Annotated in this window: 52 protein-coding genes and 1 pseudogene (2 of these 53 cut by a window edge); 26 read left to right on the top strand and 27 right to left on the bottom strand. The window is 64.4% G+C overall.

The window, feature by feature from the left end:
• Positions 1–1,450, bottom strand: the 5' portion of a protein-coding gene (locus NCT05_RS19100; RefSeq protein ID WP_250502949.1) for a DEAD/DEAH box helicase. Its footprint begins 2,918 nt before the window's first position; only the first 1,450 of its 4,368 coding nucleotides appear in the window; its start codon is at positions 1,448–1,450; its stop codon lies beyond the left edge, outside the window.
• Positions 1,451–1,584: 134 nt separating this feature from the next.
• Here NCT05_RS19100 and NCT05_RS19095 point away from each other — a divergent pair, with 134 nt between their 5' ends.
• Together NCT05_RS19095 and NCT05_RS19090 are read left to right on the top strand one after the other, a co-directional pair.
• Positions 1,585–2,883: a glycosyltransferase family protein gene (locus tag NCT05_RS19095; protein WP_250502948.1), complete on the top strand. Its 1,299-nt coding sequence runs from the start codon at positions 1,585–1,587 to the stop codon at positions 2,881–2,883.
• Between the two features lie 175 nt (positions 2,884–3,058).
• A complete protein-coding gene (locus NCT05_RS19090; protein WP_175979301.1) occupies positions 3,059–5,458 on the top strand; it encodes a phosphoketolase family protein in 2,400 nt (799 codons plus the stop codon).
• 129 nt (positions 5,459–5,587) lie between these two features.
• Here NCT05_RS19090 and NCT05_RS19085 read toward each other — a convergent pair whose 3' ends face one another.
• The 8 genes from NCT05_RS19085 to amaB form a co-directional block, all read right to left on the bottom strand.
• Complete coding sequence (locus NCT05_RS19085) at positions 5,588–6,925, bottom strand: MFS transporter (protein WP_250502947.1); 1,338 nt, start codon at positions 6,923–6,925, stop codon at positions 5,588–5,590.
• A gap of 33 nt (positions 6,926–6,958) precedes the next feature.
• The gene (locus NCT05_RS19080) at positions 6,959–7,897 is read right to left on the bottom strand and encodes a hydroxymethylglutaryl-CoA lyase (RefSeq protein WP_250502946.1); all 939 of its coding nucleotides are present in this window, start codon (positions 7,895–7,897) and stop codon (positions 6,959–6,961) included.
• Positions 7,894–9,087, bottom strand: coding sequence for a CaiB/BaiF CoA transferase family protein (locus NCT05_RS19075; protein ID WP_250502945.1), 1,194 nt, complete (start codon positions 9,085–9,087; stop codon positions 7,894–7,896). Before NCT05_RS19075 ends, NCT05_RS19080 begins: the two co-directional genes overlap by 4 nt.
• A 125-nt stretch (positions 9,088–9,212) precedes the next feature.
• Positions 9,213–10,130 (bottom strand): LysR family transcriptional regulator, encoded by a 918-nt coding sequence (locus NCT05_RS19070; protein WP_008353454.1) that lies wholly within the window; start codon positions 10,128–10,130, stop codon positions 9,213–9,215.
• The gene (locus tag NCT05_RS19065) at positions 10,130–10,516 is read right to left on the bottom strand and encodes a PaaI family thioesterase (protein ID WP_250502944.1); all 387 of its coding nucleotides are present in this window, start codon (positions 10,514–10,516) and stop codon (positions 10,130–10,132) included. The genes NCT05_RS19070 and NCT05_RS19065 overlap by 1 nt, the downstream gene beginning before the upstream one ends.
• 296 nt (positions 10,517–10,812) lie before the next feature.
• The gene (locus NCT05_RS19060; protein WP_175979298.1) at positions 10,813–11,004 is read right to left on the bottom strand and encodes a hypothetical protein; all 192 of its coding nucleotides are present in this window, start codon (positions 11,002–11,004) and stop codon (positions 10,813–10,815) included.
• Positions 11,005–11,267: 263 nt separating this feature from the next.
• Entirely contained in the window at positions 11,268–12,440 is a 1,173-nt protein-coding gene (locus tag NCT05_RS19055; protein WP_250502943.1) for an NAD(P)/FAD-dependent oxidoreductase, read from the bottom strand.
• A 7-nt stretch (positions 12,441–12,447) separates the two neighbouring features.
• Complete coding sequence (amaB, locus tag NCT05_RS19050) at positions 12,448–13,947, bottom strand: L-piperidine-6-carboxylate dehydrogenase (protein WP_033536131.1); 1,500 nt, start codon at positions 13,945–13,947, stop codon at positions 12,448–12,450.
• A gap of 198 nt (positions 13,948–14,145) precedes the next feature.
• Here amaB and NCT05_RS19045 point away from each other — a divergent pair, with 198 nt between their 5' ends.
• Entirely contained in the window at positions 14,146–14,781 is a 636-nt protein-coding gene (locus NCT05_RS19045) for a helix-turn-helix domain-containing protein (protein WP_008353462.1), read from the top strand.
• A 5-nt stretch (positions 14,782–14,786) separates the two neighbouring features.
• On the opposite strand, the gene NCT05_RS36805 is transcribed toward NCT05_RS19045, so the two are convergent.
• The 6 genes from NCT05_RS36805 to NCT05_RS19020 form a co-directional block, all read right to left on the bottom strand.
• On the bottom strand, positions 14,787–14,918 hold the full coding sequence (locus NCT05_RS36805; protein ID WP_284502551.1) for a hypothetical protein: 132 nt from the start codon (positions 14,916–14,918) through the stop codon (positions 14,787–14,789).
• A 142-nt stretch (positions 14,919–15,060) separates the two neighbouring features.
• Positions 15,061–15,882, bottom strand: coding sequence for an IclR family transcriptional regulator (locus tag NCT05_RS19040; RefSeq protein WP_175979296.1), 822 nt, complete (start codon positions 15,880–15,882; stop codon positions 15,061–15,063).
• 58 nt (positions 15,883–15,940) lie between these two features.
• The gene (locus tag NCT05_RS19035; RefSeq protein WP_250456726.1) at positions 15,941–16,762 is read right to left on the bottom strand and encodes a sugar phosphate isomerase/epimerase family protein; all 822 of its coding nucleotides are present in this window, start codon (positions 16,760–16,762) and stop codon (positions 15,941–15,943) included.
• 13 nt (positions 16,763–16,775) lie between these two features.
• Positions 16,776–17,387, bottom strand: coding sequence for an NIPSNAP family protein (locus NCT05_RS19030; protein ID WP_250502942.1), 612 nt, complete (start codon positions 17,385–17,387; stop codon positions 16,776–16,778).
• The gene (locus tag NCT05_RS19025; RefSeq protein ID WP_250502941.1) at positions 17,384–19,123 is read right to left on the bottom strand and encodes an FAD-dependent oxidoreductase; all 1,740 of its coding nucleotides are present in this window, start codon (positions 19,121–19,123) and stop codon (positions 17,384–17,386) included. The genes NCT05_RS19030 and NCT05_RS19025 overlap by 4 nt, the downstream gene beginning before the upstream one ends.
• Entirely contained in the window at positions 19,120–20,898 is a 1,779-nt protein-coding gene (locus tag NCT05_RS19020; protein WP_250502940.1) for an FAD-dependent oxidoreductase, read from the bottom strand. Before NCT05_RS19020 ends, NCT05_RS19025 begins: the two co-directional genes overlap by 4 nt.
• Positions 20,899–20,992: 94 nt before the next feature.
• On the opposite strand from NCT05_RS19020, the gene NCT05_RS19015 reads away from it, so the two are divergent.
• From NCT05_RS19015 to NCT05_RS19000, 4 genes are all read left to right on the top strand, one after another.
• Complete coding sequence (locus NCT05_RS19015) at positions 20,993–21,880, top strand: NAD-dependent epimerase/dehydratase family protein (protein WP_250502939.1); 888 nt, start codon at positions 20,993–20,995, stop codon at positions 21,878–21,880.
• 67 nt (positions 21,881–21,947) lie between these two features.
• Positions 21,948–23,642, top strand: a complete 1,695-nt coding sequence (locus tag NCT05_RS19010; protein ID WP_250502938.1) for a SulP family inorganic anion transporter — start codon at positions 21,948–21,950, stop codon at positions 23,640–23,642.
• Positions 23,643–23,816: 174 nt separating this feature from the next.
• Positions 23,817–24,644, top strand: a complete 828-nt coding sequence (locus NCT05_RS19005; RefSeq protein ID WP_250502937.1) for a shikimate dehydrogenase family protein — start codon at positions 23,817–23,819, stop codon at positions 24,642–24,644.
• A gap of 257 nt (positions 24,645–24,901) precedes the next feature.
• Positions 24,902–25,366 (top strand): hypothetical protein, encoded by a 465-nt coding sequence (locus NCT05_RS19000; RefSeq protein ID WP_250440563.1) that lies wholly within the window; start codon positions 24,902–24,904, stop codon positions 25,364–25,366.
• On the opposite strand, the gene NCT05_RS18995 is transcribed toward NCT05_RS19000, so the two are convergent.
• Positions 25,333–26,682 carry a hypothetical protein gene (locus NCT05_RS18995; RefSeq protein ID WP_250502936.1) on the bottom strand — a complete coding sequence of 450 codons (1,350 nt, stop codon included), beginning with the start codon at positions 26,680–26,682 and terminating at the stop codon, positions 25,333–25,335. The genes NCT05_RS19000 and NCT05_RS18995 overlap by 34 nt on opposite strands.
• Positions 26,683–27,064: 382 nt before the next feature.
• Between NCT05_RS18995 and NCT05_RS18990 the strand changes: the two genes are divergently transcribed.
• The gene (locus NCT05_RS18990; protein WP_250502935.1) at positions 27,065–27,910 is read left to right on the top strand and encodes an alpha/beta fold hydrolase; all 846 of its coding nucleotides are present in this window, start codon (positions 27,065–27,067) and stop codon (positions 27,908–27,910) included.
• Between the two features lie 200 nt (positions 27,911–28,110).
• Positions 28,111–28,587: a hypothetical protein gene (locus tag NCT05_RS18985; protein WP_175979286.1), complete on the top strand. Its 477-nt coding sequence runs from the start codon at positions 28,111–28,113 to the stop codon at positions 28,585–28,587.
• A gap of 3 nt (positions 28,588–28,590) precedes the next feature.
• On the opposite strand, the gene NCT05_RS18980 is transcribed toward NCT05_RS18985, so the two are convergent.
• Both NCT05_RS18980 and NCT05_RS18975 read right to left on the bottom strand, forming a co-directional pair.
• Positions 28,591–29,913, bottom strand: coding sequence for an MFS transporter (locus NCT05_RS18980; protein ID WP_250502934.1), 1,323 nt, complete (start codon positions 29,911–29,913; stop codon positions 28,591–28,593).
• A gap of 102 nt (positions 29,914–30,015) precedes the next feature.
• Entirely contained in the window at positions 30,016–30,975 is a 960-nt protein-coding gene (locus tag NCT05_RS18975) for an MBL fold metallo-hydrolase (protein ID WP_250440560.1), read from the bottom strand.
• 122 nt (positions 30,976–31,097) lie between these two features.
• On the opposite strand from NCT05_RS18975, the pseudogene NCT05_RS18970 reads away from it, so the two are divergent.
• A pseudogene (locus NCT05_RS18970) lies at positions 31,098–32,707 on the top strand (IclR family transcriptional regulator).
• Here NCT05_RS18970 and pdxY read toward each other — a convergent pair.
• A complete protein-coding gene (pdxY, locus tag NCT05_RS18965) occupies positions 32,704–33,585 on the bottom strand; it encodes a pyridoxal kinase PdxY (protein ID WP_033536161.1) in 882 nt (293 codons plus the stop codon). The pseudogene NCT05_RS18970 and the gene pdxY overlap by 4 nt on opposite strands.
• 469 nt (positions 33,586–34,054) lie before the next feature.
• Here pdxY and glgC point away from each other — a divergent pair, with 469 nt between their 5' ends.
• On the top strand, positions 34,055–35,329 hold the full coding sequence (gene glgC / locus NCT05_RS18960) for a glucose-1-phosphate adenylyltransferase (RefSeq protein WP_008353483.1): 1,275 nt from the start codon (positions 34,055–34,057) through the stop codon (positions 35,327–35,329).
• Between the two features lie 43 nt (positions 35,330–35,372).
• The gene (gene glgA / locus NCT05_RS18955; RefSeq protein WP_250502933.1) at positions 35,373–36,836 is read left to right on the top strand and encodes a glycogen synthase GlgA; all 1,464 of its coding nucleotides are present in this window, start codon (positions 35,373–35,375) and stop codon (positions 36,834–36,836) included.
• Here glgA and NCT05_RS18950 read toward each other — a convergent pair.
• Positions 36,812–38,197: a dienelactone hydrolase family protein gene (locus NCT05_RS18950; RefSeq protein WP_250502932.1), complete on the bottom strand. Its 1,386-nt coding sequence runs from the start codon at positions 38,195–38,197 to the stop codon at positions 36,812–36,814. The genes glgA and NCT05_RS18950 overlap by 25 nt on opposite strands.
• Positions 38,198–38,345: 148 nt before the next feature.
• Here NCT05_RS18950 and NCT05_RS18945 point away from each other — a divergent pair, with 148 nt between their 5' ends.
• Together NCT05_RS18945 and NCT05_RS18940 are read left to right on the top strand one after the other, a co-directional pair.
• On the top strand, positions 38,346–39,146 hold the full coding sequence (locus tag NCT05_RS18945) for an SDR family oxidoreductase (protein WP_175979254.1): 801 nt from the start codon (positions 38,346–38,348) through the stop codon (positions 39,144–39,146).
• Between the two features lie 14 nt (positions 39,147–39,160).
• On the top strand, positions 39,161–40,597 hold the full coding sequence (locus NCT05_RS18940; protein ID WP_175979253.1) for a dihydrolipoyl dehydrogenase: 1,437 nt from the start codon (positions 39,161–39,163) through the stop codon (positions 40,595–40,597).
• Between the two features lie 60 nt (positions 40,598–40,657).
• On the opposite strand, the gene NCT05_RS18935 is transcribed toward NCT05_RS18940, so the two are convergent.
• The 3 genes from NCT05_RS18935 to NCT05_RS18925 form a co-directional block, all read right to left on the bottom strand.
• Complete coding sequence (locus NCT05_RS18935) at positions 40,658–41,173, bottom strand: hypothetical protein (protein WP_250480814.1); 516 nt, start codon at positions 41,171–41,173, stop codon at positions 40,658–40,660.
• Positions 41,174–41,282: 109 nt separating this feature from the next.
• On the bottom strand, positions 41,283–42,176 hold the full coding sequence (gene mmsB, locus NCT05_RS18930; protein ID WP_250502931.1) for a 3-hydroxyisobutyrate dehydrogenase: 894 nt from the start codon (positions 42,174–42,176) through the stop codon (positions 41,283–41,285).
• A gap of 12 nt (positions 42,177–42,188) precedes the next feature.
• Positions 42,189–43,721 (bottom strand): CoA-acylating methylmalonate-semialdehyde dehydrogenase, encoded by a 1,533-nt coding sequence (locus tag NCT05_RS18925; RefSeq protein ID WP_250502930.1) that lies wholly within the window; start codon positions 43,719–43,721, stop codon positions 42,189–42,191.
• Positions 43,722–43,911: 190 nt separating this feature from the next.
• On the opposite strand from NCT05_RS18925, the gene NCT05_RS18920 reads away from it, so the two are divergent.
• The 6 genes from NCT05_RS18920 (at position 43,912) to infA (ending at position 48,872) form a co-directional block, all read left to right on the top strand.
• Positions 43,912–44,892: a LysR family transcriptional regulator gene (locus tag NCT05_RS18920; protein ID WP_502800883.1), complete on the top strand. Its 981-nt coding sequence runs from the start codon at positions 43,912–43,914 to the stop codon at positions 44,890–44,892.
• Between the two features lie 292 nt (positions 44,893–45,184).
• Positions 45,185–46,135 (top strand): M23 family metallopeptidase, encoded by a 951-nt coding sequence (locus NCT05_RS18915; RefSeq protein WP_008353496.1) that lies wholly within the window; start codon positions 45,185–45,187, stop codon positions 46,133–46,135.
• Positions 46,122–46,487: a hypothetical protein gene (locus NCT05_RS18910; protein WP_250456711.1), complete on the top strand. Its 366-nt coding sequence runs from the start codon at positions 46,122–46,124 to the stop codon at positions 46,485–46,487. Before NCT05_RS18915 ends, NCT05_RS18910 begins: the two co-directional genes overlap by 14 nt.
• 60 nt (positions 46,488–46,547) lie before the next feature.
• Positions 46,548–46,982, top strand: coding sequence for a bactofilin family protein (locus NCT05_RS18905; protein ID WP_175979247.1), 435 nt, complete (start codon positions 46,548–46,550; stop codon positions 46,980–46,982).
• 169 nt (positions 46,983–47,151) lie between these two features.
• Positions 47,152–48,129 carry a magnesium/cobalt transporter CorA gene (gene corA, locus NCT05_RS18900; protein WP_008353501.1) on the top strand — a complete coding sequence of 326 codons (978 nt, stop codon included), beginning with the start codon at positions 47,152–47,154 and terminating at the stop codon, positions 48,127–48,129.
• Positions 48,130–48,605: 476 nt separating this feature from the next.
• Positions 48,606–48,872: a translation initiation factor IF-1 gene (infA, locus tag NCT05_RS18895; RefSeq protein ID WP_250502928.1), complete on the top strand. Its 267-nt coding sequence runs from the start codon at positions 48,606–48,608 to the stop codon at positions 48,870–48,872.
• A 137-nt stretch (positions 48,873–49,009) separates the two neighbouring features.
• Here the strand turns inward: infA and NCT05_RS18890 are convergent, their stop codons facing one another.
• Genes NCT05_RS18890 through zwf form a run of 3 tightly spaced genes read right to left on the bottom strand, consistent with a single transcriptional unit; the run spans position 49,010 to position 52,306 of the window.
• The gene (locus NCT05_RS18890) at positions 49,010–49,888 is read right to left on the bottom strand and encodes an HAD family hydrolase (protein WP_250502927.1); all 879 of its coding nucleotides are present in this window, start codon (positions 49,886–49,888) and stop codon (positions 49,010–49,012) included.
• Positions 49,888–50,709, bottom strand: a complete 822-nt coding sequence (locus tag NCT05_RS18885; protein WP_372492552.1) for an ROK family protein — start codon at positions 50,707–50,709, stop codon at positions 49,888–49,890. Before NCT05_RS18885 ends, NCT05_RS18890 begins: the two co-directional genes overlap by 1 nt.
• 40 nt (positions 50,710–50,749) lie before the next feature.
• Positions 50,750–52,306, bottom strand: a complete 1,557-nt coding sequence (gene zwf / locus NCT05_RS18880; RefSeq protein ID WP_250502926.1) for a glucose-6-phosphate dehydrogenase — start codon at positions 52,304–52,306, stop codon at positions 50,750–50,752.
• A gap of 208 nt (positions 52,307–52,514) precedes the next feature.
• Between zwf and NCT05_RS18875 the strand changes: the two genes are divergently transcribed.
• From NCT05_RS18875 to NCT05_RS18850, 6 genes are all read left to right on the top strand, one after another.
• The gene (locus NCT05_RS18875) at positions 52,515–53,357 is read left to right on the top strand and encodes an arylamine N-acetyltransferase family protein (protein WP_250502925.1); all 843 of its coding nucleotides are present in this window, start codon (positions 52,515–52,517) and stop codon (positions 53,355–53,357) included.
• Positions 53,358–53,370: 13 nt separating this feature from the next.
• Positions 53,371–55,074, top strand: coding sequence for a peptidoglycan D,D-transpeptidase FtsI family protein (locus NCT05_RS18870; RefSeq protein ID WP_008353508.1), 1,704 nt, complete (start codon positions 53,371–53,373; stop codon positions 55,072–55,074).
• A gap of 104 nt (positions 55,075–55,178) precedes the next feature.
• Positions 55,179–55,544, top strand: a complete 366-nt coding sequence (locus NCT05_RS18865; RefSeq protein ID WP_008353509.1) for a hypothetical protein — start codon at positions 55,179–55,181, stop codon at positions 55,542–55,544.
• A gap of 12 nt (positions 55,545–55,556) precedes the next feature.
• Entirely contained in the window at positions 55,557–55,847 is a 291-nt protein-coding gene (locus tag NCT05_RS18860; protein ID WP_034471787.1) for a hypothetical protein, read from the top strand.
• Between the two features lie 273 nt (positions 55,848–56,120).
• Complete coding sequence (locus NCT05_RS18855) at positions 56,121–56,426, top strand: hypothetical protein (RefSeq protein ID WP_008353512.1); 306 nt, start codon at positions 56,121–56,123, stop codon at positions 56,424–56,426.
• 189 nt (positions 56,427–56,615) lie between these two features.
• A complete protein-coding gene (locus tag NCT05_RS18850) occupies positions 56,616–56,948 on the top strand; it encodes a beta-xylosidase (protein WP_250502924.1) in 333 nt (110 codons plus the stop codon).
• Positions 56,949–56,955: 7 nt separating this feature from the next.
• Here the strand turns inward: NCT05_RS18850 and NCT05_RS18845 are convergent, their stop codons facing one another.
• A protein-coding gene (locus tag NCT05_RS18845) for a formate/nitrite transporter family protein (RefSeq protein WP_008353518.1) crosses the window boundary here: on the bottom strand, positions 56,956–57,671 show its 3' portion. It continues 142 nt past the right edge of the window; only the last 716 of its 858 coding nucleotides appear in the window; its start codon lies beyond the right edge, outside the window — the gene reads right to left on this strand; it ends in the stop codon at positions 56,956–56,958.

Here is a 57,671-nt window from a genome sequence, read left to right as displayed (position 1 = left end):
CGCGATGCACGTACGCCGCGCGCACGCCCTGCCGTCCGGTATAGCCCTCCGCGAGCGTGCGCAGCACGGCCTCGTAATGCGCCCGATCGAGCGTCGCGTACGGATACGCGCGCGTGATGCGCTCGAACAGTGCGTCCTCGCCCCACTCGCGGCACGCGACTTCGGCGGTGATCTGCTGCGCGAGCACGTCGAGCGGCGCGTGCGGGATCGTCAGGGCATCGAGTTCGCCGCGCCGCACGCAATCGAGGAGCGCCGCGCATTCGATCAGATCGTCGCGCGAGGTCGGGAAAAGCCGTCCTTTCGGCACGCCGCCGACGTGATGCCCGGAGCGCCCGACACGCTGCAAGAATGCGCCGATCGAGCCGGGCGAGCCGATCTGGCAGACGAGATCGACATCGCCGATATCGATGCCCAGTTCCAACGACGCCGTCGCGATCAGCACGCGCAGTTCGCCGCGCTTCAGACGCTGCTCCGCGTCCAGCCGATGCTCGCGCGCAAGACTGCCGTGATGTGCGGCCACGGCTTCCTTGCCGAGGCGCTCGGTCAGATGCCGCGCCGCGCGCTCGGCCATGCGCCGCGTGTTGACGAAGACGAGCGTCGTCCGATGCAGCCCGGCAAGCTCCGCGAGACGGTCGTAGACGCGCTCCCACATGTCGTTGGACATGATCGCTTCGAGCGGCATCGGCGGGAGGTCGAGCGCGAGATCGCGCGCTCGAACATGTCCGACATCGACGATCTCGCAGGGCTGGTTATCACCGACGAGAAACTTCGCGACGAGTTCGATCGGCTTTTGCGTCGCCGACAAGCCGACGCGCACGGGCCGCTGCCCGCCCGCTTCCTCGCACAGCGCGTCGAGGCGCGCGAGCGACAGGCTCAGGTGCGAACCGCGCTTGCTGCCCGCGACCGCATGAATCTCATCGACGATCACCGTGCGCGTGGTCGAAAGCATCGCGCGGCCGGAATCGGACGACAGCAGCACGTAGAGCGATTCCGGCGTCGTAACGAGGATATGCGGCGGGCGCTTCCTGACGGCGTTGCGCTCTTGCTGCGTCGTGTCGCCGGTACGGACGGCCGCGCGAATCTCGGGCGCCGCCACGCCGGATTCGCGCAAGGTCTGCGCGATGCCCGCGAGCGGCTCCTCCAGATTGACGTGGATGTCGTTCGACAGCGCCTTCAGCGGCGACACGTATACGACGCGCGTCTCGTCCGGCAGCGTCCCGCCGCGCGCGACGCCGTCACGAACCAGTTCGTCGATGGCGGCGAGAAACGCGGTAAGCGTCTTGCCGGAGCCGGTCGGCGCGGCGACGAGCGCCGAGCGGCGCGCGTGGACGAGCGGCCACGCGCGCGCCTGCGCCGCGGTCGGCGCGGGAAAGCGGGCGCCGAACCACGCGGCGACGGCGGGATGAAAGCCGTGCAGCGCGTCGGCGATGGAAGCGGATTTTCGGATCATTCGGACATTCTATGGGCGCTTGAGAAACGGCGTATTACTGGCGCTTTTCGGACAGTTCCCATGCGACCCGGAACGCTTTACAGCGATGCTAGGCGGTTCGCCCAAGCAATCCGTTCAAACGCTTTCCGCCTCTCATGATCGTCCTAAGCCTTCTGTCCGACCACGCGCCCGGCGCGCTCGCCAACCATCGCCACTACGCACGGGAATTCGGCTATCGCCACATCGAGATCGACTTGTCCGATTTGTCGGGAAGCAACAAGCACCTGCAATGGGTCTACAAGTACGAAGCGTTGCTGCGTCATTTGAGCCGCGCCGCGCCGAACGAAATCCTCATGCTGCTGAGCGAGAACGCCGCGATACTGCGGCCCGTCGCATTGCCCGATCTCATGGCGGGGCGCGACTGGCTCCTGACTTGCGCCGAAGGCCATATCCCGCAGACGGATATCCTCATCTTCCGCAATACAGAACCGGTGCGCCGCAAGCTCGCGGATCTCGTCGGCCGCTGCCGGCTCGGCGTCGCGTTGCCGGAAAACGAAGGCGAAATGCTGCATGACTTCACGATTTGCCCGCAACAGTTCCGCGTCGGCGACGTGTACGTTGTGCTTCCGGCCGCGGTCAATCTCGAATGCGTCTGGGCGACGTGGAACAGCTTCTCCACCTGCTTTCGCGACGAGAAACATCATCGGCGGCTTCGTGCGGCAGCGTTTGAACACATCAACGAATGCAGGACGCGCGCAACGCCGTTTCTCTCGCTCGCCAATTCGGGCGTGCATGAAACCGAAACGCAAAGCGTCTATCAACCGAACCACGCGATCGCGATCGTCATGCTCTATACGCCGAATATCGCGCAGTACGGGCGCATCGCCGAGGCCAACATCAGGCAATATTGCAAACGCCACGGTTACACGCTTTACGTGCATCGCGATGTTCCGCCGCGATTGAACGACGGAAAGACGTCGGCGAACTGGCACAAGGCCGCGTTGCTGCACGCGTACTTGCCGCATCATCAATGGGTGTTCTGGCTCGATGCCGATGTGCTCATCAACGACATGAACCGCCGTCTCGAACCGCTCACGCGCGAACGCGACACCGTGTTGGCACGCGATATCGGAACGTGGGCGTTCAACTCCGGCATCATGGGCTTTCAGCGCAATCAGCAGAACTACGACGCTCTCGCGCGCGTGATCGAAAGGTGCCGGAACCTGGACGACAGATCCCACATCTATGCGAACCAGGGCGATCAGTATTACTTCATCGATGTCTTCCACTCGCTGCCGGACTTCGATTCGACGCGCATTTACGATTTCATCGAACTGAACACGCCCTGGGTCTATCGCCGCCCGGACAGCTTCATGGTTCATTACATCGGCATGTGGGAAGATAACCGCGCGCTTATCATGGACTACGACCTCCGCCACGCCGCGATGGAATGACGCGCTCGCCACCATCGTTGCCGCGCCGCCGGTAAGATGTACCGGACGGCGCCGCGCGTGCCCTGCAACCAAACCGCCACAATCACAGCCGATCATTAACCAGCGCGCAGGATTCGATCTGCGCAAGCCGCACGCACGACGCTCGACCAATCCTCTCACTCATCAGGAGAACCAATTGAACGACGACGTCACTGGCACGACCGCCCTCGAGACGCCTCTCGATCCCGATCTTCTCGCGAAGATCGACGCCTACTGGCGGGCCTGCAATTATCTTTCGGTCGGCATGATTTACCTGCGCGCGAATCCGCTGCTGCGCGAGCCGCTCGAGCGCGAACACATCAAGCGGCGTCTGCTCGGACACTGGGGCTCCGATCCCGGCCAGTCGTTCGTCTGGGTGCATCTGAACCGGCTCATCAAGCGCGATGATCTGAACGTCCTGTTCGTCTCCGGTCCCGGCCATGGCGCGCCCGCGACGCTCGCGAACTCGTGGCTCGAAGGCCATTACTCGGAGATTTACCCCGATCGCAGTTTCGACGAGCGCGGCATGCTCAAGCTCTTTCGCGCGTTTTCGTCGCCGGGCGGCATCGGCTCGCATTGCACGCCGGAAACGCCGGGATCGATTCACGAAGGCGGCGAGCTCGGTTACAGCCTGTCGCATTCGTTCGGCGCGGCGTTCGACAATCCCGATCTGATCGTCGCGGCGGTCGTGGGCGACGGCGAAGCGGAAACCGGCCCGCTCGCCACATCATGGCATTCGAACAAGTTTCTCAATCCCGCGACCGACGGCGCCGTGCTGCCGATTCTCCACCTGAACGGCTACAAGATCGCCAATCCGACGATCCTCGCGCGCATTCCGCACGACGAGCTCGAAGACCTGTTCAGGGGCTACGGCTACGCGCCGCATTTCGTCGAAGGCGACGATCCGGAAACGATGCATCAGCGCATGGCCGCGACCTTGGAACGCTGCATCGCCGATATCCGCGCGATTCAGGCGAACGCGCGCGCCAATCCTGAGAACGTGACGCGCCCGCGCTGGCCGATGATCGTGTTGCGCACGCCTAAAGGCTGGACCGGACCGAAGGAAGTCGACGGCCGGAAGGTCGAGGATTACTGGCGCTCGCATCAGGTGCCGATCGCGGATGCCGTAAGCAATCCCCGCAGTCTCGCGCAACTGGAAGCGTGGCTGCGCAGCTACAAGCCCGAGGAACTGTTCGATGAAGACGGCCGTCTGATCGAACCGCTGCGCGCGCTCGCACCCGAAGGCACGCGCCGCATCAGCGCGAATCCGCACGCGAACGGCGGCGCGCTGCGGCAATCGCTCGACATGCCCGATATCCGCGACTACGCGTTCGAGTTCAAACGCGCCGCAAGCGTCTACACGTCGCCGACGGCCGTGCTCGCCACGTTCCTGCGCGAAGTGATCCGCCGCAACATGACGAGCTTCCGTCTCTTTGGCCCGGACGAGACCGCGAGCAACAAGCTCGACGGCGTGTACGAAGTATCGGGCAAGCGCTGGATCGCACAGACGCTGCCCGAAGACGAAGACGGCGGCGCGCTGTCCGTCGACGGACGCGTCATGGAGATGCTGTCGGAGCACACGCTCGAAGGCTGGTTCGAAGGTTACGTGCTCACCGGGCGTCACGGTCTTTTCGCGACCTACGAAGCGTTCGTGCACGTCATCGATTCGATGTTCAACCAACACGCGAAGTGGCTCGAAAAAGCAAAAACCGAAGTCGGCTGGCGCGCGCCGGTGCCGTCGATCAACCTGCTCATCACGTCGCTCGTGTGGCGGCAGGATCACAACGGCTTCACGCATCAGGATCCCGGCTTTCTCGATGTCGTCACGAACAAGAGCCCGAACGTCGTGCGTATCTATCTGCCGCCCGATGCGAACTGCCTGTTGAGCGTCGCGGATCACTGTCTGCGCACGCACGACTACGTGAATGTGATCGTCGCGGACAAGCAGCCGCATCTGCAATATCTGAACATGCAGGACGCCATCGTGCATTGCGCGAAGGGCATCGGCATCTGGGACTGGGCGTCGACGGATCAGGGCGCGGAGCCGGATGTCGTGATCGCGTGCGCGGGCGATATCGCGACGATGGAAGCGCTCGCCGCCGTCGAAATCCTGAAGGCGCATTGCACCGATCTGAAGATCCGCTTCGTCAACGTCGTCGATCTCTTCAGGCTGCTGCCGGACACCGAGCATCCGCACGGCTTGTCGCATCGCGATTTCGATTCGATCTTCACGCGCGACAAACCCGTGATCTTCAACTTCCACTCGTACGCGTCGCTCGTGCACAAGCTCACGTACAACCGCACGAATCACGCGAACATGCACGTTCACGGCTATCGCGAGCGCGGCAACATCAACACGCCGTTCGAACTCGCGATCATCAACGGCGTGGATCGCTATACGCTCGCGATCGACGTGATCGACCGCGTGCCGCGCATCGCGGGCAGCAGCGCGCATACGAAGGAATGGCTCAAGAACCAGATCATCGAGAGCGTGCGGTACGCGCATGAGGAAGGCATCGATCGCGACGAGATCCGCGAGTGGACGTGGAAGGATTGATGCGAGACTGAATGCGGCATGCAAGATGCCATCTGGCCTGATGAATGCAAAACGCCAGATGCAAAATGCAAAAAGCGCCCGGGGACATGCAGTCCGCCGGGCGCTTTCCCGTTCGCAGAAGCCTTGGCGTCAGGCTTTGCGCTCCGAATGATCCTTCTGCCTGAGCGTCTGCGGCAAGCCGAAGAGCAGCAACAGCGCGCACAGCACGCTCATCGCGCCGATCGCATACAGCGCGGGCGTCGTGCTGCCCATCGTGTCGCGGATGCGGCCGACCATCACCGGGCTCACGATGCCGCCCAGTTGCCCCAGCGTGTTGATCAGCGCAATCCCGCCCGCCGCGCCCGCGCCGGTCAAGAGCTTCGGCGGCAGCGCCCAGAACGCCGGAATCGAGGCGATCACACCCGCGCCCATCACGCCGAGCGCGGCGATGAGCAGCGTCGTCTGCTTGTCGAAGATGCCCGCCGCGAAGAAGCCGGCAGCCGCCATCACGAGCAGCCTCGCGACGAACTTGCGGCGCTCGCCCGACCGGTCCGACATGCGGCCGACCACGACCATGCAGATCGCGCCGCAGATATATGGGACGGCCGTGAGCAAGCCGATGATCGTCGGATTCTGCGTGCCCGCCGCCCGGATCAGATGCGGCGCCCAGAAGTTGAGACCGTACGATGCGATCTGAATCAGGAAGTAGATCAGGCCGAGCATCAGGAAGCCGGGCGTCCTGATCGCGCCGAACAGCGAATGGCCGGTGTCGGTATGCTGACTTTGCGTCGAGATCTGGCTCTTCAGATACGTCTTCTCGTCGCTCGTGAGCCACGCGGCGTCATCGACGCGATCTTTCAGCACCTTCAGCACGAGAATGCCGAGCAGCACGCACGGCAGGCCGCCGAGCAGGAACAGCCAGTGCCATCCCGCGATGCCCGCGACGCCATTCAGATGCCCGAGCACGAGCCCCGACAGCGGCGCACCGAAAAGCCCCGAGAAGGCCGACGCGAGAAACAGCATCGACGTGATGCGCCCGCGATAGCTCGCCGGAAACCACAGCGTCAGGTAATACAGCACGCCCGGCGCGAAGCCCGCTTCCATCGCGCCGATGATGAAGCGCAGTCCGTAGAACTGCCATTCCGTCTGCACGAAGACCATGAGCGCGGTCGCGATGCCCCACGAAATCATGATGCGCGCGATCCAGCGGCGCGCGCCGACCTTGTAGAGCAGCATGTTGCTCGGCACTTCGAAGAGCACATAGCCGATCACGAAAAGACTCGCGCCGAGACCGTATGCGGTGTCCGACAGGCCGAGCGAACTCTGCATCTGAAACTTCGCGAAGCTGATATTGATGCGGTCGAAAAACGCGAAGAAATAGCACAGCATGATGAGCGGCATGAGCCGCAATGCCACCTTGCGGATGATGTGCGAGGTGTTGCCGACAATGTGCGGCTCATCGGCCGCGTGGACGCTTAGATCGCTCATGTTTTGTCTCCAGTGTTGTTTTGGTCTTTTGAATTAGATCGCTTGCACGTAATCGGGCGCCGGATGCAGATCGCAATTGCGTCCCGCCTTCGCGACTTGTCCCGACACTTCGTGTCCGACGAGCGCGGGCAACGTGCGCGACAGCGCAATCAGCCTTGGCAGATCGATGCCCGTCGGAATGCTCATCTCATCGCACATGTTCACGAGGTCTTCGGTGCAGATGTTTCCCGAAGCGCCCGGCGCGAACGGACAGCCGCCGAGACCGCCGAGCGCGGCGTCGAAACGGCGCGCGCCGGTGTCGTAGGCAGCGAGGACGTTGGCGAGGCCGAGGCCGCGCGTATTGTGAAAGTGCAGCGTCAGATCGGCGGCGGGGACGTGTTCGAGCACGCGTGCGACCAGCCGCGCGACCTGACGCGGATTCGCCATGCCGGTGGTATCCGCGAGCGTGATGCCGTCGATGCCCATTTCGCGATACGTCCGCGCGATCGACACGACGCGCTCTTCGTCGATGCGCCCCTCGAACGGGCAGCCGAACGCGGTGGCGACGGTCGCGTTCAGCGAAGCCTTGCCAGAGGCGAGCCGAACGACATCGCCGAAACCGGCCAGCGACGACTCGCAACTCATACGCATGTTCGCGCGATTGTGCGTCTCGCTCGCGGACATCACGAGGTTCAGTTCATCGGCGCCCGCGGCGAGCGCGCGCTCGGCGCCCTTTGCATTCGGCACGAGCGCGACGTAGATCACGCCTCGCCCGCGCCGGATGCCGTTGAAGACCGCGTCGCCATCGCGCAGCGCGGGAATCGCTTTCGGCGACACGAACGAGCCCGCCTCGATGCGGGAGAAGCCGCACGCCGACAATGCGTCGATCAGCGCGATCTTGTCTTCGGTCTCGACCCACTGCTTTTCGATCTGCAGACCGTCGCGCGGCGCGACCTCCTGCACGATCAACGGTTCTTTGTATTCGTAATTCATTGCACCGCTCCTTCGGCACGCAGCCGTTCCACTTCATCCGCGGCGAAGCCGAGCGATTCGAGCACCGATTGCGTATGCTCGCCGAGCGCCGGGCCTTGCCAGTGCACTTCGCCCGGCGTATCGGAGAGCTTCGGCACGATGCCCGGCATCTTCACTGATGCGCCGCCCGGCAGTTCTGCCTTCAGCAGCATGTCGCGCGCTTGGTAATGCGCGTCGTTGACGATGTCCGCGACGGAGTAGATGCGACCCGACGGCACTTCCTCGCGTTCGAGCGTCGCCAGGACATCGTCCATCGAATGATGCGAGGTCCACGCGGTGATCGCTTCGTCGAGCATTGCGCTGTGACGCACGCGGCCGTCGTTGCGGGCAAGCGCGGGATCGTCCGCGAGATCGGGACGGCCGATCACCTTCATGAGCCGCCTGTAGATCGGGTCGCTGTTGCCCGCGATCACAACGAAGCCGCCATCCTCCGTGCGATACGTGTTCGACGGCGCAATGCCCGGCAGCGCCCCGCCGCTGCGCTCGCGCACATGGCCGAGCAGATCGTATTCGGGCACGAGGCTTTCCATCAGATTGAACACGCTTTCGACGAGCGAGACATCGACCACCTGGCCGTCGCCCTTGCCGGTCTTCACGCGCAGCACCGACATCAGCGCGCCGATCACGCCGTGCAGCGAAGCGAGCGAATCGCCGAGACTCACGCCGACGCGCGCCGGCAGCCCTTCTGCGTCGCCCGTCGTGTAACGGATGCCGCCCATCGCCTCGCCGATCGCGCCGAAGCCCGGCCGGTCGCGGTACGGACCCGTCTGGCCGTAGCCGGAGATGCGGACCATCGTGAGCTTCGGGTTTATTGCATGCAAAACGTCCCAGCCGAGACCGAGTTTTTCGAGCGCGCCGGGCCGCATGTTTTCGATGACGATGTCGGCATCGGCGGCGAGACGCTTGATCACGTCCGCGCCTTCGGGCGACTTGAGATTCACGCACACCGACTTCTTGTTGCGCGATTGCAGATACCACCAGAGCGAAGTGCCCTCGTGCAGCTTGCGCCATTTGCGCAGGGGATCGCCGGTATTCGGCGCTTCGATCTTGATGACTTCCGCGCCGAATTCGGCCAGCATGCGCGCCGCGAACGGCGCGGCGATCAGCGTGCCGATTTCGATGACGCGAATGCCCTGAAGAGGTCCGCTCATGCCGCTGTCTCCTGATGATGTGCTTTTCGATGGAGACAAGCTTATTGGCGAACGCTCGGGGGCGTCCAACCGCATTTCGGCAAGCATCGTTCGTCAAACGCGAACGCTCGCCGGTTTTTTGAATGCTAAATGCCTGCTTCGACGGTCCGCAGATGATCGAACAGCAGCCGGCTCACGGGCGATAGCGCATCCGAATCGCGCACGACGATCACGAGGCTGCGCGCTGCCCAGTCGTCGTCGAGCGCGACGGCCGCGAGTCCGAGCTGACGACCCATCGCTTCGAAGACCTGCATCGGCAGCACGCCGACGCCCATGCCCGCCTGCACCATGCGGCACACCGCGTCGAAACCGGGAACGTGGATGCGCAACCGCAGTGCGCGCCCCGCCTGACGCGCCGCGAGATGCGTGCGCTGGTTGATGGAACTCGCCGAATGCAGCCCGATGTGATCGAAGTCGAGCGTCTGCGCGAATGCGATGCTCGCGCGCTTCGCCAGCGGATGATCGCCGGGCATGACGAGCGCGAGCCGGTCGTGCCGGTAATGCGCGGTTTCGAGGCCGCGCGTGTCGGCGTCGCCGGAACAGATGCCCAGGTCGACGAGACTGTCCGCGACGCCTTCCACGATGCCGCCGCTCGGGCGCTCCTCGAGATCGATCTTGATCTGCTCGTGCACGGACGAAAACGCGCGCAAGTCTTCCGGCAGGAATTCGACGATCGCCGAGAGATTCGCCATCATCCGCACGTAGCCGCGGACGCCGCTCGCATGTTCCGCGAGTTCGATGCCGATGTTCTCGACATCGCGCAGCACGCGCCGCGCGTGATGAAGCAGCGTTTCGCCCGCCGGCGTCAGCGCCATGCCGCGCGCCTTGCGTTCGAACAGCGCGGCGCCGACGGCCTGCTCCAGTTCGAGCAGACGCTTGCTCGCCGCCGACACCGCGATCGCCTCGCGTTCCGCCGCGCGCGTGAGCGTGCCTTCCTCGAACACCGCGAGAAAGAGTTGCAGCGTCGTGAGATCGAGACGCCGAAGGAGATTGCGGGTAGCCATCAGCGCGCGTATTTGAAGGTGCCTTGCGCGCTCGCGATCATCACGCGATCGTCGACCCACGCTTCGCCGCGTGCAAAATAGACGGAGCGTCCCTGACGTTCGAGAAAGCCTTTTGCGACGACCTTGTCGCCGATGCCGCGATCGAGATAGTTCACGGTCAGCGAAAGAGTGAAGCCGTGCACAGGCGCGGCGCCGGTCGGAAAGAGACCGGCGTAGCCGCAAGCGGCGTCGAGCAGCGTGGCGATCGCGCCGCCTTGCAGGATGCGCTGCCGGCTCAGATGCCCGGCGTGTATCGGCATCGTGAATTCGGCGTAGCCCGCGCGCCATTCCGTGAGCGTCGCGCCGAGCGCTTCGAGAAACGGATTGTCCAGATCCAGGTTCGCCACCTTTGCTCCTGATTGCCTGCGTTGCGGCGATTGTGCCATCGGCGGCCAGGCGCTGCCGGGCGGCACGAACCTGTTTTCCGGACATCCAGAATGGAAAAACCCGCACGCGGCGGGTTCGATTTACGCAGTTCCGATTTACAAACTCACCGGACCGCGTTCTGCTTGGCAACGCACACAAAAATTCGCTATATGCGTTTCATGAAGGTCCGTCATGAATCGCATGGCGCATCTTTGTGCGCGTAAATATGCGTCGTGACAAAGCGTCTCACGAACGCAACACACTGCATTAAAGGGCGTCAGTTATATCCGCGAATGACGCAGGAGTTTTTTTCCTCATCGGTCTTGCCGAAACGTCCGCAAATCTCTGCGATATATTCGGGTTCGGCCGATACCTGACTCGAACGATGCGACACCGGAACGCTCGTGTCGTGCGGCAGCTCGCCGTCGTCGATCCAGGCGTAGAAATGCGCGCTCGTATTGGCTTCCATGTTTTGTCTCCTATCTATGAAGCGCGAAAAAAGCGTTTTGACAGATTCAGAATGCACTCATCGAAAGCGGCTGGCCCTAGTGGATTTCATTAATGGACGAAGCCCGCCAGCCTGACGATGATGATAAGAATGCCCGTTCGCAACGCAAATCCGAACCGGTTCCAATCCGCCTGTCTGTTTCGTAGCGAAAAAAATGCCCGGTGCATGGCCGGGCAGACTTCAATCATCGATTATGGAAAGCGGCGTTGGCAGTCTTCTATCAGTTATACGACATTCTTTTCGACGATCGGCCGGCCTTCCAGCACGCGAGTCCAGTCGAGCGGCGATAAATCGAGCGTTTCGTAACGCCCGCGCAAAATCAGTTCGCTGACGCCGCGCCCTGTTGCCGGGCCTTGTTGCAGGCCGTGTCCGCTGAACCCGTTCGCGAAGATGCAATTATCGACATCCGGATGATGGCCGATGATCGCGTTCTGATCGAGCACGTTGTATTCGTAATAGCCGGACCAGCAACGCTCGACGCGCAGCGCCTCGAACGCCGGCACGCGATGCGCGAGCGTCGGCCAGATCACGTCGTCGAAGAGCGCGTGATCGACTTCGTCGAGCGGCAGGTCGTCGGGATCGTTGTCCGCCGAGGGCGACGTGCCGCAAATATACGTGCGCCCTTCAGGACGGAAATAGACGCCCGTGGGATCGATCAGCAACGGCGCGCGCTCGAGCGTCGCCGGCGACGACACATTGAAGATGCTGCGCCGACGCGCGAACACCGGAATGTCGATGCCGAGCATCGCCGCGACCGGACGCGACCACGCACCCGCCGCGTTCACGACGACATCGCATGGATACGTTTCGCCGTTGGCCGCGCGCACGGCGTTCGCACGCCGTCCTTCGCGTTCGATGCCGACGACTTCCGTGGTCACGTAACGCGCGCCGAGCGCCTGCGCCTTGCGACGCAGCGCCTGCACGAGACCGTAGCCGTCGAACCAGCCTTCGCCGCTCTCGCCGAACGCGCCCGCCGCGAGATCGTCCGTGTTGAGCCACGGAAAACGCGCGCGCAGTTGCGCGGCGTCGAGCAGGCTGATGTCCGCGCCGAGCGCTCGCTGCAACGCGTGGTTTTCGCGCAGCGTCGACGCACCCGCCGCCGTCGCGAGAAAGAGATAACCGCCTTCGTGCAGATCGATCGACGGACGCTCGCCGTTCACTTCGAGCCGCTCGCCGATCGAACGCAGGAAGTCGATGCCGAAGAGCGACATGCGTACCGAAAGCGGCGTCGAGAACTGCTGCCGGATCGAGGCCGCCGACAGCGCCGACGACGAACGCGCGTAAGTCGGGTCGCGCTCGATCACGGTGACTTGCACGGTCGGGTCCGATGCGCGCAGAAAGTACGCGACAGAGCTGCCGATCACGCCGCCACCTACGATGACAACGCTCGAACTCACGTTGGCCTCAGCTCAGATTGAAGTCGATGCCCTGCGCGAGCGGCAATTCCGACGAGTAGTTGATCGTGTTGGTCGCGCGGCGCATGTAGGCTTTCCAAGCATCCGAGCCCGATTCGCGGCCGCCGCCGGTTTCCTTCTCGCCGCCGAATGCACCGCCGATCTCCGCGCCGCTCGGCCCGATGTTCACGTTCGCGATGCCGCAGTCGCTGCCCGATGCGGACAGAAAGCGCTCGGCCTCGCGCAGATCGGTGGTGAACGCGCACGACGACAATCCGTGCGCGGCGGCGTTGTTCGCGGCGATGGCTTCGTCGAAATCCGTGTAGCGCATCACGTAGAGAATCGGCGCGAAGGTCTCCTTCAGCACGACCTCCGTCTGCGACGGCATTTCGACCAGCGCCGGGCGCACGTAGTAGCCGTTTTCGTGGCCCTTCACGGTCACGCGCTCGCCGCCCGTCACCTTGCCGCCTTCGCCCTTCGCCTGTTCAAGCGCGTCCTGCATGCGCGCGAACGCCTGCACGTCGATGAGCGGGCCCATCAGCACGCCCTGCTCCAACGGATTGCCGACGGGCACTTTGGCGTAGAGATCTTTCAGACGCGCGACGGTTTCGTCGTAAATGCTTTCGTGCACGAAAAGACGCCGCAGCGACGTACAGCGCTGCCCTGCCGTGCCGACCGCCGAGAACAGGATGCCGCGCAGCGCGAGATCGCGATTGGCCGTCTGCGACACGATGCCCGCGTTGTTGCCGCCGAGTTCGAGGATCGAGCGGCCGAAGCGTTCCGCGACCGCGACGCCGACCTTGCGGCCCATTTCCGTGCTGCCCGTCGCGCTGACGATGTCCGAGCGCTTGTCCGCGACGAGCGCCGCGCCGACCTCGCGCCCGCCGATGACGACCGACGCGAGGCCCGCAGGCGCCGCGCCGAATTCATCGATGGCATCGCGCAGGATGCGGTCGACGGCGAGCGCGGTGAGCGGCGTTTTCTCCGATGGCTTCCACACGACCGCGTTGCCGCACACGAGGGCGAGCGCCGCGTTCCACGACCACACCGCGACCGGGAAATTGAACGCCGAGATGATCGTGCACACGCCGAACGGATGCCACGTCTCCGCCATGCGATGACCCGGCCGCTCCGACGCGATCGTCAGGCCGTACAACTGGCGCGAGAGACCGACGGCGAAATCGCAGATGTCGATCATTTCCTGAACTTCGCCCAAGCCTTCCTGGAGAATCTTGCCCGCTTCGAGCGACACGAGCCGGCCGAGCGCCTCCTTCTTCTCGCGCAGCCGATTGCCGAGCAGGCGCACGAGTTCGCCGCGGCGCGGCGCGGGCACGTTGCGCCACGAGGCGAACGCGGTGCGGGCGGCGGCGAGCGCGGCGTCGACGTCGGCGGTGGTGTTCTGCTTCACGCGGCCGATGACTTCGCCCGTGATCGGGGAAGTGACGGCGATATCGCCATCGGTGACGAGGCTCGCGATGCCGAGGTCGGAAAGAATCGATTGTGCATTCACGATGAAAGTCCTTGCGAAGCGGGTTCGCTCGTCGGAGCAAAAGTTTCTGATAAGAAACTTTCGGAAGTCAGGAGACTATACGCGCTGCCGATGGCGCTCACAACAGCCGTCAATATTAGGGTTGTCACCAGATGCGGGCCGTTCGCCGCCGTTTTGCGCGATGTTATTATCGGAAACAAAGCGCTCCCACACGTTCCCATGTCCAGCCCCGGCACTAAGAATTCGCCCGAACAATCCGCCTCCGATCTCGGTGCCCGCGTGAAACGCGCGCGGCTCGCGCACGACCTGACGCTCGAAACCGCGAGCCGGATGTGCGGCGTGTCGCGCTCGGCGCTGTCGAAAATCGAGAACGGGCTGATGTCGCCGACCTTCGACGTGCTTCAGAAAATCGTGCGCGGCCTGCAGATCGATCTCGCCGAACTCTTCGGCACCGCGCCCGCGCCGAATGCGAGCGGCCGGCGCGCGCTCACGCGCCGCAACGAAGGACAGCGCCACGCGTATCGCGGCTATCAGATGGAATTGCTCGCCACCGAACTCGCGCACAAGGCGATGCTGCCGTTTCGCATCCGCATTTCGGCGCACACGCTCGATGCGTTCGACGACTGGGGCCGTCACGAAGGCGAGGAGTTTCTTTACGTGATCAGCGGCAGCGTGTGCCTCTATTCCGAACTCTACGCGCCGACGCATCTGCATGCCGGCGACAGCATCTACTTCGACAGCCGCACCGGCCACGCGGCGATTTCGACGAGCGACGAAGACGCCGAAGTGCTGTGGATGGCCACAGGCGGCGTGCCGGCGCCCTCATCCGCGCGCGATGCCGTGGACGCCGGCTGACGCGTTCATCGCAGGAAAAGACGCATCGGCATTTCGTTCGGGCCGACGGTGAAGGTGCAGACCTCGTGGATATCGGCGGGATTCGTCGCGAGTTGCGCGGTGAAGTTCGCCGTCAGCATCGACACGACGAGACGCATTTCCACCGCCGCCAGACAGTGGCAAATTCGGACACGATCGGATCGAGTGGAGTAGGCATTTCAAATTCTCGTTTCATGATGAAAACGATGATAATGCGGGCGTTTTCCCCGCGTCACCTCGTCCATTCGGGCTAATCCAGCATCAGCCTGCACTGACAGCCTTCCCCTCCACCTTCGCCGCCGACCGCTTGAAATAGGGCGAACTCAACGTCGCCGCGCCCATGTCCGACGCCGCTTCCAGCAGCGCGGGCGCGAGCTCCTTCAGACGCGCCTCCGGCAAACGGCTCGTCGGCCCGGCGAGGCTCACGACGCCCACGACGACGCCCGTCACCGGATGATGAATCGGCGCGGCCATCGACGTCATGCCGGCCTCGTACGTCTCGCTCGCGATGCCGTAGCCGCGTTTGCGCGCCGCCTGCAGATCGGCGAGAAACTGCTGGATCGTCTTCGGCGCCTTCGGTCCGCCCGAGCCGGGCTTGCCGAGCCCGCCCTGCTTCGACACGAGTTCGAGCGCCTCCTCATCGGAAAGCGACGACAGCCACGCCTGTCCGCTCGCCGTGCAATGCAAGGGCGGCTGGCTGCCCATGTCCGGGTCGTAGCGCAGCCCCGACTTCGCGCCCTGCGCCTTGCCGACGAACGTAATGTGATCGTCCTCGACGACGCCCAGCCGCGCCAGTTCGCCGGATTGCGCCGCGAGCCGGTCGAGCACGGGCTGCGACACGTCGAGTACGCCGCCCGTCGACAGATAGATGAGCGCGAGCGACACGAGCTTGAGCGCGAGCATGTATTCGCCGTGATCCTCGTCCTGCCGCACGTACCCTTCGTCGATCAGCATCGCGAGCAGGCGATGCGTGCCGCTGCGAGGAATATTGAGCGTGTCGGCGATGGCGGCGAGTTGCATCCGCCCGCCGTTTTTCGCCAGCAATTCGATGATCGACAACGCCCGCTCCAGATTTCCCGCCATCTTTCAGTCTCTCGAAGTTCCGATGATTCGGAATGAGAACATGATTCCACCTCGGAATTCAACCGGCGTATGTTTCCTCCAGCCATGCAATCGTCGCCTCGCGCAGACGTTTCGCACGCGTGAGCGCGCTCGCCGATTTCGCCCATTCGTTCATCGGCACTTCGAGCGAGAGCGGAAGATCGTCGGGCAACGCGCGCAAAATGCCCGCGAGATCGAGGCCGCCCTCGCCCGGAATCATCCGCTCGGCGCGCGCCTGATACAGCAACGTTTCGAGATCGCTCGGGCGCTCGGCGGGCGCGTCGCAGAACTGCACGTAACCGAACCATTCGCGCGGCAATTCGCGCAGCGTTCGCGTCGACGATCCCGTGCGGTCGAAATGGATCGGATCGACGATGAGGCCCGTATTCGCGCGCTGCGCCGCTTTCACAATGCGCGCGCCCTGCACGATGTCTTTCGCGTCGGTCCAGGGCATCGGTTCGAGCGACGGCGACAGGCCATACGGCTTCGCGAGATCGCACAGCGCGGCGAGCCGCTCGGCCGTGCGGACCTCGTCAGGATCGTTGCCCGCGACGAGCACGTAGCGCGCGCCCAGCTCGGCGGCGGTTGCGAGCATCGGTTCGTAATCGGCGACGTTCGTGTCGGGCTTGAGGCGCAGGATTTCGGCATCCAGCACGCCGATGCCGGTATCGCGCAAAGCCGCGAGCGTCTCGCGTTTCAGCGGCGTCGCGCCGACGATCTCGTGGCGCACTTCCGTATCGGTCGCGGGCACGAGGCGCAGGCCGACGAAGTCGTAGCCCGCCTGCGCGGCGCACTCGACCATCTGCGGCGGCGTCAGTTCGAGGATCGTCAGCGCGGACAGAGATAGCTTGCGTCGTGACATCGACAATCTCCGGTTAGCGCAGCGGCGAGAACGGCGCGGGCACGTAGATGGTCGATTCCATCGTCGTCAGATGCGCCGGTCCGCCCTTCGGCGGCCAGATGCCGTCCTTCACGGCTTCCGCGCGAATCCGCGAGCGCTCGTCCACGCTCTTGTACGGCCAGATGTTGAGAAAGCGCGGCACGGTGCCGTCGAGCGCGTACATCGCGCCGATGAGCGGCGAGCGTTTCGTGCGCTCGGGCACGGCGTTCTGCCATGCGTCGATCGTGTGTTGCAGGCTCGCGAGCTTCGTGCCGTAGACGCGCATCTCGTAGATGCCGCCGTGCACGGCCGGCTCGATCGGCGGCAGGAAGGGAAAAAGCGCGTAGCTGTTCATTTCGACATCGGCGATGAACTCGCCGCAGCCGAACGGATTGCCTTCGAGCAGCAAGCGCCGGCGTTCCCCGATCAGCGCCGCTTCGGATTCGAAGCCGCGCAGCACCATGACCTTGCCGAGCGCGCCGATATCCGAATACCAGCAGCCGAGCAGCTTCGAGCCGGACGCATCGCCGCTTGCCTTGATGTTTTCGAAGACCTGCGCGTTCGCGCCGATCTTCACCGTCAACGTGACCGTGTCGTACAGAGTCATTGCAGAGTCCTTGCCTGATTGAAGTTGGAGAGATTCGTGATGCTGTCCTCGCGCGCCGGTTCGGCCAGTTCGAGGCCCGCGAGATAGCCGAAGGTCATCGCTGGGCCGAGCGTGATGCCGCCTGCGGGATAGTGGCCGCCCATCATGCTCGCGGCGTCGTTGCCGACCGCGTAGAGGCCGGGAATCGGCGCGCGCATGTCGTCGAGAACACGCGAGCGCGCATCCGTCGATAAACCCGCGAACGTGCCGAGGCTGCCCGGCACGATCTTCACCGCGTGAAAAGGCCCATCGACGATCGGCGCGAGACACGGATTCGGCTTGTGCGATGCATCGCCCTGAACGCGGTTATACGGCGTCGAGCCTTTGTGGAACTGCGGATCGAAGCCGTCTTTCGCGTAGCCGTTGTACGTGGCGACCGTATCGGCGAGGCCGCGCACATCGATGCCGCATTGCTGCGCCAGCGCTTCGAGCGTCGGCGCGGACTTGAGATATCCCGAGCGTTCGTAAGGCCGCAGCGGAAACGGAAACGGCTTCGCGAAACCGAGGCCGTATCGGCGCTGAAACCGGTGATCGCAGACGAGCCACGCGCACGTCTCTTCGCCCGGCGACGTCGTGCCGATGAGCGCGGAGATGAAGTCGTAATACGACGACGCCTCGTTCGTGAAGCGCCTGCCCGCGCGCGTGACGGCGATCAGACCCGGCTTCGCGCGCTCGATCAGATGCGGAAACGCGACTTCGCGTCCCGTGGATTTCGGCACGAGCGACACCGGCGCCCACGCGGCGGGCGCTTCGAGCGACGCGTCGAAATGCGCGCCCGCCGCTTCGCCCAGGCGAATGCCATCGCCGGTATTGCTCTTGGGCGCGGCGGACCAGTGCGGCATCACGGGAAACGTTTCGGTCTGCCGCTTCGCGTCGTGCGGATAACCGCCGCACGCGAGCACGACGCCGCGCCGCGCGCGCACGTCGTGCATGACGCCATCGATCTCGACGCGCGCGCCCGTCACGCGATTCGCCTCGCGCGTCAGCGATACCGCCTTCGCCCGCGTGCGCAGATCGACGCCGCGATCCGCCGCCGACTTGAGCAGCCGCGCGACGAGCGCATTGCCGTTCACCAGATGCATCGAGCGCCGATAACGCAGCATGTGCCACGCAAACGTGGCGAAACGCTTCGCGACGTGCCACGCCGACTTCGCGCTGCGCGTCGCGTTCAGGAAGTGCGCGAGGTCTTGTCCCGACGCGATCGCCATGCCCTTGATCGTTACTTCGGCGAGCGGCGGACGCAGCTTGTCGATGAGCGGGCCGAGCTCGCGTCCGTCGAACGGCATCGCGCAGACCGAGCGGCCGCCCGTCGCCGCGCCTTGCGTCGTGTGGAAATCGGGGATGCGGTTGCCGTCGATGAAACGCATCGACGTATTGCGCTCGAAGAATTCGATCATGCGCGGACCGTGCTCGATGAGCGCATCGGCTTTCGCGGCATCGAAATGCGCGCCGAGTTCGCTCTTCAGATACGTGCGCGGCGCGCTTTCATCCTCGACGATGCCCGCGCGCGTCGCGAGCGGATTGCGCGGAATCCACATCCAGCCGCCCGACCACGCGGTCGTGCCGCCGAACACGTCTTCCTTCTCGCAGACGAGCACGGACAGGCCGCGCGTGGCCGCCGTGACCGCGGTCGACAAGCCGCCCGCGCCGGAGCCGAGCACGAGCACGTCGCATTCGAGAATCGGTTCGAGCTTCATTTGGCGTGCGCGTGCATTGAAAGATCGACCGGAAGATCGAGCGCTTCGTCCTGCTTCGGTTGCTTCGCGCGCGACGTCGCGTGGCGCGCCGCGAGGTAGCCGAACGCGAGACCGGGTCCGAGCGTGATGCCGGGGCCGGGATACACGCCGCCCATCACCGATTGCGCATCGTTGCCGCAGGCATAGAGGCCGACGATCGGCCGGTCGTCGCGGTCGAGCACGCGCGCGTCGGTATCGATAACGAGGCCGGTCGCCGCGCCGATATCGCCCGGATAGAGCCGCACCGCATAGAACGGCGCCTGGCCGATCGGACCGAGGCACTTGTTCGGGCCGGTCCAGTTGGCGTCGCCGTTGGCGTTCTGATAATCGGTCGTGCCGCGCTGGAAATCCGCGTCGACGCCGGTTTGCGCGTAGCGATTCATGCGCGCGACGCTATCGGCGAGACCGGCCTTGTCGATATCGAGCTTGTCCGCCAGTTCGTCGAGCGTCTTGCCTTCGACGAGATAGCCATCGGCGAGAAACGGCGCGAGTCCCTTGCCGCCCGGACGCACCATGCCAAGGCCGTACTTGCGCAATCCTTCGGAGTCCGTGACGAGATAGGCGGGCACGGCGGGCGTCGTCTTGTTCGCCGTCTGCATCGCAATCCCGAACAGGTGATACGACGTGTTTTCGTTGAGAAACCGCCTGCCGGACTTGTCGACGGTCATCATGCCGGGCTTGCCGCGATCCATGATGAAGTGCGGAAACACGGCGGTCGTACCGTCGGCGCGCTTGCGCACGGAGACCGGCGCCCAGAACGCGTTCGACAGCCCGCCAACGCCGAAGCGCGCGCCCGCCGCGAGCGCGAGATCCTGCGCGTTGCCGCTGTGGCCGGGCGCGCCGGGACACCACGCCGCATCGGCGCCCGGCAGCATCTCGGCGCGCCGCATCGGATGACGATTGAATCCGCCGCTCGCGAGAATCACGCCGCCCTTCACGTTGACGCGCCGACGCTCGTTGATCTGGCTCAGCGTCACGGCTTCGATGCCATTCGTGCCCGCGTGCAAAGCCTCCACCTTCGTGCTCGTCAGCACGGTCACGCCGCGCTGAAGCAGCGAGTAAAGCAGACGCCCGATCAGCGCGTTGCCCATCACGAGACGCGTGCCGCGCGGCGAGCTCATGCGGTCGCGTGCATGACGCGCGAGCAGTTTCGCCGCGTGCCTGAACGATGCCAACGACTTCGTCATGTTCAAAAGATGCCCGACGTCGTCGCGGTCGACCATCATGCCGCCGAGCACGGTGAATTCGGGAATCGGCGGACGAATCAGCGAGAACGCGCGGCCGAGCTTGCGGCCGTCGAACGGCAGCGGCTCCAGCGCGCGGCCTCGCAAGGTCGAGCCTTCGATTTCCGACAGATAGTCCGGATGGAACGGCCGCGCGCGATATTTGACATCGGAGTTCGCTTCGATGTGCGCGACGGCCTTCGGGCCGGCGTCGAGGAACGCGCGGCGCATCGCGGCGCTGCTGCGCTCGCCGACCGCGCGATTCAGAAAGCCTTCGGCATTCGCGGACGAATCGTCGCGATTGACGCTCGCCGCGTGCTTCGACGCGGGAATCCACGTCGTGCCCGCCGAGTACGCGGTCGTTCCGCCGACGTATTCGGTGCTCTCGACGAGCAGCACCCGCGCGCCATCGACCGCCGCGACCAGCGCCGCCGACATGCCCGCGCCGCCCGCGCCGACCACGATTACATCGAAGGTCTCGTTCTGTTCCAGTTTGTCCAGTGTCTCCGCCATGTGCGCGCTTCCTGTAGAACTCTCTTTGATATTGGAATGCTATTCCAGAAACGCGACGTAAGCCAAGTTCTTTTTGAGACGATGGAGAAACGGTATGCGAGTGCTGGTTACAGGCGGAAGCGGCTTTCTGGCAGCGTGGGTCATGCGGCGGCTGCTCGCGCGCGGCATGGATGTGCGCGCATTCGATGTCCGCGAGGACGCGCGCCTTCTGTACGCGCTCGCGCCCGAACGCGCCGGTGACGTGCAATGGCGGATCGGGGATATCGGCGAGGCGCGCGATGTGGCGAACGCGCTCGACGGCTGCGATGCCGTCGTACATCTCGCGGGCGTGCTTACGCCCGCGTGCGCCGCCGATCCTGTGCGCGGCGCGCGCATCGATCTGATCGGCACGCTGAACGTGTTCGATGCGGCCATCGCGTGCAATTTGCGCTCGGTGCTTTACGCGAGCAGCGCGGGCGTCTTCGGCCCCGACGATGGCGCGACGCCCTTTCCGCTGACGCACTACGGCGCGTTCAAACTCGCGTGCGAAGGCTCGGCGCGGGCGTACTGGCACGATCATGGAATCGCGAGCATCGGATTCCGGCCGCTCGTCGTGTACGGCGCCGGACGCGAGACCGGTTCGAGCGCGGGTCCGAGTCTCGCGTGCCGTGCGGCCGCGCGCGGCGAGCCGTACACGATTCCCTTCACGGGCGCGACCGGCCTCGTCTACGCCGATGACGTCGCCGCCGCCTACGAACTCGCGCTCGTGACCGCGTTCGACGGCGCGCACGCGTTCACGCTCGCAGGCGACATCACGCCGATGCAAAGCGTGGTCTCGACGCTCGAGCGCATCGCGCCCGGCGCGCGCATCGACGCAGCAGGCGCGCCGTTGCCCATCGCGACATCCTTTCCCGACGATCCCGCGCTCGCCCGATCGCTGCCCGGCGTTCCGAAAACGCCACTGATCGACGGATTGCGGCAAACCGTGGCGTTCTATCGATAGATGAAGCGGGTCTTGGCACCGCCTGTTCCTTGGGGCACGATCGCCTCTTCAGGAACACGGTGCCAGCATGCAAAAAACGACACTGCTCAAAGGCATCCTGCCGATCAGCCGCGCCGCCGCGTGGCGCGACGCGCTCGCGGGCATCTCGCTCGCATCGATGGACATTCCGCAAGTGCTCGGCTATGCGCGCATCGCCGGCATGCCCGCGGTGACGGGCCTCTACACCGCGTTCCTGCCGCTCATCGCGTTTGCGCTGTTCGGGGCGTCGCGGCATCTGGTCGTCGCGGCCGATTCGGCGACCGCGACGATCTTCGCGAGCAAGGTTTCGTCGATGGCCGCGATGGGCAGCCCGCAATACGTCGCGCTGGCGGGCATGGTCGCGTTGCAGACGGCCGCGCTGCTCCTCGTCGCGCGGCTTTTCAAACTCGGCTTTCTCGCCGATTTCCTGTCGCGCACGGTGCTCACCGGTTTTCTCGCGGGCGTCGGCGTACAGGTGTCGATCGCGATGCTCGGCGATCTCTTCGGCATGACGGTGCCGTATCCGTCCTCGCGCAGTCTGGCCCAGCTTGCTTACGTGCTCGGTCATCTCGTGCACGCGCACGGACCGACGCTCGTGCTCGCGCTGGCCGTGGTCGTCGCGATTCTCGGCTGCAAGCGTTTCGCGCCGCGCCTGCCGATGCCGCTCATCGCGGTAATCGGCAGCATCGCCGCGAGCAAGGCGTTCGATTTCGCCGCGCACGGCATCTCGGTGCTCGGTCCGGTCGATGGCGGCCTGCCCGCGATCCGTTTTCCCGACATCACCTGGCAGCAATCGCTCGACCTCGTGCCGGTCGCGCTGTCGTGCTTCGTGATGATCATCGCGCAGAGCGCCGCCGCGGCGCGGGTCTTCGCGCAGCAGTATCGCGAGGACGTCGATACCAACAGCGACATCCTCGGTCTGGCCGCGGCGAACGCGGCGGCGGCCGTGAGCGGCACGTTCGTCGTCAACGGCAGTCCGACGCAGACCGCGATGGCCGACCGCGCCGGCACGCGCAGCCAGTTCGGACAGCTCGTGTTCGCGGCAGTCGTCGCCGTCGTGCTGCTCTTCTTGAGCGGCTATCTGCGCTATCTGCCGCATTGCGTGCTGGCGGGCATCGTGTTCACGATCGCGATCGGGCTGATCAACGTGCAAAGCCTGAAGGACATTCGCGCGGAAAGCCCCGGCGAGTTCGCGCTCGCGCTCATCACGGCGGCTGCGGTGGTCATGGTGGGCGTCGAGCACGGCATTCTGCTCGCGGTGGCGTTATCGCTGCTGCGGCACGTGCGCCACAGCTATCATCCGCACACGATGGTGCTCACGCCCGTCGCGCCCGGCAAACCGTGGCAGTACGAGCCGACGAAGCCCGCCGCGATGACCGCGCCGCACCTGATCGTCTATCGCTTCGGCGCAGATCTGTTCTATGCGAACGATCACTTTTTTGCGTCGGAAGTGACGAATCTCGTCGATACGGCGCCGGACGAGTTGCGCCATTTTGTCGTCGATGCCGGCGCGATCACGGACCTCGATTATTCGGCGGCCCGCACCATCGGCGAACTTGTCGAAACGCTGCGCGCACGCGGCGTCGTCGTGATATTCGGACGCGTGAACCGCTTCCTGCGCAGCGACATGGACCGGCACGGACTGACGCCCGCGCTCGGCGCATCGAACGTGTACGACACACTTCACGAAGCGCTGGCAGCGGCTGGCGTAAGTCCCGGCGCGCACGAGCCGAACGTTCTCTGAATGCGCGTTGGCAGCCGTCTTTCTGCCGGCGTTTTTTGGTGGTCGCGGCTCGGGAAGACCGTTAGTTGCCTTCCTTCAAGTAGCAATTTTGTTGAATAGCATTCCATTTTCAACTAGCATTCAGCGAGTGCGGTCACACTATTTTCCGATCACGGATCAGGAGGCAATCGAGGCATGGCGCAGGACACTTCTTTTTCCGCATCGCTCGATGCGGGCTTGAGCGGCGCGACGCGCGTCTATTTCATCGTCGGCGATCCGATCGCGCAGGTACGCTCGCCTTCCGGCGTAACAGCGGCGCTGCGTGCGGCGGGACGCGATGCAATCGTGATTCCGGCGCACGTCGCGCCCGAAGATCTCGGCGCGTTTTTCGCGGGCATCGCGCCGCTGCGCAATTGCGACGGCGTGATCGTCACCGTCCCGCACAAGTTCAGCGCGACCGAATACTGCCGTTCGCTGACCGATGAAGGCGCGTTCCTCGGCGCGGTCAACATGCTGAAGCGCAATGCCGACGGCACCTGGCACGGCGGCGCGTCGGACGGCATCGGCATGGTGGCGGCGTTGAGAGATGCGGGCTGCGACCCGAAGGGCAAACGCGCGCTGCTGATCGGTGCGGGCGGCGCGGGTTCGGCGATCGGCCACGCGCTCGTCAATGCGGGCGTGGCCTCGCTCGCGATCCGCGATTTCGACGCCGCTCGCACCGGCGCCCTCGCCTCGCGCCTCGCTGCGCTGGGGCGCGGCGCGGTGAGCGTCGCCGACGATTCGGCTGCCGAAACCTACGATCTCATCGTGAATGCGTCGCCGGCGGGCATGCGTCCGGGCGACCCGCTGCCGATCGACGTCTCCCGCCTGCCACCGACGACCTTCGTCGGCGATGTCGTGACCAAGCCGCCGGTCACGCCTTTCATCGAGGCCGCCCGCGCGCGAGGCTGCACGACCGTCACCGGCACGCAGATGTTCGGGCGCGTGTGCGATGCGATCGTCGCGTATCTATTGAAGGGGTGAATCGCGGGACCGTTTGCCGTGCGAGTAATCGGAGCAATCTGGTTCAATCGCGAAACACGATCAGTCAACATTCCCGCCGCGCATTCGCGTCCCTCGCGAAGCGCGCCGGCTTGCAAGCTCCGGAACGAATCGTCGACGAACGCCGCCCTTTCGAAGGCGGCGTATTTCTGCGCCACGTTCCCGCCACGCCGGCGCTAGCGGCCGATTCCACAAGACTCGTGCGCTCGCATCGAGGGCAATGGAAGCAAGAGGCTGGAATGAACTCGGATCAAAAAACAATTCAACGCGTTGCGCGAGCTGGCTTCGCGGCCATCGCATGTGCCGTGCTCGCGGCGTGCGCATCGGGACCGGGCGCATCGGCGCCGCTGCCGGCTGACGGCACGCTCGCGACCGGCCGCATTGTCGGCAAACAGTATTTGACGACTGTGTCGACGAACACGGCTTCTTCTTCCGGACCGACCGTCGGCGTGGGCGGCGGCGGCATCGGCGGCAATGGATGGAACGGCGTGGGCGGCGGCGCAGGCCTGAGCTTCGACCTGACGAACCTGTTCCAGAAGGCCCCGGAACAGACCGCGAAAATCTACCGCTACAGCGTGCAGATGAAGGACGGCTCGAAGCGCGACATCGACAGCCCGCTCGATCTCAACGAGGGTGCCTGCGTGACGACGATCGACTCGAGCCAGCCCGGCTACCCGAGACTGACGGGCGCGGACGCCTGCTGATCTTCCGGCGCCGCTCGTCCGATGAGCCGCCCCGACACCGCCGCGGCGACGCGCCTGATAACCGGGGCCCAATCGCCCGGTTCGCGCTGACGAATGAGCCGCACCGAGTCGTACCACGGCTGCGTCTCGTCTTCACCCCAACACCAATGCGACGCGCGATCGATCATCGCCAGCACCGGCTTGCCGAGCGCGCCGGCGAGATGCAGCGGCGAACTGTCGATGGTCACGAGCACATCCAGCGCGCTGACGAACGCGGCGGAATCATGAAACTGCTCGCGATAGTCGGGCACGCCGGCGATACGCGCGCCCGCCGAACGCATTGCGGCAATATCGTCTTCGCGGCCCGGCGCAACGGGATGGAACGTGACGTTCGGCAGGCTCCAGAGCGGCGCGAGCGCTTCGACGGGAATGCTGCGCTGGGCGTCGCGACGATGCGTCGGGCTGCCCGCCCACACGAGACCGACGCGCAACGCATGGGTGCCGTCCGATGCGAGTTCGCGCCGCCACGCGTCGATGCGCTCAGGCGCGGCGTGAAGATACGCGCGGCCATCGACGTGATGCGGCAGCAGACCGATCCAGACAGGCAGGCTCATCATGCCGACGGTGTAATCCACCGTGCCGAAGTCGTGCGCTTCGATCTGCACGCAGTCCGGCACGAACCGCCGCACCAGCGGATACAGCGCCGAACGCACCGCCAATAGCGCCGCGCCGCCGTTTCTTCGCACGCCCTCCGCGAATTGCGGAAAGTACCGCACGAATTGAATGTCGTCGCCGAGGCCGAGTTCGCTGTAAACCACGACGCGCTTGCCGTCGAGCGGCTGCCCGCGCCAGCCCGGCGCGAGCCGCTCCATGCGCGCGACGACGCCGTTGTCGCCCTGTTGCGATGTGCGGCGATCGAAGCGCATCCAGCCGCTGCGCCACGCGCCGCGCCGCAATTCGAGGTCGGCGAGATCGACGGCGAGCCAGGCCGCATCGGGCGTCTGCGAGAGCGCCAGACGGTACATCGCTTCCGCTTCGCCGTAGCGCGACTGCTCGTTGAGGTACATGGCGATTGCGCCGGTCACGTGACCATTGTCCGGATGATGCCGCGCGGCCTCGCGCATGATCGCTTCCGCCGATACGCTGTCGTGACGCAGCCAATAGCAATGACTCAGTTGCCAGCGAAGCTCGTAGTCTCTCGGGAATCGTTCCAGTGCTTCGACGCAGAAACGTTCGAGCGCGAGCCAGTCGCCCGAGCGGCGAATGTCGAGCGCGACGGCCAGCGCGTGGTCCGGATCGGACAAAGAGAGCGGAGGTGCGAATGAATCGGAGTACATGAATGACTGCAATAGAACGGTGTTTGAAACGCGTGCTGAGTTTATATGAATCAAGGTTCATAGGAATACCGTAAAGCACGAGATAAATCCGAAAATAGCAATGCCGGATCGTTTAATCTGCATATCGAACTATCTTCAGGTCATGCTGAAATGCAGTGATTCGAATCGGCGATTGTGTGCGGCGCGGCGCTTTGCCATACTGAGTTCATTCGCCCTGTCTCCTCAAGCGTCCGCACTCGACTAACGAGCCCACAAGCGGACGCTCTCGCCGCCTCCCCGGGCGGCGTTTTTTTGCACACGGCCTATTACCTCTGGCGTAATTGTCCGGCTCACTTTCTCCTGCGACGATGCACTCACACTGTTCATCGACGAGGAGACGGAAATGCCTGCAAAGCACTCACGCCCAGGTTTTATCGCGACCGCAGACGGCGTCGAATTGTTCTATCGCGACTGGCATCCGCAAGGCACGCCGGGCAACGGCAGGACGATCGTCTTCGTTCCGAGCTATTCGCTGCCAGGCGACATGTGGGCCTATCAAATGCTGTCGCTCGCGCGACAGGGCTTTCGCTGCGTCATCTACGACCGGCGCGGCCACGGACGATCGAGCGATCCGGGCGGCGGCTACGACTACGACACGCTTGCGGACGATCTCGCCGCACTCATCGATGCGCTCGATCTGTCGGACGTGACGCTCGTCGGGTATTCGATGGGCGGCGCCGAAGCCGTGCGCTATCTGACGCGTCACGGCAGCACGCGCGTTGCGCGCCTCGCGTTGATCGCTTCGACCTTGCCGATGCTCGCGAAGACGCCGGACAATCCCGACGGCATCGACCGCGACTACAACGATGCCTTCCTGCACGACTTGACGACGGACTATCCGCAATGGCTGGCCGACAACGCGCGTCCCTTCGCCGGGCCGGGCGCGTCGCAGGCCATGATCGACTGGATTCGGGAAATGGCATTGCGCACGTCGCATCAGGCGCTTTTCGCGTGCAACGAAACCGTCAATCGCGGCGATTTCCGCAACGAGTTGCGCGACATCGACGTCCCGACGCTCATCGTGCAAGGCAATCGCGACGAATCGAATCCGCTCGAACTGACTTCGCAGCGCACGGCGCGCCTGATTCCGAACGCGCGGCTCGTCGTCTATGAAGGCGCGCCGCACGGCATCTTTCTGAGCGACGCGGCGCGGCTGACGGCGGATATCGGCGCGTTTGCGTCGGCGTAGCGATTGGCGCTCTGTTGCGGCGGCTTAATAACAAGTTCGGCGTTTGTCGGATAAGCGCTGAGTCCTGACGCGTTTGAAAACACTCATAACAATAGACTCTGGAAGAATCCCGGCACACCATAGCACTGCGAATCGACATTCCACCGCGCGGCTCTGCAATCGCCGCGCAATCCGCCCCACGTCCACCGGAGTCCATCGCAATGATCTTCCACGCCTCCATTCCCGCCCACGATCCGAAACACGTCGCGCAAGTGCTCGCCGAACTGTGGGATGGCTTCGCCGCGCCCTTCTCGCCCTTTCCCGGCGCGTGGATGGCGGTCGCCGGCGACGATCGCGGCAGCATCATCGAGGTCTATCCGAGCGATCAGGTCATCACGCCGGGCGGCGGTCACGAGGAAAGCGTCAGCTATGGCGCGGACACGGTGAAGCGCCCGCAGTACAGCGCGTTCCACATGGCCATCGCGACGAAGCTGAACGCAGAGGAAGTCATCGCGATCGGCGAACGCGAAGGCTGGCGCGCGGTGCGCTGCACGCGCGGCGACAACTTCTTCCACGTCATCGAATTCTGGATCGAGAACTCGACGATGCTCGAATTCCTCACACCCGACATGCAGGCCGAATATCTCGCCTTCGCGACGCCGGAAAACTTCAAGGCGATGGCCGCGGCTGCGGCCTGACGCTCACTTGCCGCGCCGCAGCCCGAAAAACAGCGCGGCGCCGCTCGCGAAGAGCAGCAACGAAAGCAGATGCACGGCGAGATCCATGCTGCCCGTCGAGGTGCGGATCTGGCCGATCACCCACGGACTCACGATCCCGCTCGTGATGCCGATACTGCTGATGAAAGCGATGCCCGCCGCCGCGCTCTTGCCCGGCAGATGGCTGGCGGGCACGGCCCAGAAGATCGGCAGCGCGGCGAAAATCAGCGTCGCGGCGAGCGAGAGAATCGCGAGCATCAGCGGGAAGCTCGGAAAATGCAGCGTGAGGGCCGCGAGCGCGATGCCGCCGCCGATCGTGCAGCACGCGAAGTGCTTGCGCCGCTCGGCGACGCGATCCGAATGGCGCGCGATCAGAATCAGACCCACCGCGCCGATCGCGTTCGGCACGACGGTGTAGAGGCTGACCGACATGACATCGGTGATGCCGAAGTCGCGGATCATCAGCGGCATCCAGAAGCTCAGCGTCAGCGACGCGCACGTCAGCGAGAAATAGATGAACGCGAAGAGATAGACGCGCGGATTGCGCAGCGCATCGAGCATGCCGCTGTTATCGTGCTTCTCGTGATGGCCGGTCGCGCAGAGTGCCGTGAGCCGATCCTGCTCCGTTTGCGTGAGCCATTGCGCATCGCGCGGCGTGTCCACCAGCAGGCGCAACGCGATAAGACCGAGCAGCACCGCGGGCGCGCCCTCGATCGCGAACATCCACTGCCAGCCGTGCAGGCCCATCACGCCGGCCATGTCGCGCATGATCCAGCCGGACACGAGTCCGCCGAACACGCCCGCGACGGCCACGCCCGCGAAGAACACCGACATCACGCCCGCCCGCCGTTTCGCCGGAAACCAGTACGTCAGATAAAGCACGATGCCCGGAAAGAAACCCGCTTCGAACACGCCGAGCAGAAAGCGCAGCAGATAGAAATGGCCGGGCGTCGATACGAACATCATTCCGACCGACGCCGCGCCCCACAGCAGCATGATCCGCGTGAACGTGCGGCGCGCGCCGAACTTCGCGAGCAGCAGATTGCTCGGCACTTCGAAAAGCACGTAGCCGACATAAAACACGGCGGCGCCGAGGCCGTACATTGCATCGGAGAAGCCGAGATCGTGCTTCATCTGCAATTGCGCGAAGCCGATGTTGATGCGGTCCAGAAACGACACGACGTAGCACAGGAACAGAAACGGAATGATGCGCCACGCGATTTTGCGGAACAGCGCGTCGTCCGATTGGGCGTGCGCATCCGCGACGGCGCTGGGCTCAAGCGCCGCCGTGCTGATCGACTTCGACATGTCTCGCTCCAGATGGGCGTAATGAGGCCGGCGTCTTGCGCGCGCCTTTTGCCTTGAGAGAGGGAGAAGCGGCGCGTCAGTGCGCGCCGCAAGAAACGGCGGTCAGTCCTGCAGTGCGGCCCACATTTCCTGGTCGCGCTGGGCCGTCCAGATACGCGGATGCTTGATGCCGCTCGCTTCGTCGTAAGCGCGCGAGACGTCGAACGGCAGGCAGTGCTCGTAGATGAAGACGTGACCGAATTTCGGATCCATCGCCTTGCGCGTCAGCGCCATCGATCCCTTCAGGTCGAGCTTCTCGGCGACGGCCTCGCGGCCCGCCTGCAAGAGCGTCGTGACGAAGTCCTTCGTGTAATCGAGGCCCTTGTCGACTTCCGCCGGCGAGAGCAGCGCCGGACCGCGTCCCGGCACGAGTTTGTCGGCCTTCAGCGCGCGCAGCGCTTCGAGCGTCGCGGGCCATTCTTCGAGTTGGGCATCGCCGCAGTAACAGGCGGCGTCGTACTCGACGAGATCGCCCGAAAACAGCACTTTCTGCGACGGCAGCCAGACGACCGTATCGCCCTTCGTGTGACCCGCGCCGAGATGCGCGATCTTCACTTCGAGCTTGCCGAGGAACAGCGTGATTTCCTTCTCGAAGACGAGCGTCGGCCACGTCAGGCCCGGCACCGTCTCGACACCGGCGAAAAGGCGCGGAAAGCGCTCGATCTCCGATTTCATGTCCTGCTCGCCGCGCTCGACGATCATTTCATACGTGCCGCGGCTCGCGATGACCTGCTGCGCGCCTTCCGCGAAATACGCCGACGCGCCGAGCACGCGCACCGCGTGATAGTGCGACAGCACGACGTACTTGATCGGCTTGTCGGTGACGCTGCGGATTTTCGCGATGAGATCCTGCGCCATTGCGGGCGTGGCGGTCGTATCGACGATGAGCACGCCGTCGTCGCCGATGATCACGCCCGAGTTGGGATCGCCTTCCGCCGTGTACGCGTACGCGTTCTCGGAGAGTTGCGTGAACGTGATCTTCTTCTCTTCCAGATCGGCCTGCGATGCGAATGCTTTTGCCATGGTCGTGTCTCGCTTCCATTCTCGTGGGGATGGGTTGATGATCGGCGTGATGCCGTTGTTTGTCAACAGCAAGCGTACTTGCTATTTGCAAATTACGGGTAAGTACCGAATCGCTTCATCGGATGATTCCTGCTCGGCTAACATCTGCGGTTCGTTCATCCTTTATAGATCGCGGAGTGCTTTTGGCTCGTTCCGAAATCGGCGAAGAAAAGAAACAGCGCGGCATCCAGAGCGTCGAAGTCGGCGCGCGTCTGCTCGATGCGCTCGCCGCGCGTCGCGAGCCGCTTGCGTTGAGCGCGCTGGCCGAAGCGGCCGAACTGTCGACCGCGCAGGCCCACACGTACCTCGTGAGCTTGACGCGGCTCGGTCTCGTCAAGCGCGACGCGCTCACCGGGAATTACGAGCCGGGGCCGCTCTCGCTCAGGCTCGGCCTGTTGAATCTCGAGCATCAGCCGGCGTATCGGGCCGCCGCGCCGCGCGTGTCGGCGCTGGCGCTCGCGACCGGCATGAGCGTCGCGGTCAGCGTCGCCGGGCCGCAAGGGCCGACGATCGTGCGCTATGAGCGCGGCGGCTATCCGCTGCATGTGAATCTGCACGTGGGCACGGTGATGTCGCTCTCGGCGACGTCCACGGGCCGCGTGTTCCGCGCGTTCGACGACGACACCCGCGTCGCCGCGATGCTCGCGCATCAGGCCGAAGCCGATGCGCCGGAGATGGCCGCGTGCATCGAAGCGATTCGCGCGCGCGGCATCGAACGCAGCGTCGATGCGCCGAGTCCCGGCGTGAGCAGCATGAGCGTGCCGGTGTTCGACGGCGCGCATCGGATGCAGCTCGCACTGACGGCGATCGGACCGACCGGCCTCGTCGACGTCGCGTGGGACGGCCCGCTCGCGCACGCGCTGAAGGACGCCGCGCGCGACATTTCCGGGCTGCTTTCATGACGATCTTCGACGAAGACACGAAACCGCAGCGCGGCATCAACGCGCTCGACGCGACCGGCGATCTGCTGCGCGCGCTGGTCGCCGCCGGCGAGCCGCTCACGCTGCGCGACCTCGCGGCCGCGGCCGGCATGCCGCCCGCGAAGGCGTTCGCGCATCTGGTGAGTCTGGTGAAGGTCGGCCTGCTCGCGCGCGACGACGCCGGGTTATTCCACGCCGGCCCGCTGAGCCGCGAGCTCGGGCTGATCGCGCTGCAGCGCCTTTCGCCGATCCGCGATGCCGAAGCCGAGATCGTCGCGCTCGCCGCGAGCACATCGATGACGGTCGCCGCCGCCGCGCTCGGACCGCTCGGCCCGACCGTGATCCGGCTGGAGGAATCGGCGCGGCCGCAGCATGTGAGCTTGCGCGTCGGCACGGTGATGTCGCTCGTCAACACCGCGATCGGGCGGGTGTACGCCGCGCACCTTCCCGCCGACATGCTCGCGAGCCTGATGACGCAGGACGCCATCCGCCTCGCGGGCGCGCAAGCGGCTGCGGGAAGCGACGCCGCGTATCGCGCACGGCTCGACGACATCCGCGAACGCGGCCTCGATACGGCGCTCGGCGCGCCGGTGCCCGGCATCCATACGCTGGCCGCGCCCGTGTTCGATCACACCGGCAGCGTGTGCCTCGTGATCGCGTTGATCGGTTCGTCGGGGGGCTTCGACAGCGCCGCGGACGGCCCGCTCGCCCGCGCGCTGCTTTCCGCGACGCGGCGCCTTTCGTGGCGTTTCGGTCTGATGGACGCGAGCTAGCCGCCCTTGACCATCTCCGTGCCGGTCACGCGGATCGCGGGGAAACGGTCGGTCGGCTTCGCGATCTCGTCCTGCGATGCGACGATCTCCAGTTCGTAACGCCCGGCATCGTACGTTGCCTTGACGACGGCATTGACCGCCGCGAGCGTGTGCTCGAGCGCGGTGCGCAGCGAGTCGCCCTGCAAGGTGCGCGCGACGAAGACCGCGCTGGTCAGATCGCCGACGCCCACCGGCTGGCGCGCGAACGGATACAGCGGGCGCTGCGCGAACCACGCCTCGCCGGGCGTGACGGCGAGCATATTGAAGGTGTCGGCGCGGCTGTTGCGATCGAGCAGATGCTTCACCAGCACGATGCGCGGCCCGCGCGCGATCACTTCGCGGCATGCGTCGACGGCTTCCTCGACCGTCTCGATCGGACGCCCGACGAGCTTTTCCAGCTCGACGTGATTGGGCATGATCGCATCGGCGATTCCGGGCATCGTCGTGACGAGGAAATCCTCGATGCCGGCCGCGACCGTGCAGCCGCCCGTCTGACCCATGACCGGATCGCAAAAATAAAGCGCGCGCGGATTCACCGCCTTCACCATCTTCACGATTTCGACGACCGCGCGGCCCTGCTCCGGCGCGCCGAGATAACCGGAGAGCACCGCGTTGCAGCGCCCGAGCACACCGATCGCGCCGATGCCTTCGATGACGTTCTGCAATTCGTCGGCATCGAAGGCGCTGCCTGTCCAGCGGCCGTACTGCGTGTGATTGGAAAACTGCACGGTGTTGAGCGGCCAGACGTTCACGCCGAGTCGCCGCATGGGAAAAACCGCCGCGCTGTTGCCCGCATGGCCGAACACCACATGCGATTGAATGCTCAGGACGTTGTTCATGTTCTGCTTTCCCGATTGATCGTGTCCGGTCGGATGAAACGTCGAAACGCTCGTCGCGCGCCAGCGCCGTGCAGCGCAACGCGACGATGGTTTCGGAAAGCACGCCCGCGGACGCCGTGCGCGGGCAGTGCAACCTTCATATTGTGCCGTGCCTCGACGCACTGCGGCATGGCGTGCCCGTTATAAATTGCGCGGACGCGTTTTGTCGAGCGATGCGACCGACAGGAAGTCCAAAGGTCGCGCGTCTGCAACACCGCAGCACGCTCGTGCGCGTTCGGCACACGCATTGCTCGATGCGGACGGCGAAACGGTCCGCATCGCCCGGCGAAAAAAACGGGCGACTTCAGCACACGAATTCGAATGCGCGCCGGATAATGCTCCATCGACAGATACCGACAAAAGCATACGAGGACGCACACACGGCAAGACATCGAACATCAATAGTCGCAGGTCAAATCAGGAGGCTGACATGGAGATGCTGGCTAAGAATCGCACCGATTTGCAGAAGTCGACCCTCGCAATCGTCCTCGCCGGCGGGCGCGGCACCCGGCTCGGTCCGCTCACCGACAAGCGCGTGAAGCCGGCCGTCCACTTCGGCGGCAAGTACCGCATCATCGACTTCGCGCTGTCCAACTGCCTCAATTCCGGCATCCGCCGCATCGCGGTCGTCACGCAATACAAGGCGCATTCGCTCATCCGCCATCTGCAGCGCGGCTGGGGTTTCCTGCGCGGCGAGTTCAACGAGTTCATCGATATCTGGCCGGCGCAGCAGCGCGTGGATTCGAGCTGGTATCGCGGCACCGCCGACGCGGTCTATCAGAACCTCGATATCGTCCGCTCGATCGGGCCGGAGTTCGTCATCGTGCTGGCGGGCGATCACATCTACAAGATGGATTACACGCGCATGGTGCTCGACCATGTGGAAAGCGGCGCGGACTGCACGGTCGGCTGCATCGAGGTGCCGCGCATGGATGCGGTCGCGTTCGGCGTGATGCACGTCGATGAAAACCGCCGCGTCACCGATTTCCTGGAAAAGCCCGCCGATCCGCCCGCGATGCCCGGCAAGCCCGACATCGCGCTCGCGAGCATGGGCATCTACGTGTTCAGCGCGAAGTATTTGTATGACCTGCTGCAGGAAAACATCGAGACGTCGAACACGGATCACGATTTCGGCAAGGACATCATTCCGCGCGTCGTGACGACCGGCAAGGCGATCGCGCATCCGTTCAGCATGTCGTGCGTGACGTCGAGCAGCGATCCGGAAGCGCCCGCGTACTGGCGCGATGTCGGCACCGTCGATGCGTACTGGTCCGCGAATCTCGATCTCGCATCGACGATTCCGGAGCTCGATTTGTACGACCGCAAATGGCCGATCTGGACGAATCAGGAGCAGTTGCCGCCCGGCAAGTTCGTACGCGACCTGAACGGGCAGCAAGGCGCGATCACCAATCTGCTCGTGTGCGGCGGCTGCGTGATCTCGGGATCGCAGGTGTCGAAGTCGGTGTTTTCGTCGGCGGTGCGGGTCCACTCGTTCTGTAACATCAATGAGGCAGTCTTGTTGCCGCAAGTGACCATCGGGCCGAGTTGCCGTTTGCAGAAGGTCGTGATCGACCGCGGCTGCACGGTGCCCGAAGGTCTCGTGGTCGGCGAGGATCCGGACGACGATGCCGCGCGTTTCTTCCGCACGGAGTCCGGCGTCACGCTCATCACACGCGACGCGCTGGCGCGGCTCGGACAGCGTTAGACGCCGCGCGCCGGCCAATAAAAACCAATCGACGGGAGTGCCGATGACCGTATGCGTGCTGCATGCCGCAGCAGAAATGTTTCCGCTGTTGAAAACCGGCGGCCTCGCCGATGTCGTCGGCGCGTTGCCGCCCGCGCAATCGCAACTGGGCACGAACGCGCGCGTCGTGCTGCCGGGCTTTCCCGCCGTGCTCGCGGGTCTCGACGATCTTCAGCCCGTGGCCGATCTCGGCAGCGCGTTCGGCGCGGGCAATATCCGCCTCGAGCGCGGCGTGCTGCAGCCGCACGGCATCGTCGTGTATGTGGTGCGCGCCGATCAGTTTTACGATCGTCCGGGCAATCCGTATATGGATGCGACGAATCGCCCCTATGCCGATAACGATCGCCGCTTCGCGCTGCTCGGCTGGGCGGCGGCGCGCATCGCGACGGGCGTGGACCCGGCATGGAAGCCGCGTATCGTCCACGCTCACGACTGGCATGCGGGACTTGCGCCGGCGTATCTGCGCGCGTTCGAGCGCGGCGGCGCGGCGCGGGTCGGCACTGTGATGACGGTGCACAACCTGGCGTATCAAGGCACGTTTCCGGCTTCGGAATTCGGCGCGCTGCAATTGCCCGGCGATTTCTACGCGGTGGAAGGCGTCGAATTCTACGGCCACGTCTCGTTTCTCAAGGCGGGGCTTTATTTCGCCGATCGCATCACTACCGTCAGCCCGACCTACGCGCGCGAAATCCAGACGCAGGCGCAAGGCGCCGGACTGCACGGTCTCCTGCAGACGCGCACGCACGACATCACCGGGATTCTGAACGGCGTCGATTATTCGATCTGGAGCCCGACCGCCGATGAATCCATCGCGTCGAAATACACGCAGGCGAAGATCGGCGGCAAGTCGAAATGCAAGACGGCGCTGCAGGAGCGCATGGGTCTCGCGAAGGACGACGACGCCCTGCTCTTCGGCGTCGTCAGCCGTCTGACGGAGCAGAAAGGACTCGACCTGCTGCTTTCGGCCGTGCCCGATATCGTCCAGCGCGGCGGCCAGCTCGTCGTGCTCGGCACCGGCGACCCGGCGCTCGAAACCGGCATGAAGAACGCGGCGGCGGCGCATCCGGGCGCGGTCGCGGTCGAACTCGGCTTCGACGAGACGCTTTCGCATTCGATCATCGCGGGCAGCGACGTCGTGATGGTGCCGTCGCGCTTCGAGCCGTGCGGGCTCACGCAGCTCTACGCGCTCGCGTACGGCTCGCTGCCGCTCGTGCATCGCGTGGGCGGGCTCGCGGATACCGTCGTCGATTCATCGCTCGAAAATCTCGCCGAGGATCTCGCGACCGGCTTCGTCTTCGATACTTTCGATCGCGCGGGCATCGTCGGCGCGATCCGGCGCGCGTTCGCGCTCAAGGCGCGTCGCACGGAGTGGAAGGCCGTCGTCAAGCGCGCGATGGGCCAGAGCTTCGGCTGGGAAGACGCCGCGCTCAAGTACGCGGAGGTTTATCGGGATCTGACGGGCGGCTGAGCCGTCCAGACGACGTCGCCATCCGCCGCGTAGAGCGCGCAGCCGCGATGCTTGCGACTGCAATGCGCGATCGCCGATGCGATCGGGTCCGGCCCGAGTGCCGCGATCGACCACGCGCCATCCGGCGCGATCACGAAAGCGCGCGGACGCGGCAACTTCAGAAACGCGTCGTAGCCCTTGCGACCGGCGGCGTCGATGAACGGCACGGCGCTCGCATCGGCAAGCGCGGCGAAACCGGTCGCGGGCGGGCCCGAGCGCGTCCAGACCACCTGATCGTCGTACGCATAGAGACGGCAATCGGCCGTGAGCGCCGCACAGTCGCGCAGGGCCTGCGTCAACGGATCGAAGCCGCCGTGCGCCGCCGCGCCGCCGTTCGGTCCGATTGCAAACGCGCGCGGAATCGGCTTCGAGAGGAACTTCCGATACAGCGCGCGCATGCCCTCGCTGCCGAGATACGGCACGGCGGCGATGTCGTCGACGGCGGCGTATCCGCTCGAGGGCGGCGTCGCCATCGGCATGTTCTCCGGGTAAATCGACGCGAACGGCATGCCGATTTTCTTCAGGAACGCATCGAGTTTCGGCGTCCACACGCGCAAGCCTTCCCATGAACCCAGCAGCTTGTGGGAATCGGTCATGAAGGCGCCGTAGTTCGCCAGTTCGGCGTTCGCGCCCGCCGACGTGTAGCGCGCGAACATTTCCCGCCAGGTGCCGGCCGGAAAGAACGAATCGTTCTCGCCGTACAGCCACAGCGACGGAACGTGCGCACGCGCGCCGAGCGCCGCGCTGTCGCGGATGAGCGCAGCGTCGTCCGACGCGCATACGTCGACGCGCACGCCGCCGTAGAAGTTCACGACGCCCTTCACTTCCGGCGCGTTTCGCGCCCCGAACGCGAGGCTGTACCAACCGCCCGCGCTCTCTCCTGCGACAACGACGCGCGAACCGTCGACGTAAGGCTGCTGACGCATGTACGCGATGACCTTGCCGATATCGTCCGCCGCCTTGTTCGCGAGCCCCGCCAGATCGCACCCGTGCGCGCGCAGTTCGCCCGTCGATCCCGCGTAGCCGCGCATCATCGGCAGCGCAACCGCATAGCCGCGCGACATGAAGTAGTTCGCCAGATAGGTGAGATGAAAGCGTGGCATCGTCGCCTTCGTTTTCTTGCCGTAACCGCCATGATTGATGACGGCGAGCGGAAACGGTCCCGCGCCCTCCGGCATCGCGATCGTCACCTGCAATTGCGCGGTATCGCCGCGCTCGCCGACCGGCACTTGCACGACGCGTTCGCCGGGCAATGCGGGAACCGGCGCACGCAACGCGTCGTAGGCGCTGGTTGCATGACTGTCCGATAGATGGAATGCCATCAGAAAGACGAAAAATAGCTGCAGTCGAAACATGGTTCCCGCGCGCGTAGCCTAAAGGCCGCATTATCGGCGTTTCCTGTTCGCGAACTTGCGCCGGCGGGCGCGCAATTTGCCTCAGGCACAAATTAATACAAATGCAGGAGCGCATATGCATAAACCCCTCGCAGGCCAGATTGCGCTCGTGACGGGCGCGAGTTCGGGCATCGGCACGGGCGTCGCGACCGCGCTCGCCGATGCGGGCGCGCACGTCGCCATCAACTATCACTCGCACGCGGAACCCGCCGAAAAGCTCGCCGCCGCGATCACGGCGAAAGGCGGCGAAGCGTTCGCGGTCGGCGCGGACGTCTCCGACGAAACCCAGATCGACGCGATGTTCGATGCCGTCGTGAAGCGCTACGGCACGGTCGATATCGTCGTCGCGAATTCGGGCTTGCAGAAGGACGCGAAGTTCACCGCGCTCACGCTCGACGACTGGAAGACGGTCATCGAAACGAATCTCACCGGCCAGTTCCTCACCGCGCAGCGCGCCGTGCGCGAATTCGAGCGGCGCGGCATGCGCGACGTGTCGAAGGCGCTCGGGAAGATCATCTGCATGAGTTCCGTGCACGAGGTCATTCCGTGGGCGGGACACGTGAACTACGCTGCGTCCAAGGGCGGCATTCAGATGATGATGAAAACCATCGCGCAGGAAGTCGCGCCGCAGCGCATTCGCGTGAACGGCATCGCGCCCGGCGCAATCCGCACCCCGATCAACAAGGACGCTTGGGATACGCAGGACAAGCTCGACAAGTTGCTGACGCTGATTCCGTATGGGCGCGTCGGCGAGGTCGAGGATATCGGGCGCGCGGCGGTGTGGCTTGCGTCTGACGATAGCGATTACGTCGTCGGCACGACGCTTTTCGTCGATGGCGGCATGACGCTCTATCCGGGATTCGCGGATAACGGCTGATGGCGGACAACGGAATGAACCCAATCAAGGTGGACGTCGCCGTGATCGGCGCGGGCACGGCCGGCATGGCCGCGTTTCGCGCGGCGCGGCTCGCGGGCGCGAACGCGGTGCTGATCGAGGGCGGCGAACCGGGCACGACCTGCGCGCGCGTCGGCTGCATGCCGTCGAAGCTGCTGCTCGCGGCGGCCAACGGCTTGCACGACGCGCATTCGCTCGCCGCGCGCGGCATCGAAGGCACGCACGCGCTCGAAGCCGATCGCGCGCGCGTGCTCGATTACGTGCGGCGCGAACGCGATCACTTCGTCAAGGGCGTACTCGACGAAATCAAAGCGCTGCCGGATGGCATGCTGCTGCGCGGCAAGGCGCGCTTCGAAGCGCCGACGCGATTGCGGATCGGCGACGACACGCGCGTCGAGGCCAAAAGCGTCGTCATCGCGACGGGCGCCGCGCCGAGCGTGCCCGACGAGCTGAAGGTGTTCGGCGACAAACTCATCACGAGCGACGATCTCTTCGAACTGCGCACGTTGCCGAAGCGCATCGCCGTGTTCGGCGCGGGACCGATCGCGCTCGAGTTGGGGCAAGCGCTCGCGCGGCTCGGCATCGAAATTTTCATGTTCGGCAAAGGCGGCAGCGCGGGAGCGATTACGGACAAACCGGTGCGCGATGCGCTTATCGCCGCGCTCGCCGACGAGTTCTATTTCGATCCCGACGCGAAAATCGACGGCATGTCGCTAGAGGGCGGCCAGCCGACGCTGCGCTTCACGTCGCCGGACGGCGTGGCGCGCGTCGAACGCTTCGATCTCGTGCTCGCCGCGACCGGACGCGCGCCGAATCTGAAGCCGCTCGCGCTGGAAAACGCGGGCATCGAACTGAACGAAAAAGGCGCGCCGCTTTTCGACGAAACAACGATGCAATGCGGCGACAGCGCGATTTTCATCGCGGGCGATTGCGACGGCGCACGCCCGTGGCTCCACGACGCCGCCGACGAAGGCAAGCTCGCCGGCGACAACGCCGCGCGCTTTCCGGACGTGCAGCGGATCGAGCGCAAGGTGCCGTTCTCGATCGTGTTCTGCGAGCCGCAGGTGGCGATCGTCGGCGCATCGTATGACGATCTCGACAAGCCGATGACGGTCACAGGAGAAGCATCGTTCGAGAATCAGGGACGAAGCCGCGTCATGCGTCAGAATCGCGGCCTGCTGCACGTCTATGCCGACGCGAAAACCGGCAAGCTGCGCGGCGCGCAAGGCTGCGGCCCGGCGATGGAGCATCTCGGGCATCTGCTGGCGTGGGCGCTGCAACTGGAATTGACGCTCGATGAAGCGCTCAAACTGCCTTTCTATCATCCGGTCGTGGAAGAAGGCTTGCGCACCGCGCTAAAAGATGCAGATAGAAAATGCTACGAGGAAAGATCGGAAACACCGCCGGCATTACCAAGCGCCGCGGGTTGCTGATCCAAAAAAAACGAACGCCGGTTGCAAGCAACCGGCGTTTATCGTCGGAAAGAGCAAGGATCAGCTTCCGCTCAAACCATATTGCAGTGCGAGATCGAACCCGAGCACGACGAGCGAACAGAAAAGCCCCAAGGACAAATTCGCCAGTCTATGTCCGACGTCCTTGTGCTTCGTCAGCACGGCGCCCGCGAGGAACGCGATTTCCACGATGACCTGCATGCAAAACACGGCAATCATCAACGCGAACTCGTAACCCATCGAGTTGAAGTTCAGAAAGTTAAAGCCGTTCACCGCCACCCAAGACCCCACTCGCCAAGCTTCGTATGCCAATAGCAGCAACGGGAAGAAATAGCTGGCTACATAAGTCGGCACCGTGGCGTGCCGCAATTCCATATTTAAGTGACGTGTTACTTGCATCGCGTACTCCTCATCTGATTGCCCGAAAACGACGGGCGTTCTACCTGCACCGTGGCGCAAACCGGAGCGTTCTGATCGAACGGCAGACGGGCGTCGTGCTTTCAGAATAGGACAATTTTTTGGAAAGCGAATCATCGTATTCCCGATGATCGTATCCAATAAGGCTTTACGCGCTTCGTTGTGCAGTGCAACTGAATAAAGCAGTTATTTCCCGGCCCTAAATTCGACACGCGCATACGTGCCGATTTCCTAAAGTGTTCGAGCCGTATTAAGCGCCAGAGTTCTTCGCGTACAACTTGATAATGCCCGAAAAATCGAGCCCGCCGAATCCTTGCTGGCTCATCGACTGATACAACTGTTGTGCCAGCGCACCCATGAATACGGGCTGCTTCGCGGCGCGCGCTGCATCGACGGCAAGTCCGAGATCCTTGAGCATTAAATCAGCGCCAAAACCGCCCGAATAACCGCGCGACGCCGGCGCGGTTTCGACGATGCCCGGATAGGGATTACACGTATCCGAGCTCCAGCAACGCCCAGTCGATGTATTGACGATACTCGCGAGTTTCGTCGGATCGATGCCGAGCGTTTCGCCGAGTTTCATCGCTTCGGCGACGCCGATCATGGAAATCCCTAGCAGCAAGTTATTGCAGATCTTCGCGATCTGGCCCGTGCCGGTTTCGCCGCATTGCACCATGTTCTTGCCCATGCCGGATAAGACGGGACGCAATGTTTCGAAGAGCGTTTCATCGGCGCCGACCATGAACGTCAGCGTACCCGCCTGCGCGCCGACGACGCCGCCGGAAACGGGGGCATCGGCGAACGGGTTGCCCTGGTTCGCCGCCGCCTCGCCGATGAGCTTCGCGGTCGCCGGATCGATCGTGCTGCTGTCGACGAGCGGCACGCCTTTCGCAACGCCCGCGAGCACGCCGTCGTCGCCCAGATAGACCGTCTTCACATGCTGCGCCGCGGGCAGCATCGTGATGACGACTTCCGCGCCTTCCGCCGCCGCGCGCGGCGATGCGGCGAGCGTCGCGCCCGCCGCCTTCGCCGCATCGAGCGCGGCGGAGACGAGATCGAACGCCGTCACCGCGTGGCCGGCCTTCAGGAGATTGGCGGCCATCGGACCGCCCATGTGACCCAAACCAATGAAGCCGATTCGCATGGACATCTCCCTTTAGCGAAGCGCGATGGTCGTGTTGACGCCGTCGTTCACGGTGGCGTCGTCGAACCAGCGCGCGGTGACGGTTTTCGTCTGCGTGTAGAACTGCACGACCTGCTTGCCGTACGGGCCGAGGTCGCCGAGCTTCGAGCCGCGCGAGCCGGTGAAGCTGAACGCGGGCACCGGCACCGGAATCGGAATGTTGATGCCGACCTGACCAATATCGATCTCGCTCTGGAACTTGCGCGCCGCCGCGCCGCTTTGCGTGAAGAGGCCGACGCCGTTGCCCATCGGATTGCGATTGACGAGCGCGATGGCGTCATCGAGCGTATCGGCTTCAAGCACGCACAGCACCGGGCCGAAGATTTCCGTCTTGTAGATCGACATGTCGGTATCGACGTTCGTGAAGATCGTCGGTCCGATGAAGTTGCCCTTCTCGTAGCCCTTCACGTCGATATCGCGGCCATCGAGCGCGAGCGTCGCGCCCTCTTCCACGCCCTTGCTGATGAGCCCGAGAATGCGCTCCTTTGCCGCTTTCGACACGACCGGGCCGACGTCCGTATTCGGCTCCGTGCCGCCGTTGACCTTGAGCGTCCTGGCCTTCTCGACGAGTTCCGGCACCCAGTCCTTCGACGCCCCGACGAACACGGCCACCGACGTCGCCATGCAACGCTGACCCGCCGCGCCGAAGCCCGCGCCCGCGAGCGCGTTGAGCGTCTGCTCCTTGTTGGCGTCGGGCAGGACGACGGCGTGATTCTTCGCGCCCATCATCGACTGCACGCGCTTGCCGTGCTGGCTCGCGAGGTTGTAGACGTGCGTGCCGACGGCCGTCGACCCGACGAACGAAATCGCCTTGATATCGGGATGCGTGCAGATCGCATCGACGACTTCCTTGCCGCCATGCACGACGTTCAGCACGCCCGCCGGCACGCCCGCTTCGAGCGCGAGTTCGACGAGTTCCATCGTCGAGAGCGGATCCTGTTCGGACGGCTTCAGTACGAACGTGTTACCGCAGACGATCGCCATCGGGAACATCCACAGCGGGATCATGGCGGGGAAATTGAACGGCGTGATGCCGGCGCACACGCCGAGCGGCTGCCGTAGCGTGTACGTGTCGACGCCGCCCGCGACGTTTTCGGAGAATTCGCCCTGCTGCAGCGTCGAAATCGAACACGCGTGCTCGACCACTTCGAGACCGCGAAAGATGTCGCCTTCGGCATCGGCGAGCGTCTTGCCCTGCTCCGCCGTCAGCGTCCGCGCGATGCGCTTCTGGTTCTGGCGCACGAGGTCCTGAAACTTGAGCATCAGACGCATGCGCGTGCCGAGCGGCGTCGTGCGCCACGTCTGAAACGCCTTGTGCGCGGCGGCCGCGGCGGCGTTGACTTCATCGACCGTCGCAAACGGCACGCGACCGACGACTTCCTGCGTCGCAGGATTGACGATGTCGCGCCACTCCGTCGTCTTCGAATCGACGAACTGGCCGTCGATCAGCAGTTTGGCCGTACGGACGGACGCACTCTGCGCCGGATGTTCAGCAGCGATATTCACGAGTCACTCCTTTTGGATGAGTTGTCACGAAGGGGAACGAAAACGCGCGGACGGAGCGCCGGTGCGGCGCCGAAGGGAAAAGGCATGTCGTCTCCGTTTATAAGAAATCGGCGCGCAGTGCAGCACGCTCGTTTCCTTGAGTATAGTTATGCAAAAGTCCATCATGGCACTAGAAAAACACCCGATCGATATGCAAAAAAACGCCATGCCAAACGTTATTCCAAGCGCCAAGCTCGATATCGGGCGCCTCAACTGGGACGACCTGCGCTTCTTCCTGGAAGTCGCGCGCACGCAGCGCGCGAGCGGCGCGGCGAAGCGTCTGGGCGTCGATTACACGACGGTCGCGCGGCGCGTTCGCGCGCTGGAGGACGCGCTCGGCACGCTTCTGTTCGACAAATCGCGCAGCGGCGGATTCATTCTGACGGCCGAAGGCCAGCGCCTGCTCGGTTACGTCGATTCGATCGAGACGACGGTGCAGTCCGCGACCGAGCAGATCGCCAACACGGGGCACGCGCTGTCCGGACACGTTCGCGTCGGCTCGACGGAAGGCTTCGGCTGCTTCTTTCTCGCGCCGCAACTCGCGCGCTTTCAGGACGCGCATCCGAACATCTCCATCGATCTGCTGCCGGTACCGCATTTCGTGAGTCTGTCGAAGCGCGAGGCGGATATCGCCGTCACGCTCGAACGACCCGAGCAGGGCCAATACGTTTATACGAAGCTGTGCGATTACCGGCTCAAGCTCTACGCGACCGCCGACTATCTCGACGCGCACGAACCGATCCGCACGAGCGACGATCTGCGTCATCATCGTTTCGCAAGCTATATCGACGATCTCGCGTTCAGCTACGAATTGCTGTATCTCGAACGCGCGGTGCCGGGCGCGGTGTCGCGCTGGCGCAGTACGAGCGCGATTGCGCAGTACTTCGCCGCGCTGCAGGGCCGCGCGCTCGCGATCCTGCCGTGCTTCATGACTTCGCCCGATCCGCGCTTCGTGCCGGTCTTGCCCGACCATATCGTCGTGACGCGCGCCTTCTATCTGTCCTGCCGCGAGGATTTGCGCAAGCTGAAGCGCATCACGGCTGTATGGGACTACCTGCGCGCGGCGGCCGAAGCGAACCGCGGCTTCCTGATGGGAGACGGCGCGCAGATGGCCTGGGTCGATGTCAAGTGATCCTGACCGGCGACACGCTTTTTGACAGCGATTCGAGACCGAACGTGGTATGCGTGACGCCACCGCGAACATCACAAAATTTGACTCGATAAATTCGTGGAATTTTGCTTCGATGTCCTGCCGAAACGTCACTCGCCCACGCGAGCTCGGGCATAATCGCCGGCCAGTTTCATTGCATTGCCGTGGAGAGCGCGGCGCACTCCATTCCCGTGATTTCCTCTAGTTTCTTTCCCGCTGCCCCGACGGGCCGCGCCGTGCGCTAATGGCTTTCGTCATCTGGTCACGGCGGTCCATGTCCCGCCAGCGCATCCGTTTCGTCGAGGCCCGCACGGCGCGCGCCATCGCGGTCATCGGCGCCATTACGCTTCTCGTGGCCGCGCTCGCGCTCGGCATCGCGATCGGCACCATGTTCGCGCGCAGCCATCTCGGCGAGGAGCAGACGCTGATGTCGCGCCGCTCGTACGAGATCGAAGAGCTCGGCCGCATCAATGCCGCGCTGATCGAGCTGACGCCGCGCGTCGAAGGCCTGTCCGCGCAAGTCAGCGAGCTGCACGAATTCGACACGCATCTGAAGGCCGCGCACGGCGCGGGCGGCACGTCCGGCGTGCATGACGTGCCGCCGCTGCCCGACAGCGAGGAGCCAGCCACGTCGCTCGACGGCGCGGGCGGCCCCGCCTTGCCGCCGCGCCTGTGCGATATCGGCCGCGCGGCGGCGGGCGCGCCGCGGCAGCGTTTGAAGAGCGCGCATCGGATCATCGATTGCCTGAACGACGAAGTCTCGCAATTGCAGACGCAAACGCTCGCCCACTACGCCGCGTACATGGCCTTTCCCGGCCGCAATCCGGCACCCGGCCTGCGCAGCGGCTCGCCTTACGGCAACCGTCTGGACCCGTTCACGGGGCGTCTGAGCTTTCATCCCGGCATCGACTTCGCCGGACCGGCGGGCACGCCGATTCTCGCCAGCGCGGGCGGACGCGTCATCGCGGCGGGCGAGCGCAACGGCTACGGCATTTCGGTCGACATCCGCCACAGCGACGGCATGGTGACGCGCTATGGACACGCGTCGCGCATCTTCGTGAAAACCGGCGAATTCGTGATGCCGGGACAGGTGATCGCGGAAGTCGGCTCGACCGGCCGCTCGACGGGGCCGCATCTGCATTTCGAAGTGATCGTCGACGGCGCTCAGATCAATCCTTCTCCCTATCTCGCGCTCTTCAGGCGTTTGTCGCATGCGCAAAGTTGATTCGAAGCGGCTGTCGCTGCAACTCTCCCGCCAGTCCTATTCGCTGACGCCGAGGCGCGGCGCGGGCATCTGGCTCGGACTGATCGCGGCCGTGTGTGCGATCGCGGCGCTCGCCGCCGCAGGCTTCGCACTCAAACGCTCGCATGAAGACGTGCGCAAGCTCGACACGCTCTGCGCGCCGCCCGTCTCCGAGCAGAAGCTGCGCGAGCAGCTCGCGCATGCTCAGCTCGCGCTCGAACAGGAGATGGCGAGCCGTACCTCGCTGGAAGAACGCGTAAAGGACAGCGCGGCCGAAATCCAGCGTCTGCAGACCGATCTCGCTTTCCTCAGGAAGCAGCAAAAACCCAATTGAGCGGCACGCGTCAGCGCGGGCTTCGTGCAGCAACCCTTTACCGCATCGCAAGGACTCGACATGTTTTCATCGAAGAAGGATTCCAACGGCATCAAGATGGCCAAGCTCGCGACGCTCGTCGCGCATAACGTGCATATCTCGGGCGATCTCGAGTTCAGCGAAGGCCTGCGCATGGACGGCCAGGTCACGGGCAACGTGGCCGGCCGTCCCGGCGAAGAAACGCTGCTCGTCGTGAGCGATCAGGGCGCGATTCGCGGCAACGTGAGCGCTTATAACGTCATCATCAACGGCTGCGTGACGGGCGATGTCACCGTCGCGCATTTCGTCGAACTTCAGTCGAACGCGCGCGTGCTGGGCAACATTTACTATCAGCAGTTGCGCATGGATATCGGCGCGACGGTCGAAGGCAAGCTCACCAAGTTCGATTCGCAGGCGGCGCACGTCCCGAGTCTGCCGGCGCCGCCCGAATACAACATCGACCTCGTCTCGAACTGACGGCAGACAACGAGCGCCGGAGAATCCGCGCGTGCTGGCAGCCGTGCGCGTGTCCGGCTAAGATTCGATGGATCAAGGCCACGCGCTCGCGCCCCTGGCGAAATCACGCGACTTCGAGCGTCCATCGACACGTGGCCGGTTATATCCAGATAACGATAAAGGGCGCCCCATGCTGGTCAATTGCGCGGCTTATCAGAATGGCCGAAAGCTCGCGGACGTCGAGATCGACGACATCAACGCCTATCGCGATCTGCCCGACTCTTTCATTTGGGTTGCATTGAAAGAGCCCGGTCCCGGCGAACTCGCGCACATGACGCAGCAGTTCGGCTTGCACGAGCTGGCGGTCGAAGACGCGCAGCACGGTCATCAGCGGCCGAAGATCGAGGAATACGGCGACTCGCTGTTCGCGGTCTTTCATACGGTCGAATTCGACGAAGAAGGCGAAGTGCTCGTCGGCGAAATGAACGTGTTCGTCGGCACGAACTACGTGCTTTCGGTCCGCAACCGCACGACGCAAGGTTTTCAGGAAGTGCGCAAGCGCTGCGAGCGCGAGCCGCATCTGCTCAAGCACGGCCCCGCGTTCGTGATGTACGCGCTGCTCGATGCGGTCGTCGATCGATACTTTCCCGTGCTCGAGACGCTCGGCGCGGAAGTCGACGAAGTGGAAGAGCGCATCTTCGAGCAAAAAGGCTCGGTGGAATCGCGCGAGATCATCGAGGATCTGTACTCGCTCAAGCGGCGCATGACGATCCTGCAGCATCACACCGCGCCGCTGCTCGAAGCCGTCAGCAAACTGTATGGCGGGCGCTCGCCCGGCGTGTGCTCCGGCATGCAGGAATATTTCCGCGACGTGTACGATCACCTGCTGCGCATCGTGAAGACCATCGAAGGACGGCGCGAAATGATCGTCACGGCGATCCAGGTGAATCTCGGTCTGATCGCGCTCGCGGAAAGCGAAGTGACCAAGCGCCTCGGCTCGTTCGCCGCGCTCTTCGCCGTGCCGACGATGATCGCCGGCATCTACGGCATGAACTTCAAGTCGATTCCCGAGCTGGACTGGGTCTACGGCTACCCGACGTGTCTCGCGGTCATGCTGGTGGTCGATGTCGTGCTCTACTGGCGCTTCAAGAAGGCCGGCTGGCTGTAGCAAGAATGTTCCTTTTCGGAACCTTCGGGCGAAATTCGTTGTCTAATCAAGCGATTTGCGAGAGAATGTCATCTGGCCTTGCAAAATCGGCCTATCGACCGCACATGACGTAAGCGCACGGCAGAAGCGCTCACTTCCGCAGCACACGTTGCTTTTCCGTTTCAACCGCACATCGGCTCTGCTGTTGCCGATGTCGCCGTCCCGGTCATGCCGGCCACGGCGCGCCGCATCCGCGGTTCGCCCTGTCGTCCGGCCTATGCCGTCAAGCTCACGACGAGCCTGAGATAGAGACGCGGCGCGCCCCGCATGCACGTTTATCGTGCATGGACGCGCCAGGCCACGCTTTGCATCGCCACTTACGATTCGTAGCGACGACGCTTTCGGGCAGCGGCGCAGAACGGTTCGTTGGCGTCGAATGCGCGTTTTTCGCGCGATGCGCGGCAGCACCCACTACAACTCATTACAGGAGCCCCCATATGGCGAAAGAAGAACTCCTCGAACTCGACGGTATCGTTGACGAAGTGCTTCCCGACAGCCGCTATCGCGTGACGCTGGACAACGGCGTCGTCGTGGGCGCTTACGCCTCGGGCCGCATGCGCAAGAATCACATCCGTATTCTGGCCGGCGACCGCGTGACGCTGGAACTGTCGGTGTACGACCTGACGAAGGGCCGCATCAACTTCCGTCACAAGGACGAGCGTGCCGGTGGCGGCGCCCCGCGCGCACCGATGCGCCGTCGTTGATTTCCCTGCATCATCCGTAACGAGCGTGAGCCTGATCCGCAGCGCGCGCTTTTGAACCAACCACGCGGATCATTCTGAACTTCGACGCGGCCGCTCATCCGTCAAGGCTGCGCAGCGCGTCGATGTCCCTTCTTCCTTCAGCCGCGCGCCGCCAAGAGCGCGTCGATGCCGACCGCGAAGCCGTCCTCGTCGTTGCTCTTCGAGACCAGGCTCGCGCGACGCTGCACGCTGTCGGATGCCTGCCCCATCGCGATCGATACGCCCGCGATCTCGAACATCGCCACATCGTTGCCCATGTCGCCGAGCACGGCCACGCGTTCGAGCGGCACGTTCGCGAGTTGCGCCAGTTCTCGCACCGCGGTGCCCTTGTTCGCTTCCAGGCTCGTGATATCGAGGTAATAGGTCTGCGAGCGCGCGGCGTGTCCGCGGCCTTCCAGTTGCTTTTGCACGCTGCTTTCGACGCGCGCGAGCAGCGCCGTATCGGCGGTCGAGCCGACGATCTTGTCGACCTCGCCGAGATCGACATCGTCGAAACGCGTGACGAGCACGCCTTCGTAGCCGACCGTGCGCGTCTCGAGCGGCACGTAGGTGCCTTCGGGATTCGTCAGATACCAGGCGTCATTGATGAACACCCACGCGTCGACGTTCGCCGACGCGAGCGCCTCGAGCGATGTCTGCACCACATCGCGCGGCAGCTTGTGCGACGACAGCAAATCCCACGTGCCCGGCCTGACGAGACTGCCGCCGTTGTACGACGCGTAAGGCATGTCGACGTCGAGCGCCTCAACGATATGCCTCATGCCCTTGCCCGGCCGGCTGCTCGCCACGGTAAAGCGCACGCCCGCTTCCTTCAGGCGACGCACGGCGTCAATCGCCGGTTGGCCCAATGCCTTGTCGGTATGGAGCAGCGTGCCGTCGCAATCGGTGACGACGAGTTCCGCTTTGGCGAGCGCGGCGAACGCCGCATCGGCGTCGCCGTTCACGCTGTGAAGTCCGTATTTGCTGTTGGCGTTCATCAGTGCGCCCCTTCACGCTGATTGAAATGCGGCAACTGGCGCGTCTCGCGCACCGAGCGCGGATGCCACAGCCGCGCGCCGCCTTCGATGCCCGCCGCATTCGACACGACCGCGACGTTATCCGGCAGCTTGAACTTGATATGCGCCGCGTTGCCGCCGCCGATCCACAGCTTGTCGTAGTTCGTCAGCGTCGCCAGGATGCCGATGATCTTCTCCACGCGCCGGCTCCAGCGCTTCTTGCCCGCCTTCTCGCGCGCCGCGTTGCCGATGTACTCGTCGTAAGTCTTGTCCTTCGCGACCGGATGATGCGCGAGCTCCAGATGCGGCATCAGTTCGCCGTCGCGAAAGAGCGCGGTGCCCGCGCCCGTACCGAGCGTCAGCACCATTTCGATGCCGCGCCCTTCGATCGCCGCGAGCCCTTGCATCTCGGCGTCGTTGATCATGCGCGCGGGCACGTTGCCGAGGCGCTCGGCGATCAGTTGCGCGAGCGGCACGCCGCGCCAGGCGGGCGTGCCGAGATTCGGCGCGGTCAGCACGACGTTATCGCGCACGACGCCCGGAAAGCCGATGGAAATGTGCGTCGGCGGCTCGGCGACGATCGGCGCGATCAGTTCGATGAGCGTCTCCACGACCACGTCGGGCTTCGCCGGATGCGGCGTCGCCACGCGCACGCGGTCGCTCTTCATCTCACCGTCCTCCGAGATGATGGCCGCCTTCAACCCGGTCCCGCCGATATCGATCGCGAGAATGCGTTCCGCCTTGATCGCGAGTTTGTCCGCCGTGACGTGGGTCTTCTGCTTGGCTCTTGATTCTGTGCTCACGCTCGTTGTCCTTTTGAGTTTGCGTTGCGATGAGATGAGTTCAGTTCTTCTTGTGCGCGTCGGTCAGCGGTCGCCACGCGCGGCCGTCGTCGGCAAGCAGCTCGTCCGCTTCGGCCGGCCCCGCGCTGCCCGCCGCGTAACCGCGCACGGGCAGCGGACTGTCCGGATGCAGCACGCGATCCACCGCCGCCCAAGCCGTCTCGATGCTGTCCGCGCGCTGAAAGAGCGTCGCGTCGCCGAGCATGCAGTCGTAGAGCAGCGTCTCATAGCCGACGTTCGCGCGCTCCGCGAAGAAGTCGGCATAGTCGAACCTCGAACGCACCTTGCCGATCTGCATTACCGGTCCCGGCACTTTCACGTTGAAATCGAAGCTCGTGCCGTGCGCCGGATCGATGCGCAGCGTGAACACATTCGGCGTCAGCGCATCGACGGGCGTATCGCGAAACAGCAAAAACGGCACCGCCTTCAGTTGCACCGCGATCTCCGTGCGACGCTCGGTGAGCCGCTTGCCCGTGCGCAGATAAAACGGCACGCCGGCCCAGCGCCAGTTCTCCACGTACACGCGCGCCGCCGCGTAGGTTTCGGTCCGGCTATCTTTGGCCACGCCCGGTTCTTCCTTGTAGCCCGGCCCGGCGGGTCCAGCTTCGTACTGGCCGAGCACGACGTCGTCGGCGGTGAGCGGACGGATCGCATCGAAGACTTCGGCTTTTCTGTCGCGCACGGATTCGGCATCGAAGGAATTCGGCGGCTCCATCGCGACCATGCCGAGCAACTGGAACAGATGGTTCGGCAGCATGTCGCGAAACGCGCCCGTCTGCTCGTAGAACTTGCCGCGCCCTTCCACGCCGATCGTCTCCGCCGCCGTGATCTGCACGTTGTCGATGTACTCGCGCCGCCAGATCGGTTCGAACATCGCGTTGGCGAAGCGCACGGCGAGAATGCTCTGCACCGTGTCCTTGCCGAGAAAATGGTCGATGCGGTACACCTGCGACTCGTCCGCATACTTGAGGATGCAGCGGTTCAGTTCCTGCGCCGACGCCAGATCGCTGCCGAACGGCTTCTCGATGACAAGCCGTCTGAAATTGCCGTCCTTCTCTTCGAGCATGCCCGCCGCGCCGAGATGCTCGATGATCGGCTGAAAGAACCGCGCGCCCACCGCGAGATAGAACACGACGTTGTCCGACTTCGCCTGCGCGAGCCGCGCCTTGAGCCGGGCGAAGGTTTCGTCCTCTTCGAATTCACCGGGGAAATATTCGAGCCGCCCGACGACCCAGTTCCACGCGTCCTCGTTCAACTGCGACGTGTGAAACGTCGCGGCCTTGTCGGCGGCGAACGTGCGCAGCGATTGCGTGAGCTCGTCGCGCCATTCGGACGTCTCGCGCTCGCCGTGATTCACGCCGATGATCTCCATGCCGTCGTCGAGCAGCTTGTCGGCGGACAGGTTGTAGAGCGACGGCATCAGCAAGCGCTTGGTGAGATCGCCGCCCGCTCCGAAAATCACGAGCGTGCATGGCGGCGCGGGATGCTTGCCGGCGCACGTCGCGCTGGCCGGGTTGTTTTCCTTCGATTGATTCGCTTCGTTCGATTCTTTCGGCATGGCGTATCGCCCCTTGTCAGTTGCGCTTGAACCTGGAAAGACCTGCATCGATGCGGCACAGTTCATTCGAACGACGCGTTGCAAGCTCGCGCGACGAATAACGTATGCATTTTGTAATTTTTAACCTTTCGTGTCGTAAAATATGCGCGCCTGACGACAGCACTCGCGGACATTGCGACATCGAAGCTTGACGAAGCCTGAACTCCATATGAACGCACATGACACTTCCATCGACCTCGCCGCCTACTTCGAGCGCATCGGGTACGCGGAATCCGTGCGGCCCGCCCCGACGCTCGACACACTGCGCGCGCTGCATCTGCTGCATCCTCAGGCCATTCCCTTCGAAAATCTCGACGTGCTGATCGGCCGCCCGATCCGGCTCGATCTCGAATCGATCCAGCGCAAGCTCGTCGCCGGACGGCGCGGCGGCTACTGCTACGAGCACAACCTGCTGTTTCGCAGCGTACTTCAGGCGCTCGGTTTTCGCGTGCGCAGCTTCGCAGGACGCGTCCTGTGGGGCCGCGAGCTGTCTGACATGCCTGCGCGCACGCATATGCTGCTGCTCGTCGATCTCGACGAAGGCGCGTTCCTCGCCGACGTCGGCTTCGGCGGCATGACGCTTTCCGCTCCGCTCGCGCTCCAGACGGGCCTCGAACAGATCACGCCGCACGGCGCTTTCCGCCTCGAAGGGGCCGGCGAAGCGCCCGGCTACATCCTGCAGGCGCTCGTGAACGGCGCGTGGACGAACGTCTATCGCTTCGACCTCGATCCGCAGTATGACGCCGACTACGAGATGGCCAATCATTTCGTGTCGATGTATCCGCAGTCGATCTTCCTGCACAACCTGCTCGCCGCGCGTCTCGCGCCGGGCAAGCGCCTCGCCCTGTTCAACCGGCGTTTCTCGATCCACGACGAACGCGAAGGCAGCGATCATCGCGAACTCGACGGCACGGCCAGTCTGCGCCGCGTGCTCGAAGGCGAACTCGGCATTCGTCTGCCGGATGGCGCCGAACTCGACGCCGCCCTCGCCCGTCTGCCCAACCAAGCTTAATCAGAAGACCACGATGTTCAAGAAGAAGACGCGCGGCGGCAGCGATTTCCAGACGCATCACCGCAGCGCGGTGCTCGCAAACCGGCTGCCGGCCTGGCGCTCGCGGCTCGTCGTCATCGGGGTGACGGCGGCGTTTTTGACGCTAGCCGGACGCGCGCTGTGGGTCCAGGTCATCGACCACAAGTTCTATATCGGCGAAGGCCAGAAGCGCTATCAGCGCACGCTGGCGCTCTCGGCGACGCGCGGACGCATCGTCGATCGCAATGGCGCGATGCTCGCCGTCAGCCTCGCGACCTACGAAGTCTGGGCGACGCCCAAGCTCTTCGACGGCGATCACGGTGGCGAGATCGCGCGCCTGCTCGACATGCCGCCGAAGGATCTGCAGCGCCGCATCGACGGGACTCGCGCGTTCGTCCTGCTCAAACGTCAGGTGGAAGCGGAAACCGCCGAGCGCATCGCGACGATCGGGCGCGCGGGCATCACGCTCGTGCCGGACACCAAGCGCTTCTATCCCGAAGGCGAATCGGCGGCGCACGTCGTCGGCTTCACGAATAACGAGGATCACGGGCAGGAAGGCGTCGAGCTGGCCGCCGACGCGCGTCTGACGGGCGCGGCCGGCCAGCGCGAAGTGATCCGCGACCGGCTCGGGCGCGTGGTCTCGCAGATCGGCGAGCCGGCCATGCCGCAGAACGGCGAAACCATTCAGCTGACGATCGACCGGCGCATCCAGCAACTCGCGCATTCGCAACTCAAGGCGGCGATCGCGAAGCACAAGGCGCGCGCGGGCAGCGTCGTCGTGCTGGATGCGAAGAACGGCGAAGTGCTCGCGCTCGCCAACTATCCGAGCTTCGATCCGAACGATCGCTCGCGCCTCACCGGCGAGCAGTTGCGCAACCGCGCGCTCACGGACACCTTCGAGCCCGGCTCGACGATCAAGCCGCTCGTCGCCGCGCTATCGATCGATCTCGGCCGCGTGCGGCCCGAAACGCGCATCGACACATCGCCGGGCACGTTCAAGCTCGGCCCGAACGTGATTCACGACACGTCGAATCACGGCGTCATCACCGTGTCCGAGGCGGTGCAGATGTCGAGCAACGTCGCGCTCACGAAGCTCGCGCTGCAGATTCCCGCGCAGACGATCTGGGACAAGTACCGCGAATACGGCATCGGCCGCGCGCCCGAGCTGACGTTTCCGGGCGCCGCGACCGGCCGCCTGCGCGCGCCCGAGCGCTGGAAGCCGATCGAACAGGCGACGATGGCGTATGGCTACGGTTTATCGCTGTCGCTCGTGCAGATCGCACAGATCTACACGGCGTACGCCGGCGACGGACGCTTTTATCCCGCCACGCTGATTCACGGCGAAACGCGCCGCGACGCCGTGCAGGTGACGAAGCCCGCGACCGCGAAGGCCGTGCGCAACATGCTCGAAAACGCGACCGGCGACCACGGCACGGGCCGCGCGGCGGCGGTGGAAGGCTATCGAGTCGGCGGCAAGACGGGCACGGCGCGCAAGCAGGTCGGACGCTCGTATGCGGCGAACAAGTACCGCGCGTCGTTCGTCGGCATCGCGCCGATGAGCGATCCGCGCGTGATCGTCGCCGTGATGATCGACGAGCCCACGGGGGGCACCTATTACGGCGGAACGGTCGCGGGGCCGGTGTTCTCGGGCATCGTCGGCGCGACGCTGCCGCTGCTCGGCGTGCCGCCCGACGCATGAAGCGCGGCGCACGCGGGCGCGGGCCTTGCTGCAGCGTGACCTGACTGTCAAGGGCTTGTGCTCTAATGTCGTGTTCCGCACCAGAAGATCAAACGGGAAAGACCATGAAAAAACTCGCCGCGGCGCTCGCGTTGCCTGTGCTTTTCGCCGCCTGCGCCCAATTTCATAACGAAGATGCAGGACAACCCGAAGTCGAGAAATCGTCGACGGAAAACAAGGTGAACGGCATCGTGCAATGCATCGCCGCCGAAGCGAAAAAGCACGACGCCCAATACAAGCAGACGTCCATCCCGCAAGGCGTGATGCTCGAATTCGGCGATTCCAACGTCATCAAGGTCCGCTACGACAACGGCGAGACCACGTACCGGTACTATCCGGGGCAGCGTCATCCGTCGAACATGTGGATCGAAGGCGCGGGCAAGAAATGCGCGCCGGCGGACGCCACCGCTCACGACGAACCTCAGAAATAAGCAGACAGGACCATGCGCTCGACCAAAGCCATCAGCGCCGTCGAACGGCTCAAGACGCGCAGCGGCAACGCGAATTACGCGGCCATCTCGATGCCGGGCGGCTACTTCTATCTCGCCGAGCGCGCGCCCGAAGGCACGAAGAAAATCTCCGAGCCGATGCCGATGGACGACTTCGTCGCGTTCGTCAACGCCCGCGATCCGGCCAAGCCGCGCAAGGCCAGCAAGCTCGATCTCGCGATGGAAGAACAGATCGGCCGCAGCGGCAAACGCACGGCAAAAACGCCGTCCGCGAACGACGAATGATCGGCCTGCGTCGCCCTTGCGCGACGCAACATCGAAATCCCCGCGTTGCTCTCACACCAATGTGCGATGACAGACGGAGCCATCAGGTCCGCGTTGCGTACATTTTTGTTAACGATCGAAATCGCCGAGACAGGCAACGATCGGTCATCCGAAGAAAAGAGCAAGGGCCACCCGCTTAGCCACAAAAATATGCGCGGGTGAACGGGGTGCCTCAACGGCGCGCGTGTCCGATGTCGGGACAAGCCGTCGTATGGCCGAGAGGAAGACCAAATAATGAAGAAGAAAAACGAGACCAAGGGCAGTCTCTTGCCCTCGGCGTTGGCTGACGTCGAGCTTCAGCACATCGAGCGCGCACTCGCGCAACTTCGCACGATGCACAAGCAGTCTTCCGGCACGCTCAACGTCGAATACTGGCGGGAGCGGCTCGCCGCCGTGGTCAAGGGTTACGCGCTCGTGCCGGCGCAGAAGCAACGCATCGAAGCGTTGCGCGTCGCGCTCGACACAGTCGACAGCGGTCCGCGCGACGGCTCCGGCAGCCGTAAAAGATCGACCAACAGGCTTTGGGCGAAAGCGGCCTAAGAACCGCTTTCGCCGCTCGCGCTGCGGCGCGAATCCCTCGTTCGCGCCCGCGTCTCGCGACGAAGCGGGCGTGCAACGGTCCTTTGAACTTCCGACGATTCACGGCACGCGCGTTTCAACGCGCCGCTTTGCCGCGTCAGGCACCGTTCATGCTCGAAAGCTAGTCTTTCGATCATGCCGGGAATCGCCATGTCCACTTTCTTTCACGACCGCGCGGGCGCATCGCACCGGCCCTCGCCGATGCTCGCGAACGCGATCGTCGCCAGTCTCATCGCGACGTTCAGCACGGTCGGCGTCGCGCAGATCACGAACGGCGGCGGCTCGGAGCGACAGGAAAGCCGCCAGTCGGATTCGAGCTCGCGCGCGAATCCATCGGGCTCGCCGCTGGTCGAATCGCAGAAACCGCAATCGAAGGATGCCGCGCAGGGCCGCGCCGCGACCGCCGACAAGAAGCACAAGGCCGAGGGCAGCACCGGCTTCAACAACGGCCTTTACGGCACGGGCGCGGGCAACAACAAATGATGCGCGCTTAGTCGCGATGCCGCTGCGGCGCGCTCGTGATCTCTGGCGCGATCGCCGCGTGATTGACGATCGCGACGAGCGACACGCCGCCAATCACATTGCCGATGAACGTCGGCACGAGGAACACGAAGAAGTAGTCGGAGATGTCCGCCGCGCCGATCATCACCGCGTAGGCCGCTTCGACCGATCCGGCGATGACGTGCGTGAGCTTGCTCACGGCGACGGTGTAGGTCACGAGCAGGATCGTGAGGAGCCGCCCCGAGCGCGCGCTCGGCAGCAGCCATACCATCAGCGCGATCAACCAGCCGGAAAACACGCCGCGAACGACGGTCACGCCGAAATCCGCGGAAAGCGGCGTCATCGCGACCTTGGCGAGCGCCTCGCTCACTTCCGGCGAAAAGACGCCGCGAATCTGCAGGATCGCCGCGAAGATCGTCGTGCCGACCAGGTTGAAGAAAAGCACGATCGCCCAAAGGCGCAGCGCCTTGAACAACGTCGACAAATCGCGCCGCGTAAGGACCGGCAGCACCGCCGTCAGCGTGCTTTCGGTGAAGAGCTGCTGACGTCCGAGGATCACGAAGACGAAGCCGATCGTGTAGCCGAAGCTCGATACGAGTCCCGTCCAGCGGGCCTCCGGCAGCGCGCTTTCGAGAATCGACTGGACGAGAAAGGAGAATCCCATCGACAGGCCGGCGGCGAGCGCCGACCACATCAGCGCGGCGA

Source organism: Caballeronia sp. AZ7_KS35, from assembly GCF_023631045.1.
Classification (GTDB): domain Bacteria; phylum Pseudomonadota; class Gammaproteobacteria; order Burkholderiales; family Burkholderiaceae; genus Caballeronia; species Caballeronia zhejiangensis.
This window is presented reverse-complemented; position numbering and strand designations above follow the sequence as displayed.

Coding starts and splice junctions, on each gene's coding strand:
- NCT05_RS19095 (WP_250502948.1), top strand. CDS start 1,585: ATGATCGTCCTAAGCCTTCTGTCCGACCACGCGCCCGGCGCGCTCGCC.
- NCT05_RS19085 (WP_250502947.1), bottom strand. CDS start 6,925: ATGAGCGATCTAAGCGTCCACGCGGCCGATGAGCCGCACATTGTCGGC.
- NCT05_RS19080 (WP_250502946.1), bottom strand. CDS start 7,897: ATGAATTACGAATACAAAGAACCGTTGATCGTGCAGGAGGTCGCGCCG.
- NCT05_RS19075 (WP_250502945.1), bottom strand. CDS start 9,087: ATGAGCGGACCTCTTCAGGGCATTCGCGTCATCGAAATCGGCACGCTG.
- NCT05_RS19070 (WP_008353454.1), bottom strand. CDS start 10,130: ATGGCTACCCGCAATCTCCTTCGGCGTCTCGATCTCACGACGCTGCAA.
- NCT05_RS19060 (WP_175979298.1), bottom strand. CDS start 11,004: ATGGAAGCCAATACGAGCGCGCATTTCTACGCCTGGATCGACGACGGC.
- NCT05_RS19045 (WP_008353462.1), top strand. CDS start 14,146: ATGTCCAGCCCCGGCACTAAGAATTCGCCCGAACAATCCGCCTCCGAT.
- NCT05_RS36805 (WP_284502551.1), bottom strand. CDS start 14,918: ATGCGTCTCGTCGTGTCGATGCTGACGGCGAACTTCACCGCGCAACTC.
- NCT05_RS19040 (WP_175979296.1), bottom strand. CDS start 15,882: ATGGCGGGAAATCTGGAGCGGGCGTTGTCGATCATCGAATTGCTGGCG.
- NCT05_RS19035 (WP_250456726.1), bottom strand. CDS start 16,762: ATGTCACGACGCAAGCTATCTCTGTCCGCGCTGACGATCCTCGAACTG.
- NCT05_RS19030 (WP_250502942.1), bottom strand. CDS start 17,387: ATGACTCTGTACGACACGGTCACGTTGACGGTGAAGATCGGCGCGAAC.
- NCT05_RS19025 (WP_250502941.1), bottom strand. CDS start 19,123: ATGAAGCTCGAACCGATTCTCGAATGCGACGTGCTCGTGCTCGGCTCC.
- NCT05_RS19020 (WP_250502940.1), bottom strand. CDS start 20,898: ATGGCGGAGACACTGGACAAACTGGAACAGAACGAGACCTTCGATGTA.
- NCT05_RS19015 (WP_250502939.1), top strand. CDS start 20,993: ATGCGAGTGCTGGTTACAGGCGGAAGCGGCTTTCTGGCAGCGTGGGTC.
- NCT05_RS19010 (WP_250502938.1), top strand. CDS start 21,948: ATGCAAAAAACGACACTGCTCAAAGGCATCCTGCCGATCAGCCGCGCC.
- NCT05_RS19005 (WP_250502937.1), top strand. CDS start 23,817: ATGGCGCAGGACACTTCTTTTTCCGCATCGCTCGATGCGGGCTTGAGC.
- NCT05_RS19000 (WP_250440563.1), top strand. CDS start 24,902: ATGAACTCGGATCAAAAAACAATTCAACGCGTTGCGCGAGCTGGCTTC.
- NCT05_RS18995 (WP_250502936.1), bottom strand. CDS start 26,682: ATGTACTCCGATTCATTCGCACCTCCGCTCTCTTTGTCCGATCCGGAC.
- NCT05_RS18990 (WP_250502935.1), top strand. CDS start 27,065: ATGCCTGCAAAGCACTCACGCCCAGGTTTTATCGCGACCGCAGACGGC.
- NCT05_RS18985 (WP_175979286.1), top strand. CDS start 28,111: ATGATCTTCCACGCCTCCATTCCCGCCCACGATCCGAAACACGTCGCG.
- NCT05_RS18980 (WP_250502934.1), bottom strand. CDS start 29,913: ATGTCGAAGTCGATCAGCACGGCGGCGCTTGAGCCCAGCGCCGTCGCG.
- NCT05_RS18975 (WP_250440560.1), bottom strand. CDS start 30,975: ATGGCAAAAGCATTCGCATCGCAGGCCGATCTGGAAGAGAAGAAGATC.
- pdxY (WP_033536161.1), bottom strand. CDS start 33,585: ATGAACAACGTCCTGAGCATTCAATCGCATGTGGTGTTCGGCCATGCG.
- glgC (WP_008353483.1), top strand. CDS start 34,055: ATGGAGATGCTGGCTAAGAATCGCACCGATTTGCAGAAGTCGACCCTC.
- glgA (WP_250502933.1), top strand. CDS start 35,373: ATGACCGTATGCGTGCTGCATGCCGCAGCAGAAATGTTTCCGCTGTTG.
- NCT05_RS18950 (WP_250502932.1), bottom strand. CDS start 38,197: ATGGCATTCCATCTATCGGACAGTCATGCAACCAGCGCCTACGACGCG.
- NCT05_RS18945 (WP_175979254.1), top strand. CDS start 38,346: ATGCATAAACCCCTCGCAGGCCAGATTGCGCTCGTGACGGGCGCGAGT.
- NCT05_RS18940 (WP_175979253.1), top strand. CDS start 39,161: ATGAACCCAATCAAGGTGGACGTCGCCGTGATCGGCGCGGGCACGGCC.
- mmsB (WP_250502931.1), bottom strand. CDS start 42,176: ATGCGAATCGGCTTCATTGGTTTGGGTCACATGGGCGGTCCGATGGCC.
- NCT05_RS18920 (WP_502800883.1), top strand. CDS start 43,912: ATGCAAAAAAACGCCATGCCAAACGTTATTCCAAGCGCCAAGCTCGAT.
- NCT05_RS18915 (WP_008353496.1), top strand. CDS start 45,185: ATGTCCCGCCAGCGCATCCGTTTCGTCGAGGCCCGCACGGCGCGCGCC.
- NCT05_RS18910 (WP_250456711.1), top strand. CDS start 46,122: ATGCGCAAAGTTGATTCGAAGCGGCTGTCGCTGCAACTCTCCCGCCAG.
- NCT05_RS18905 (WP_175979247.1), top strand. CDS start 46,548: ATGTTTTCATCGAAGAAGGATTCCAACGGCATCAAGATGGCCAAGCTC.
- corA (WP_008353501.1), top strand. CDS start 47,152: ATGCTGGTCAATTGCGCGGCTTATCAGAATGGCCGAAAGCTCGCGGAC.
- infA (WP_250502928.1), top strand. CDS start 48,606: ATGGCGAAAGAAGAACTCCTCGAACTCGACGGTATCGTTGACGAAGTG.
- NCT05_RS18890 (WP_250502927.1), bottom strand. CDS start 49,888: ATGAACGCCAACAGCAAATACGGACTTCACAGCGTGAACGGCGACGCC.
- zwf (WP_250502926.1), bottom strand. CDS start 52,306: ATGCCGAAAGAATCGAACGAAGCGAATCAATCGAAGGAAAACAACCCG.
- NCT05_RS18875 (WP_250502925.1), top strand. CDS start 52,515: ATGAACGCACATGACACTTCCATCGACCTCGCCGCCTACTTCGAGCGC.
- NCT05_RS18870 (WP_008353508.1), top strand. CDS start 53,371: ATGTTCAAGAAGAAGACGCGCGGCGGCAGCGATTTCCAGACGCATCAC.
- NCT05_RS18865 (WP_008353509.1), top strand. CDS start 55,179: ATGAAAAAACTCGCCGCGGCGCTCGCGTTGCCTGTGCTTTTCGCCGCC.
- NCT05_RS18860 (WP_034471787.1), top strand. CDS start 55,557: ATGCGCTCGACCAAAGCCATCAGCGCCGTCGAACGGCTCAAGACGCGC.
- NCT05_RS18855 (WP_008353512.1), top strand. CDS start 56,121: ATGAAGAAGAAAAACGAGACCAAGGGCAGTCTCTTGCCCTCGGCGTTG.
- NCT05_RS18850 (WP_250502924.1), top strand. CDS start 56,616: ATGTCCACTTTCTTTCACGACCGCGCGGGCGCATCGCACCGGCCCTCG.